Below are 57,671 nucleotides of genomic sequence, written 5' to 3'. Positions count from 1 at the left end.
ATTTTTTACAGCCGAAACAAATATCGGAGTCGCCTCTTTTACCGCATCTTCTGCAGCGCGATTCAATACTTTAATCCCTTCATCTGCAAGAGACGATAAGCCAATTTTACGTAAAGTCGCATCCACTTTTTGTAATTCCGCAGGCATTAAAATTTTTACGGCTTCATTTTTATAAAAACCATCAACAGCAGTCAATTTACTCACCTGTTCAGTAATTCCTTTGTTTAAAGCCTCCTTTAATCCAGAAGCAATATCAACACCGCCCACTCCCGAAAGCTGAGTAGATAATTTTGCCAGTTTTTGAGCTAAAGTTTCTTTTACCTGAGCTTGAGAGCTAAGAGACAATAGAAGAGATAGAATTAAAATCTTTTTCATTAGTAGTTTTATATATAAGGTTCAAAAATACTACTTATTCAAAAACAAAGCCATAATTTTCTTTAGGAGCAGAAACAATTTGTTTTATAATTAACATTCGTCCCGCTGTTCGCTGCAATCTTTTGCTTTTTAAATAAAAAAGCAAAAGGATTTCCACTTCCATCGGGGCTGGATTACAGGTTTTGGTTTTTTAAGACGTGACGGTTTTGCGCATAAAAAAAGAGATTCAGCCTTAGCCAAATCTCTTTTGAATTTCTATCAATAAATAGAATTATTTTTTCAATTCAAATTTACCATCTTTCTCACAGTAAATATCATTCGAACCAGATTCGTATTTTTTATAGCATGAATCAGCTGTTTTTTCAACCAGAATAAAACCGTTATCGTATTTAATAAATTTCAATTCCTGTCCTTTATCAGTTGTAATTGTCGTTTTATCATTTACAACAACAAAATCAACATCACCATTATCTTTATATGCCCAAACTTTTGCCTGAGTAGGATCATTTGCTTGTAAAATACTTCCTTCTGCACGATTTGCAAATCGATCAGTTTTTAGTTTTCCTGTAAGTGTTTTTCCGTCTTGAGATACAGTTCCGTTAAGATAAATGTAATAAACAGAATCAAAAGTTGGGTTGGCAACCTTAGTACCAATATTCTTTTGGTTTACGGCCATCAAACTTTTAATGTTTGCTGTAGCTTCGTCTGGCCACATACTCATCATTCCTGCACCTTGTTTTGCAGTTTCAAGATATTCAAGAGCTTTATCAAAATTAAAAAGAAACACTTGTGTCAAAGATAAATTCAGATAAATTACTTTGTTGTAATCTTTTGGCTTTAGTTTTTTGTATTCTTTACCCACATAACCCAAATAGAATTTTTCAAGATCTGTAAGGTAGGCCTGATCTAAAGAATTCCCTGCAATTTTGTTCAGGAATTCATCCGTTTTAGTGTTAAACTCAACAAGTTCAGGAAACTCTTCAGCTTTTTCGAATAAACCATAGTTCAATGAAAATTCTTTTTCAGTTGCAAGAATATTATTGTCTGTAAGATATTTGTATCCCAAATTGTTCAGGTCACTGGCAAGGCTTTGATTTGGTTTACCATTAATATAAGTTGGCGAATACATTTTAGCATTTGAACCTTTTTCGTATAATATTTCGTTGTTTTTGCCTAAAACCAAATATTTAAAATCTCCATCTAAAACATAAGTACCATTATCCGCTTTTTTATAAGTAGCGCCTTTGTATCCCATTAAAACACGAACATCAGGATTTGCTGCATCTTTTTTAGTGTAATCTTCAATAGTGTTTTTAGGTACATTATGCTCGTAAGTTTTAGTGGTTTTGTCTGCATAATCAGCATTCCACGTATCATCTCCCTGAACAATAATGTTGTAGGTTTTAATGTCTTTAAAAAGTTCTGATTTTGGGATCGTAATCTTAACTTTTTTCTTGTTTGTATCTGCTTTTTGAGCATAAGAAGTACTGCCAATTAAAGTTAGCAATAGGAATAATGTAGTTTTTTTCATGGGGTAAATTTTTGCCAAATATAACAATATCGCAATCAAAAAAACTAATAAGAACAAATTTTTTATTGAAATTAATAATTGCTTAATATGTTGTTTTTAAGAGTCTTATAGGTTTATTTTTTGCTTGCAATTAAGCCGTAACTGTAGTTCATCAATTTGGTTTGAAGATTCAAATATCTCAGAATCTAGGAACTTAGAACCTTAGCAACTTAGAACCTTAGCCTCTTTCTCTACGGCCAATACATTCGAACATTATAATTCCAATAGGTTTTGCTGGAAATATAAGTAGGTTGAAATTCCGGTATTGGCATGTTATTTTCGTCAAACAATTGGACTCTTATAATTTTCTCGTTGGTATCATCTTTTAGATCAATGTTACCTTCTGCATCGTCTATGAGTTTCTTTTTCTTCAAATACAAATCGGGCTTTTCGATAATAAACACTACTCCCGATTCATTTTTAGATGCTGCTTCTCCGGCCAGTTTTCCATTAACATCAAAGGTTTCAATTTTTTCTAAATAATCATTTTTATAATAGAAAAGCTGATACCCGATTCCGCCATGCTGTACTTGCAGTTTGTGATGGTCTAAACGAAAACGCAGCACTTGCTTTCTTGCATTTGCAAATTCTGCCGAACCATTTCCGTCTGCGTCAATGTGTTTGGATAAAATTCGGGCAGGTTTCGAAAACTGATTTACCTTATTAATAATGACTTGGTAATTACCCGATTGTGCTGTTACGGAAATGCCTTGCAGAAAACTAAAACAGATCAATAATAATTGTATGCGTTTTCGGTTTGCGCTGATGATTCTAATTGTATTCACCGTTGATGTTTTTGCGGTTTATTTGTTTGATTCCGGTTTTGGTAAAAGAATAAGTCGATTCTTCCTGCCAGCTCCATGTTTTTTGTTTGTCAAGATCTTCGCCCAGTGCACTGTAAAGAATCTTAATCGTTTCCTTAGTCGTAATCATTTTAATTTCAATAAAATGATCCTGAATTTTTGCCGAAGATTCTGTTTTATTACAATATTGCAATCTGTCCAGCACTTTTGTATCCTCCTTGAACCATTTTTTCAAAAAAGACAAATGGGTTTCAGAACATTGATATCCCAGATTAAGCGCCGAAAGAAATCTACATTTTAAATTACTACCGTCTGCTTTTTTTGCGCCATCCCAATTGCATTCACTGCTAACATCTGTTGCGATATAACCTAATGCGGCGCGCTGTTGATCTGTTAATGTTTTGATGTAATTGGTGTTGAGCTGAAGAGTTCCGGTGTTGTCCAGCCATAATATTTTGATATAAATATCCTGACTTTCATTTTCTATAGCAGATTTGTTTACTGTTGTAGAAGATATTGCGTTGTTTTGAGAAAATACTGAAGTAGAAAAAATGGAAAGAAATAATAAGGTAAGCAGGCGGATATTCATAATCGAAAAATTGTGAAAATTTGTTTTTGATAAAGATACTGTATCTAATATTGTTTTTTCAATAAAAAAAGGCAGAAATCTTTTTTAAGAATCTGCCTCAATTTATATGCAATTATTTTTTCAGTAAATCAATCTCTTCTTTTGTTGCTTTCACAAAAACAGTCATTTCGCTGTATTTCCAGGTGCCTTTTTTTTCTGCAACGACAAATAAGGTTGCTTTTCCTTTAGGGCCTTTTATCGGGATTTGTAAATTACAATTTCCACTATCATTGTTTGTGCTGATGTTTCCTGAAGTCATTCCGTCATCTTCAATTGGTGTTCCCAGTTTTTCGATTACCAGTTTGTTCTTTTGCGCTTCGGTCATGGCACCTTTATAGGCATCAGAATTGGTCATCATCGAGGTCACTCCAAAGAAAATACTGGCAATAAACACCACAAAAATCAGCAAAATACTTACACATCCTGTTGGTACAAACCATTTCCAGTTTCTTTCCCACCAGCTTTTTCGAACTTCAACGTAATCGTCTTCCATAATAGATTTTATTTTGATGTTTGAAAGATATGCTTTTTTGAAATAGATCTAAAAAAATAAATTAAAACCTCTAAATACTATCTCCTCTTTACCAGTCTCTATTTTATTCATCTTCAAAATCATAATATTCGTCATCTTCATCCCAAATTACGTTATAATTAATGGCCAGTTTTTCAAGACGTTCATAAAGTTCTGGTGGAAATCCTTCATTAAAATCGACAGGCATTTTTATTTTTTTACCCGTAAGTTTTTGAAACATAATTTCAGGAATTTCGTTTACTGTTTCTATGTCTGAATAATCATTTGTCCAGTCAAAATCGCCATCATTTGCAGGATCATATTCAAAATTTTGATTCTCATAAAATCCAGTTGCAAAATGATTTTCGATTTTCTCTATACGCTCAAAGTTTTTAAGACTATAAGTTTCTTCTTTTAATAAATGCTCCTTGTCTTTAAATTGTTTAAAATATCTTGGTGCCGATTTCCAATATATTATCAATACAGTTGCTTTGTCGGTTTGCGGATTATCTGCCAACCAATCTAAAAATGCATCAGAATTGTCAAAGTTCCAATCCATTACCATTTTGTGCCATGTTTTTGGTGATGCATCTTCTGCGTAAGCTAATATCAGTTCATCTCCCAGTTCATCCATTCTCTCTACGGATATAATCTCTTTCATGATTATCAAATTTATTATATAGTTTTTTTTATTATTGCTTACTTTTCGTTTGGTTATAGTTGCGTTAAATAATCATCGTTTTCTACATATGACTCCAAATCAATAGGATCTATGTTTTTGGTTTTCCTGCTATACCGATTCTTAAAATCGTAGTCCTCTTCATTTCTTACCAAAAAACCACTGATGTATCCCGGACAGGATTTTTCTTTTTTTCGCGCAATTATTTTTGTCATGATTTTGTTTTTAAAATGACTTTTTTATAAAATTACTGCAGAGGAGCATAACTATTGGTAAACAAACGACCTTGTCCAATTTCTATTAGGGTTTTATGCGTATCACCATAATCATCAGACATGATCGATGCCATTTGTAAATTTTTGATACCTTTTATTTTATTATTCTGAACATCTATTTCGCCGGATAAAATAATCAGGTTTTGAAATTTTGAAACTGAATTATTACTTTCTAATTCTCCATTGCTATGTAATAGAATAGAGAATTTATTGCCTTCGCCGGATATAAAAGAACCTTTTCCCTGCCATGTTTCATTTTTAAACATGATAGAGTAAATAAGAAAATTGTTGAAATCGACACTTAGTTTTGCAGTATTCTGATTCGAAAGTGTAAGCGTTGATACACCTACCTCTAAGTCCTCGAAATTATCTTTAGTTTGAGTAGATTTAGCACAATAAAATGGATTTATCGCATAAACGCCTTCTACATTAGGAGGAGTCAAACCTTTGTGAATGGTGATGCCAAGATCATCAATTGCTTTTTGCATAGCAGTATTCACATAGTAATCATAAGAATTTTTTTCAGGAATACTATTTTCATCTTCATTAGAATCGTTAGAAGAACATGCTGTTAAGCCTAAAATTAGGAAGAATAGAAATGGTTTAAGAATATTGATTTTCATAGCTTTAATTTTTATAAAGTAGTACTTTTTGTGAGTTGCAAAGATGTCTTTAAAAAACACTATTTTTTACTGCTAAAAGTTTAAAGACTATTAATTTAAGGTTATAATTTCCTTGGCCGATTTACCATTAAATACGATACATTTATTATAAAAAAAATCGGGAACTCAATTGAATGAATTCCCGATTATATAAGTAAGTTGTTCTAAAATTAATTTGAAGACACAGCTTGTGTAGATAAGATATTAGTTAGTTCAATATCTCTTTCGTAAACATCCTGATAGAAACCAATTTCGCCATTTTCGTTTACCAATGAAGTAAAATACGTAATATAAATAGGCACTTTTTTAGCTAATTTAAAACTGTTTTCTGTTTTTCCTTCCATCGCTTTATCAATTTTAGCGGGAGTCCATTCAGGATAATCTTTAAGCATAGCTGCTGCTAATTCTTTTGCCATTTTTACGTTGATACAACCGTGGCTGAAAGTTCTTTTTTCAAAATCGAATAAGGTTTTAGATGGCGTATCGTGCATATAAATATCATCGGGATTCGGGAACATAAATTTTACCAATCCTAAAGAGTTATCAGGCCCTGGTTTTTGTCTTACCTGACCATTTACTATTTCCATATTTTTTTCGGCAAGATAATTTTTGTTTTCAGCAATTTTACCTTTCAACTCGTTGTTTACAATGCTTTGTGGTACAGTCCAGTAAGGACTAAAAACGATTCTGTCAATTTCTCCGTTAAAAATGGTAGTTTTAGTCAATGGCGCACCAACAAATACACTCGAGGTCAATTGTACTTTTCCGTTTTTCACATAAATCAATTCATACGAAGGAACGTTTACCAAAACATATTCATCGCTAGCAGCAATCTGAGCCGAAATAGCACGACATCTTTCCATATTAAGCTTTAATGTTTCCATTTTATCAGCAAGCGGTACATTCATTTCCTTAATATGTTCTTCTGCCAGAATATAGTTAGGTTTAAAACCGTTACGAACTTTATATTTCATTACAGCATCCATCAATTCACGATCGTAAACATCGCTTTTAGAATCTGTTTTTAAATCTCCTAATAAATATAGGCGGCTTCTGACCTGGGCAATAGTGTTCGAAACAGCATCCGGACGTAATTCTTTATAAGGTGTTTCTGCAGGAGTAATAGGTTTCCATTTATTAGATCGTTCTATTTTTTTATATTTTTTTAGAACATCCTGTAATTTATAGTACTGATCATATTCTACTTTTACATCAGCGGTGGTTGTTGAGGCATTTGCTTCTTCGATAGTGCTGTAGTTTAAAAAATCTTTCAGCAAGGCATCATAAGATACTTTTTTCTTAATATCGGTATTGTTTTTTTTAGCATAAGCAATATATAAAGAGCTTATAAGCATATCAGCATCTGTTTTAGAAATTTTTGTTTCTGAGGATGAAAAAAGGTCATCAATTTCTTTTTGATAAGGAATAATTAAGTCGTTTGTTTTTTTTGCTTTTTCGTAAAGTACAGATCCAAATTCATTAATGTTATCTTCGTCAAACCAAATAGTTCCCAAAGTTCTGTTTTTGTATAATGACATGACATCAGATTTATATTTTTTTAAATCAGAATATCTTTTAAAGAAATCATTTGAAAGTTCTTCTACATTATCAGCATCTGAATTAGTGTAAACAGTTGTGCCGGATGCAGTTTTTTTATAGGATAGGATGTCGTTTTCTACTGTATTAAAAGAAGATACAAAGAAAGTCAAACTTAAAATTACGGTGAATTGGAATAATGTTTTCATTTTTTAAATTTTTACGTTTATTACTTGAGAATAAAAGTTTTTGGGTAAAAATTTGGGGCTTTTCTACCATGCTAAATTACTTTAGGTATCTGGAAAACAAGTTGTTGTATTTAAATTAAATTTTTCAAGATTACCATGTTGTTAACTTTTCTATAAGACTTATATAGGATATATACGATAACGATTGAAATTGTTACCCCTCTCTATAAAAAAAATATTCTTTTTTTTGTTAAGAAAAAGATATTACGATAACCAAATATTATAATATTTTGTAAATTGCTCCCTTAAAATTATCATATTCATAAAATGGAACAACAAATACCATATATTCCTAAAAATAAAGTAAGAATTGTTACTGCAGCATCTCTTTTTGACGGACACGATGCAGCGATCAATATTATGCGTCGTATTATTCAGTCAACTGGGGTTGAGGTAATTCACCTGGGGCACGATCGTAGTGTCGAAGAAGTGGTAAATACCGCTATTCAGGAAGATGCAAATGGGATTGCCATGACCTCTTATCAGGGCGGACATAATGAATACTTTAAATATATGTATGATTTGCTCCATGAAAAAGGGGCGGGGCATATTAAGATTTTTGGAGGCGGAGGCGGAGTAATCCTGCCAAGCGAAATTTCAGAATTACACGAATATGGTATTACCAGAATTTATTCTCCTGATGATGGCCGTTCTTTAGGTTTACAGGGAATGATCAACGATTTGGTAGAACGTTCAGATTATCCTATTGGAGACAAACTAAACGGAGAAATCGATCATATCGAAAATAAAATTCCAACCGCAATTGCACGATTAATTTCGGCAGCTGAGAATTTCCCTGAAATCGCAAAACCGATTTTCGATCAAATTCATACTAATAATACCAATTCTAAAATTCCGGTTTTGGGAATTACAGGAACGGGTGGAGCGGGAAAATCATCTTTGGTTGATGAATTGGTTCGTCGTTTTTTAATTGACTTTCCGGAAAAAACAATCGGATTAATTTCTGTTGATCCTTCGAAAAGAAAAACCGGTGGTGCACTTTTAGGAGACAGAATCCGAATGAATGCCATAAATAATCCACGTGTTTATATGCGTTCGCTGGCCACACGTCAGTCGAATTTAGCATTATCTAAATATGTAGCCGAAGCGATTCAGGTTTTAAAAGCTGCAAAATACGATTTGATTATCCTTGAGACTTCGGGAATCGGACAATCAGATACAGAGATTATGGATCATTCTGATGTATCCTTATACGTAATGACGCCGGAATTTGGAGCTGCAACACAATTAGAAAAAATCGACATGCTTGATTTTGCTGATTTAGTGGCTTTGAACAAATTTGACAAAAGAGGTGCGCTTGACGCGATTCGTGACGTTAAAAAACAATATCAAAGAAACCATAATCTGTGGGATAAAAATCCTGATGATATGCCAGTTTTCGGAACCATTGCTTCGCAGTTTAATGATCCGGGAATGAACACGCTGTATAAAGCGATTATGGATAAAATTGTTGAAAAAACAGATTCAGATCTAAAATCGACTTTTGAAATTACGCGCGAAATGAGCGAGAAAATATTCGTGATTCCGCCACACAGAACCCGTTATTTATCTGAAATTGCAGAGAACAACAGATCGTATGATGAAAGTGCGCTTTCGCAACAAAAAGTAGCTCAAAAATTATACGGAATCTTTAAAACCATAGAATCAGTTTCAGGAAAAATTCCGCAAATTACTAAAGCAGGAATTGATGAAGATAGTGTCACCCTTAGCGCAGCCCAAGGACTTGACGAAAATAGAATATTTCTTAATCTTTTACTGAACCAGTTTGATAAAGTAAAAATGGATTTAGATCCGTACAATTGGGAAATTATCCTGAATTGGGACGAGAAAGTCAACAAATATAAAAATCCGGTATATTCGTTTAAAGTTCGTGATAAAGAAATTAAAATCGCGACACACACCGAGAGTTTATCACACATACAAATCCCGAAAATTGCTTTGCCTAAATATGAAGCCTGGGGCGATATTTTACGTTGGAATTTACAGGAAAATGTTCCGGGAGAATTTCCGTTTGCTTCAGGATTATATCCGTTTAAGCGTGAAGGCGAAGATCCGTCGAGAATGTTTGCGGGAGAAGGTGGACCGGAAAGAACCAACAAACGTTTTCATTATGTAAGCGCGGGATTGCCGGCAAAACGACTTTCGACCGCTTTTGATAGTGTGACTTTATACGGGAACGACCCTGATTTGCGTCCGGACATTTACGGAAAAATCGGGAACGCAGGAGTTTCAATTTGTTGTCTTGACGATGCTAAAAAACTGTATTCAGGTTTCGATCTGGTTCATGCTTTAACCTCTGTAAGTATGACCATCAACGGACCAGCGCCAATGTTGTTAGGTTTCTTTATGAATGCCGCAATCGATCAGCAATGCGAGTATTATATTAAGGAGAACGAATTAGAAAAAGAAGTTGAAGCTAAAATCAACAAAATATATAAAGAAAGCGGATTAGAACGTCCAAGATACCAAGGCGATTTACCCGAAGGAAACAATGGCTTAGGATTAATGCTTTTGGGCGTTACCGGAGATCAGGTTTTACCTCAGGAAGTGTATAACGAAATTAAAGCCATAACATTATCACAAGTTCGTGGAACGGTTCAGGCGGATATTCTAAAAGAAGATCAGGCGCAAAATACCTGTATTTTTTCTACCGAATTTGCGTTGCGATTAATGGGAGACGTTCAGGAATATTTTATTACTAAAAACGTTCGTAATTTTTATTCCGTTTCGATTTCAGGATATCATATTGCAGAGGCAGGAGCAAACCCAATTACGCAATTGGCCTTTACGCTTTCTAATGGTTTTACTTACGTGGAATATTACTTAAGCCGCGGAATGAGCATCAACGATTTTGGACCTAATTTATCGTTCTTCTTCTCGAATGGAGTAGATCCTGAATATTCGGTTATTGGTCGTGTGGCACGTAAAATTTGGGCAAAAGCCATGAAAAACAAATACGGGGCCAACGAAAGAGCGCAAATGCTTAAATATCATATTCAAACTTCGGGACGTTCGTTGCACGCACAGGAAATTGATTTTAATGATATCAGAACGACTTTGCAGGCTTTGTATGCGATTTACGATAACTGTAATTCATTGCATACTAATGCTTATGATGAAGCGATTACAACACCAACAGAAGAATCGGTGCGTAGAGCAATGGCGATTCAGTTGATTATTAATAAAGAATTAGGCTTGGCGAAAAACGAAAACCCAATTCAGGGATCGTTTATCATCGAAGAATTAACCGATTTGGTTGAAGCAGCCGTTCTACAAGAATTCGACCGAATCACAGAACGTGGCGGAGTTTTGGGTGCAATGGAAACCATGTACCAACGTTCTAAAATTCAGGAAGAAAGTTTGTATTACGAAACCCTGAAACACAACGGAGATTTCCCAATTGTAGGTGTAAATACGTTCCTAAGTTCAAAAGGTTCTCCAACGGTAATTCCGGCAGAAGTAATTCGCGCCACCGAAGAAGAAAAACAATATCAAATTACGATGCTGGATAATTTACACCAGTTTCACGAAGCAAAAGTAAATGAGCACTTAAACAAACTACAGGAAGCGGCCATTAAAAACGAAAACTTATTCGACCATTTAATGGAAGCTACAAAGGTTTGTTCGCTGGGTCAGATTACTTCGGCGTTGTTTGAAGTTGGCGGGCAGTATAGAAGGAATATGTAGAATCTTTTTGGATTTTATTTTATGGAAAAACCTCTCAGAAATGGGAGGTTTTTATTTTAATAAAAAGTTCTCAGACCAAATAGTAAAAGTCGTTAGGCAACGAATCCTTTTTTTATAAATTTTTCTTTAAACGTAAATTTTTCCGCCATTTTAAAAGCTTCAATTATTAACCATATCCTATTGGCAATTACGCAAAAGTACTTTCCAGTTCTAAATTCGGTCATTATGCCTACTAATCTATAATCAACTTCAGTTTTGCCTGTCGCAGGGTTATCATAAATCAATAAAAGCCATAGTCCACAGCCACTTATGCCATGAAATTGAGGAATTATTTTATCTCTTTTATTAGTATTAACATTTGTACCTTTTCCTTTTACATTCAATATCATGTGGTCTCTTTTGTTGAACTTATAAAGTTGATATGGCTTATCATTAGTAGGAGGACTACCCAAAAAAAATGTTGCGCCTGTATTAAAAGGTTTTTCTTCTTTAGTAATATTGATAACGGGATAACCAAGTACACAATAATTGGTTCCATTTAATAAATTGTTGTGGTGTCGAAATTTTTCTATAGTAACAGGAATGTAAGCTTTTGACAAATTGAATGTCGTTTGTTTGTCAAGCTTAATGTATGCCAAATCAATAGGTTCACTTTTTTCAATAATTGAATATTTTACTTCACCTAATACAGGTATAAAAAGTTTGTTACTAACTCTAATTCTTAAATCTTCATTAGGATGATCTTCAAAGAAACTTGCAACGTGTGATGCCGTTATAATAAAATAATCATTATAAATCTTAGCAAAGACACCAGAACCAAATGGTTTGAGTTTACCATTTACCTCATTTAAGAATTGAATAGTATGCTTCATGATTTTACTGTTTATTTGCTCTAAAACAGCTTCATCAGTTTCATTAGTAAATACCTTTTCTTTCATTATTGTAGAATTTACTGTTTAATTTTTTACTCTGTTGCCCATGATACATTTGCGTTTATTCATAGTAATAGAATTAAATATTTGATTCATATATTTTAATTCTTATTCACGCAACGTAATTCAAATATATTAAAAGCTTAATGATTAACATTAAGTGTAAATACCTACTTTTTTCTTATTCGCTCAAGTTTTCTGTTCGTAAAACCAAATTATATCCTCACAGTTTTGTCATTTCGACGAAGGAGAAATCCCCACGAGTAGCTCTATAAAGATTGAATTTTCGTTGCGGAGTTACTTGCGAAGATTTCTCCTCCGTCGAAATGACAATATTGTGACTATTTTTGATGAAGTTTAAAAAAAGTTCCGAAGGAACAAAACATAATGTAGGGACGGATTTTAATCCGTCCATGACAAAGAAATTCGTAATCAAAATTCATTAGCGCCAGCAGTAAAACAATAAAGCACCATAAAGTTTGTCATTTCGACCGAAGGGAGAAATCTCCAAACGCTGAGCAAGCACTGTTGAGGAGTTACCAGCGAAGATTTCTCCTTCGTCGAAATGAGAATATTGTGACTATTTTTGATAAAGTTTAAAAAAAGTTCCGAAGGAACAAAACATATTGTAGGGACGGATTAAAATCCGTCCATGACAAAGAAATTTGTTCTCATAATTCATCAGCACTAGCAAAACCATAAAAAATCCTATTATCAAATATAGCCCGTGGTTTCAACCACGGGGACACAATATGAGAAAGACAATATGACGCTCCCGTGGTTGAAACCACGGGCTATGTTTATACCGTTTTGAAATAGCAAAAAAAGAAAATCATTCTCCAACCATTTCCCCAACATAGCCCAAAAACTCCATTTCATTCAAAGGGAACATTTGCAGGACGGTTTCTAAAATAAGCCCCACATTTATAGATTGGTTTTTCTTTTCGTTCACATTGTGCATATCGTGATCAAGTGCCAAAATACATAATTTTATCATATCGGTAATAGCGCAACCCAATTCAAAGTAATTTAAAAACTTAATTTGAGCGATGTAAGTTTCTTGTTGATCGTTGGCAGGTTGTAAGGTGCGAAAATATAATGCAGTTAATTTTTTAAGTCTTGCTAAAGTAGCTGTTTCATTAGTTTCCATAAGGCGTATATTTATTATTTGTATCTTGTTGCTCGTATTACAATTTGGCTTGTATAATTTTATAGAAAGAAAAATCGTACTTTTGTTTGTCTGGCGAAGAAAGAAATAGATTGTTCTATATCAAATCATTTTTGGCTGTATGGTACGGCGATAAATATGTTTTTTACATTTTGCGAGTTTTTACACTTAATTATTATCTTTGAATTATGAGCACACTAACAAAACCAAATCATATAGGGCGAAAAATAAGCCGTATTCGTGAACTTCGTGATATGAAACAGGAAACTTTGGCGCAAGCTTAGGAACAAACCAGCAAGCGGTTTCGGCTATAGAAAATAGCGAAACGATTGATGAAGCAAAACTTATTGAACTGGCGAAAGCACTTGGTGTAACGGTTGAAGCGATTAAGAATTTTTCGGAAGAAGCTGCGATTAATTATTTTAATACTTTTCATGATACGAAAGCCAGCCAAGTGAATTTCGGAAATAGTAACACTTGCACTTTTAATCCGTTAGATAAATTAATGGAAACTGTAGAAGAAGATAAAAAACTTTACGAACGTTTGCTTCAGGCAGAAAAGGATAAAATTAGAACATTTAGAAAAATTACTTAAAGTGAAGTAGTATTTTCAAGAGAGATTTATTCATATAAAAGCATCAGCCACAACTGGTGCTTTTTTGTTTTTAATAAATTTAAAAAGATAAAATCTTCCCTATATTTTACGCTTTACCATTGCATTAGATTTACTTTTTAGTTTTTCTATCAACGCATCGGCTTTATCATTTTGAGAAAGAGAGCGCAAAGATTCTGCGTAGCGGTAATAATATATAGGGTCTAAATCTGAAGTCATAGCAAATAGTTCGCCGTACCATACTGCTGCTTTCTCAAAATAGCAATGCGTATAAGAGGAGTTTCCTAACTTTTGAAACAGGTCTACAGATTTGTATCCTTTTGCGGCAACATTTTCATAAGTTTTTATTACGTCGACATAAGCATATTTGTTGCTTATTTTATCAGTAGTGTAAAATTCTTCAGTCTGGGCAGCAACCCGAAATGAAAAAGCAGTCAATGATATTAAAATAGCTAGTTTTTGTTGCATAGACATTTTTTTGAATGAATTGGAAAAATGCTTAATTCTTAAAACAATAAAAAAATTGAATTTGTAATATTTTTATTTGCAAAATTATGTAAATCAGTTATATAACTCATAATTGTTTTTTTTATTATGGTTTTGCATTAAATATTTCATTACTTATAAAATCACTTTTTATATAACAAAAAAAAAGCATCAGCCGCGGCCGATGCTTTTTCAATTTTTTGTAAAAAACAATTAACGACGGAAACCAGGACTTTCGTTTACTGATTCGTCAAGCTTAATAGTTTTTGATTTTTTAGCAGAAACAGCAATATCGTGTTTCGCAACTTTACCATTTTCGTTTACTTCTAAAGTATAAGTTCCGGCAGGAAATGCCTCTAAACTTAAAGTTTTCGAAATCTCTAATTTATCTGTAGCAGATGATCCTGTGTACACTAAATTATGGTTTTCGTCGTAGATAGAAAAAACTGATTTCTCAACGTTGTTCAAAGTAAAGCTAATTACTTTTCCGTTTCCGGTTTTTATATTCAAAATATAATCCCCTTTTCCATCAATTGCGTAAGTAAAGATTGTTGTTAAAAATACGGCAACAACTAAGCCCATTTTGGTAAAATTTGTCATGTTTTTTTTAAATTGTTAATTACTGTTTGTGGAACGCTCAAAACTACAAATTGAAATTTAATTTTATGCAAAAAAATCACTTTTTTCTATGTCTAAATTGCTGAATTAAAGATGTTTCTGTGCTTTGGCTGAACTATGTACGTAATTACTGGGCTCTTGGATGTTTTTTAGTTCCTGTTTTTTAATGGTGTAATAATCACAGTATTATATTTATTAAGAATAGTTTTCTAAAAATAAAATGGCTAAAGGTTATTGGTAAAAATTGGGCATAAAAAAACAGCTCAATAACCACAAAGAGCTGTTCTAAAAACGAATTTCTCGTTTTAAACTTTACTAACTATCTAACCTCATTTTTATACTTTTCAGTATAACTTTTTAGCGTACTGCTACGTTTGTATTTTTAGCAGAAAAACCTGCTTTGTAAACTGATGAAATTGCTTTTTTTGATAATACAGTTGCATCGTCAGTTATAGTAATTTCGTGTCTCACTTTTTTTACATTATCTTCAACTTCCAGGAAGTAAGTTCCGGCAGGAAATTCTTCTAAGCTAAAAGTTCTCAAAATTCCATCTTTACCTGAAGCGCTTTCAGAATAAATTAAAGTACCTTCTTTATCATAAATCGATAAATTGGCTTTTTTTACCTGATTAAGGGCAAACGTAATTACTTTTCCATTATTCTTTAATACGTGAAGATTAAAATCTTCATTCCCGTCAATTGCATAAGTACTCATTCCAGTAAAAAGTACCGCACATACTAAACTTAATTTTAAAATCTTTTTCATGGTATTTAGTTTTAAATTAATAGTTCTAATTCTCTGATGCTAAATTACTTATGATATAGATGTTTTTTAACAACTCTATTTGCCAATTTCGATGCTGTATTCTCATTTACGAAACCGTTATAGGTTAAATTTTGAATTATTTTTAGCGTTTTTGTTAATTAGGTTATTATTTTTTAATGTTTTGTTTAAATTGAGATAATATTGGTTGTTCTGGTTTTCTTACAAAAGTTTTGTGGATTTATGTTGAGATGGTACGCGGATGACACGGATTCGCTAAAGCGAAAACGCAGATAAAAACGGATTTTTTATGCTCATTTTTGTCATTTCGATCTATGATAAAAAGCAAATCTTTTTTCAGGAGCTAATCCCGCTATCCGTTTCAATCTTTTGTGTCCGCCGCGGCGGACACAAAAGGATTTCCTCCCGAAGCTTCGGGACTATCGGGGCTAGGGCCATCTTTTTCATAATAATATTTCGTTTATTTTGTGAGGGATTTTCAAGCGCGGTATCTTCGGAACTTAAGCTTTATATTGACAAAGCTTTGTGAACTCCGTGTTTTTGAGCGTACTCTTAGATAAAACTCTTAGTGTTCTCTGTGTTTAAATCTCATTTTGAAGTAGATTATTTTACCGCAAAGTTTTATTTAACCGCAAAGACCGCAAAGATTAAACTTTAAGGGTTTTATAAAAAATACAAAGTTCGCAAAGCTTTTTGTTAAATTAGCTTTGCGAACTTTGTGTAAATCTTTGCGAACATTGCGTATCCCGATAGCTATCGGGGTTGCGTGCTTTGCGGTTAAAAACTTTATAAATAAAAACTTGGTGTCTTAGTGCCTTTGTGGCAAATTCAAAAAAGTATGGCACAAAAAAAACAGCTCAATAACCACAAAGAGCTGTTTCAAAACAATCATGTTTTTAACTTTACTAACTATCTAACCTCATTTTTATACTTTATGAGAAGTATAAACTTTTTTAGCGTACTGCTACGCTTGAATTTTGAGCAATTGTATTTGCTTTATATGCTGACGAAACTGCTTTTGAAGATAATACAGATGTATCATCAGTAATTGTAATTTCGTGTCTTACTTTTTTTACGCTGTCTTCAACTTGTAAGAAGTAAGTTCCTTCTGGAAGTTCTTCTAAACTAAAAGTTCTTAAAATACCTTCTTTCCCAAAAGCATTTTCAGAATAGATTAAAGTATTGTTTTTATCATAAATACTAATACTTGCTTTTTTAACCTGGTTTAAAGCAAACGTAATTAGCTTTCCATTAGCCTTTAATACATGAAGGTTAAAATCAGCTGCTCCATTATCATTACCATCAATTGCATAAGTACTCATTCCAGTAAAAAGTACTGCGCACACTAAACTTAATTTTAATATCTTTTTCATAACTCTTCGTTTTAAATTTGTTTGTTCTAATTTTCTGATGCTAAATTACTGTAGGGATTACTTTTTTTTCACAACTGTATTTTCCAATTTATGTGCTGTATTCTCATTTACGAAACCGTTATAGGTTAATTTTTGAATAATATTAGGTGTTTTTGTTAATTCGGCTATTATTTTTCAATTATTCAATAAAATTAACATTTATGTAAAAGTTCTAATATTCTTACAAATAAGAGGTATCTTTATTTAAAGCCACTACTAAATACGATTTATGGAAAAAATCTAACAAAAAAATACGGATCATGAAAAAAAATGATGAATTGTAGCAATTTGATGATTTAACTTTTAATGATTATTATGCAAAATTCTCATTTACGAAACCGTTATAGGTTAATTTTTAAATTATATTAGGCGATTTTGTTAAATTTGCTATTATTTTTTAAAGAAATTATCATGAAGACAATTGCCCCAGCTCTTGAAGTGATATCAAACTCATACGGAAGTTCTTTTACCTACACAAAGCACGCCGAAAAGACCAACAGTAAAGCGCATTTATGGCATTATCATCCAGAAATCGAGTTGGTTTATATAAATGGTGGGGCGGGGAAAAGACAAATAGGAAGCCATGTTTCTTATTATACAAATGGTAGTTTGATACTTATAGGTGCTAATTTGCCACATTGTGGTTTTACAAATGAACAAACGGGAAATATTAATGAAACCGTTATTCATATTAAACCGGAGTTTTTAGGGAATGATTTTTTTGTAGCTCCCGAAATGAAAAAGGTTCAGAATCTTTTTAGTCAGGCAAAAGCAGGAATCGCGTTTGGCGGAGAAACTAAAAAAAAAATCGGTAAGAAAATCGAGATGATGGAACACCAGCTTCCGTTTGAACGTTTATTGACGCTCCTGAGTGTTTTAGACGAATTAGATTCTTCTGAAGAATATACTGTGCTGAATGCCGACGGATTTTCGTTAGAATTGCAAACGCAGGATAATGATCGTATTAATGTTGTTTTTAATTACGTAAAAGATCATTTTCAGGAATCTATCGCGATAGACGAAGTTTCGAGCTTGGTAAGTATGACAACGCCTTCGTTCTGCCGTTATTTTAAGAAGATTTCGAATAAAACCTTTACAGAGTTTGTAAACGAATATCGTTTGGTACACGCATCAAAACTATTGGCCGAAAAACCAATAAGTATAAATGAAGTGTGTTACGAAAGCGGCTTTAATAATTTTAGTCATTTTAGTAAATCCTTCAAACAATACACCGGTAAAAGCGCTTCGCAATACCGTCACGAACACAAAATAATTATTAGCTAATTCCATAGGAGGAAGCTTTATATTTTTTGCCACGAATTCCACAAATTAGCACTAATTTTTTCTAAGTAAAAGGAAAATATTAATTCGTGTTAATTTGTGAAATTCGTGGCAAACTTTTTTATTATGTCCAGCTGAGCCTAGTCGAAGCTTTTTTTGGGAATTTAAAATTTTGAATTTTCCCCAATCACGATTAAGTTCAGTATTGGAATTTGGAATTTAAAATTTGGATTTTTTTAATTTTTGTTGTTATAAAAATTATATTTACATGCTTGTTATTTTTAAATTATAACAATCCAAATAATAGATTGAATACATCAACCAAAATTTATAACTGAATGAATTTATTTAGAAAACCTGTTACATTCCTCCTTATCGGAATGACATTTTTTAGCTGCAATAAAAAAGAAGTCGCATTTTCAGATCCTTTAATTACCAATCGCGATACCACCATCAATCCGGCAGATGATTTCTTTAATTATGCTAATAATGGCTGGTTCAAAAAAAATCCTATTGCAAAAACAGACAGCAATAACGGAATTATGAGAACTGTAATTGATACAATCAACGGACAGATTAAAAATATCTGCGAAAGCTCGGCCAAAGATGAATCGGCAGCAAAAGGAAGTAACAAACAAAAAATAGGTGATTTTTATGCTTCAGGAATGGACACAATTGCCATCGAAAAAGCAGGTTTGTCTCCGCTAAATGCCGAAATTAAAAAAATCAACGAAATTAAAGATGTTTCAGGATTAATCAATACAATTGTGCATTTGCAAACTGTTGGAGCAGATCCGGCGTTTACATTTTATGTTTCGCAAGACGATAAAATCAGTACAAAATATGCGCTGTTTTTCGGACAAGGCGGTTTAGGAATGAGACAAAGAGATTATTATCTCGATTCGGACAAACGAAATGTAGAAATTCGTACTGCTTATGTAGCACATCTTAAAACGATGATGCGATTTACGGGAGATGAAGAATCAGTTGCGGTAAAAAATGCAGCAACGATTATGAAACTCGAAACCGAATTGGCAAAATCATCCCGAAAATTAGAAGCACTTCGCGATCCTATAAAAAATTACAACAAACTTTCGGTAGAAAAATTCAATTCGCTTACACCTGATATCGACTGGAAAAAAGTATTGCCAATTTTAGGTATTGCAAAAGCAGATACTGTAATAGTAGGACAACCGGAATTCTTTACAGCTCTAAATACTACGATTAAAAAATATTCGATCGAAGATTGGAAAACGTATTTGAAGTGGAATCTTGTAAGTTCATACGCTCCCTATCTGAATGCGGCTATCGAAAAAGAAAATTTCAAGTTTTATGCCACAACGTTAAATGGAGTAGCAACTCAAAAACCACGTTGGAAAAGAGTAGTAGAGCAAACAGATTCTTCTTTAGGAGAATTAATAGGTCAGGTTTATGTGAGTGATTATATGCCAAAAGGTGTCAAAGAGAAATTATTGGAGGTTGGAAACAACATTCGTGATGTATTTGCTTCGCATATCAAAAAACTGGATTGGATGAGTGAACCTACCAAGCAAAAAGCCTTATTCAAGCTGAGTAAAATGGTCATGAAATTGGGATATCCTGATAAATGGAAAGATATGAGCGCACTTTCTGTAGATCGAAAATCATATTGTGGGAATGTTATGAGTGCTAATATTTGGGATTATAAATACATGATCAACAAATACGGGAAACCGGTAAACAGAAACGAATGGGTGATGCAACCGCAAACTTACAATGCATACTATAACCCAAGTAACAACGAAATTGTTATTCCGGCCTGTAATATTATTGTTCCGGGTTATGAAGGACGTATGCCGGACGATGCTATTTTGTACGGAATTATTGGTGGTTCTTTCTTCGGGCATGAAATAACGCATGGTTTTGATGATCAGGGAAGTCAATATGACGAGAAAGGAAATCTAAACAATTGGTGGACAGCTGAAGATTTGAAAAAATTTAAAGCAAAAACCAAATTGATAGTAGAGCAATATAATAAATATACAATATTGGGCAAAAATGTAAATGGAGATGCCACTCAGGGTGAAAACATTGCCGATTTGGGCGGCGTAATTATGGGGTATGAAGCATTCCAGAAAACAGCACAATTTAAAAACAAGGAAAAAATTAGCGGATTAACTCCGGAGCAACGTTATTTCCTTGCCTACGCTTATTCCTGGATGATCAACAGAAGAGATGAGTCGAAAATCAATCAAATTATGACCGATGTACATTCGCCGGAACAATTTAGAGTCAACGGACCTTTGAGTAATATCCCTGAATTTCACAAAGCATTTAATGTCAAAAAAGGAGATAAAATGTATCAGCCGGATAGTTTGCGAGTAGTAATCTGGTAAGAAATAATCTAATTTATATTTAAAACCATTCGTTGCGGCGAATGGTTTTTTTTTATTTTACGATGTAATGGGCCACGGGTTAAGCGGATTAAACTGGTTATCGCGGATTTTTTTTTTTTTTTTTTGCCACAGATTAAATGATTAAAATGATTTTTTAATCTGTGTCTATTTTTTTGCCACGAATTCCACGAATTCCACGAATTCCACGAATTCCACGAATTAAATGGATGCTGATATTTTTTTGCCACAGACTAAAGTGATTTTTTAATTTGTGTCTTTTTTTTTACAACAAATTATCTGTAATCCAATTCGTGAAATTCATGTAATTCCTTCGCTTGTTTCCTTCGGTCGGGTTTTGGTAGCCTTTTCGCAGCTAAAAAAAATCATTTTAATCATATAATCTGTGGCTTTTTTTTTGCAACAAATTATTCGTAATCCAATTCGTGAAAATTCGAGCAATTCGTGGCAACCTTTCATTATCTAAAAACCAGTCGGATTTTTCATATAATTTACGCGGAAAAAACTATATTTACAATCCCAAAAAAGAAAAAATATAACTATGAAAAACTTTAGAATTTTAGTATTTGCTGTTCTTTTATGCGCTTCTTCAATGAGTTATGCCGCAAAAGTAGATACTTTACAAGTTGCCAGTACAGCCATGAGCAAAACCTACAAAGCGGCGGTAGTGTTGCCTAATTCGTATGCAAAAAGCAAATCGGCGTTTCCGGTGATGTATTTATTGCATGGCGCTTACGGTCATTTTAGCGATTGGCTTAAAAATACACCAAACAAAAAACTAGTTCAAAATTTATCTGATCAGTATAATATTATTATTGTAATGCCAGAAGGAGAGACATTCAGTTTTTATTTGGACAGTCCGGTAAATAAAGGAAGTCAGTTTGAGACTTTTATTACGCAGGAAGTGGTTCAAAAAGTAGATAAAACCTATAGAACGATAAGTAACCGAAACGGAAGAGTAATAACAGGACTTTCTATGGGAGGTCATGGCGCATTATACTTATCGGCCAAACATCCTGAATTGTTTTGCGCTGCCGGAAGTATGAGCGGTGCCGTAGATATGAGTACAATGCTCAATCGTGAATCTTCGGCTCAGGTAGTAAAATTGATGCAGCCTGTTTTTGGAGACAAAAGCGATAGCTCAGAAATGTATGCACAATATGCCGTAATGGGAATGCTGGATAAAATAAAAGCCAATAAACTTCCTTTGATTATCGATTGCGGAGTTGATGACTTTTTGATAGAACCCAACAGAGAATTACACCGAAGATTAGTATATAATAAAGTAGATCACGATTATACAGAACGTCCCGGAGCTCATACGTGGGATTATTGGGAAAATTCACTACCTTATCATGTGTTGTTTTTTAATAAAATATTGCTTAAAAATCAGGTGGTTGTAAAAAAATAATACAACTTTTAGTAAGGAATCACTCAAAAAGCTTTTTTTGGTTTGATTTTTGGAATACCTTTATATATAAACTTAAAAAATAAAAATTATGAAAAAGATACTTACCTTATTCGCAGTTGTTGGATTAATCGTGTTTTCAAGCTGTGAAGGAGATCAAGGGCCTCCGGGATTGGATGCTCCACTTCCTTATGTTTTTGATGCAAAAAATATAAATTTTAGTAGGACTAGTAACTCTGGGACTTACATAGATTTTCCCTCAAAAATTTATTCAGGTGATGTTGTGTTAGTTTATAGATATGATGGACTTGATCCTGATAATGGTCTGAAGATTTGGAAGCCTCTTCCTAGTTTTAATTATTATAATAATGGTAATGTGTATTTTAGTTTTAATTTCGATTTTACTCAAAGAGATGTGAGAGTGTATGTTGAGGGATTCGACTTGGATATAAATCCAATTCCAACTGATTTGAGTAATAATCAAACCTTTCGCATTGTCATAGTGCCTGGAGATGACGGGATAAATACAAATAAATCAGTAAATAAATCTAATTATTTAGATTATTATCAAGTTATCAAAAAATATAATATTGACGATAGTAATGTTAAGTAATTAAATTAATTTTTGTTAACCATAAAAAAAGGAAATCGTAAGATTTCCTTTTTTTTATGAATACATGTTTATGTATTTATCCTCAATCTTGTCATTCCGAGGAACGAGGAATCTCCGCAAGTAACTCCGCAACGAAAACCCCAATCTTTATCTGCTTTCTTGTGTAATTTACTCTGTCTATTTGCTATCGTTCCATTCTCTTTTCTATAGAAATGACAAAAACTTTGTCGATCAATTAGAGCGATTTGTGTTACCGATTAATTATCTATCAAGTAATAAATGTTTGATTAAAATAAAAGGCTATCTTTTGGGATAGCCTTTATTATAAATATATGTTTCAGGAATATTATTCCTGTTCTAAATCAGTATCAGTAAGTTCTTTCTCTTTCCCAAATTTAAGAGAAACTAAAATCCCAACCAAAAGCGAAAGTGCAATAAATCCTAATGAAGCCCATTCTGGAACATGAATCCATTCGTGAAGTAACATTTTTAATCCAACAAAAGCTAAAATAGCTACCAGACTATATTCCAAATAACTGAATTTTGCCAGCATATTTGCCAGGAAGAAATACATAGAACGTAATCCAAGGATAGCAAATATATTAGAACTGAATACTAAAAACGGATCTGATGTAATGGCTAAGATGGCAGGAACACTGTCTACAGCAAAAAGAACATCCATAACTTCGATAACAATCAGGGCTACAAATAATGGAGTTGCAGCTCTTTTGGCAGTTTTTGTCGAAATGAAAAACTTTTCTCCATCCATTTCAGCAGTGATCGGAATAATTTTTCCTAATGTTTTATATACAAAAGAATCTTTTGGCTGGAAATCATCATCTTCTCCGGAGAACAACATTTTTATTGCAGTAAAAAGCAGGAAAAGCCCAAATACATAAGTAGTCCAAGTAAATTTATTAATAAGCATTACGCCAAAGAAAATCATTAATCCGCGGAAGATTACAGCGCCCAGGATTCCCCAGAATAAAACGCGGTGTTGGTATTTTTGCGGAATTTTGAAAGAGGCGAAAATAATCGCAATAACAAAAATATTGTCTACACTTAAAGACAGCTCAATCAAATAACCGGTAATAAACTTCATAGAAGCTACGGCTGGTTTTAGATTGTCAGGATTCGCAATATAATCTGTAGTGTAAAGCCAGTAAATTACTCCCGAAAACAGGAACGATAAAGTCACCCAAATAAGTGTCCATTTACTTGCTTCTTTGGTACTAATAATATGGGGGTTTTTATTGAAAACACCCAAGTCTAAAGCAAGAATAAAAACAACGGCTAATAAAAACAAAATCCAGACTATCATGATACTTTTTTTAAATGATTTACAAAGATAGTTTTTGAAGTTTAACTTAAAAATTAATTATCGAAAACTTATGTTGAAATTCTGAATAAAACTTCGCTATCCTAACTCTTGTGGCGGTGAGGTTTGAGTAAGATAAGAACTTTGTCAAAGTTTTAAACTTTGACAAAGTTTTGTGACTGTCAAAATGATGATAAATAAAAAAAAGTGCCAACAATTACGATGGCACTTTTAAGATATAATCTAAGCTTTGAATTATAGCGCTGATTTTACAGTTTTGATAATTCTTGCAGCAATTTTGTATGGATCTCCGTTTGAAGCTGGTCTTCTGTCTTCAAGATATCCTTTCCATCCTTTTTGAACAGTGTATAAAGGAATTCTGATTGAAGCTCCTCTATCAGATACTCCGTAAGAGAAATCGTGAATAGAAGCAGTTTCGTGTTTACCAGTTAAACGTTGGTCGTTGTAAGCTCCGTAAACTGCAATGTGTTCTGCAACTACAGGACGGAAAGCTTCACATATTTTTTCGTAAGTTTCTTTAGATCCACATGTTCTTAATACTTCGTTAGAGAAGTTAGCATGCATACCTGAACCATTCCAGTCTGTGTCTCCAAGTGGTTTTGGGTGGTATTCGATATAGTAACCATATTTTTCAGTCAAACGATCTAGTAAATAACGGGCAACCCAAATTTCGTCTCCGGCTTTTTTAGCACCTTTAGCGAATAATTGAAATTCCCATTGTCCGCAGGCAACCTCTTGGTTAATACCTTCAAAGTTAAGTCCGGCAGCAATACATAAGTCAGCATGTTCTTCTACTAATTTTCTTCCGTGAGTGTTTTTTCCACCTACAGAGCAGTAGTACATACCTTGTGGAGCAGGATATCCTCCAACAGGGAAACCTAATGGCAATAAAGTTTTAGTATCCATGATGAAATACTCTTGTTCGAAACCAAACCAAAAATCATCATTATCATCATCAATTGTAGCTCTACCGTTAGAAGGGTGTGGTGCTCCGTCAGCATACATAACTTCTGACATTACAAGGTATCCGTTTATACGAGTTGGATCAGGGTAGATTGCAACAGGAACTAATAAACAGTCAGAAGATCCGCCTTCAGCTTGTTTTGTTGATGAACCATCAAATGACCAGTTTCCAAGTTCTTCTAATGTTCCTTTGAAATTTTCATGCTCTTCAACTTTAGTTTTACTTCTAAGATTTTGAGTTGGTTCATATCCATCTAACCAAATGTACTCTAACTTAATTTTAGCCATAATAATATAAATTAATTTTTTTGTTTTTTTCGTTGGGTCAAATATAGATTTATTTTTTTAGCCGTAAAAATTAGGGGGCTGTTTTGTTTATGTCTCTATTATTTTTTGGATAAGCGCAATTTTCTGAGGGGTATATTTTTAAAAAAGCAATTTTTAACACTATTAAAAAATAAATTCGTAAAAATTACAGCTGTTTTTTATAAATCAGGGTTAAGGAATTATGAAAAAATGTTTATTTAATGAAGAATACTGATGTATTTTGTTACATTTCTTTAAATCAAATTCATTATTCTTTGAAAAAAGCATCTTACATTGAAAAATCGTCGAATAAAAATCTCAAATTTATCCTATAAACAGGCTTTTTATTTGTTTATATTTGTCGATCATTTTTTAGTAAAAATTATTACAAATTTTAAACTTATTATACATGTCAACATTACGTTTCCAGGCCTTGAGAGATGCTTCTACAAGAAAGCCAGTACATTTTGAAGAAATCGATAGAAAATCTAACATTTTTGGCGCAAATGTGTTTAATGAAAAAGCTATGAAGCAGTTTTTGACTTCAGATGCTTTAAAGGGAGTTAGAGATGCCATCCAGCACGGAACTAAAATAGACAGAAAACTGGCAGATTATATCGCCATGGGAATGAAAGAATGGGCTTTATCTAAAGGTGTTACTCATTATACACACTGGTTTCAGCCGCTTACAGGAACAACAGCAGAAAAACACGATGCTTTTTTTGAAGTTTCATATGACGGAAGTGATCCTGTAGAGAAATTTGGTGGGGCACAACTGGTGCAACAAGAGCCGGATGCATCGAGTTTTCCGAATGGCGGAATCAGAAATACATTCGAAGCAAGAGGATATACGGCCTGGGATCCAACTTCTCCGGCATTTATATACGGAACTACTTTATGTATTCCGACTGTATTTATCGCTTATACAGGAGAAGCATTAGACAATAAAATTCCGTTGTTAAGAGCTTTATCTGCTATAGATGAAGCAGCGACAGAAGTATGTAGATATTTTGATAAAAATGTAAAAAAGGTAACCGCTACTTTAGGATGGGAGCAGGAATATTTCCTTATTGATAAAGCATTGGCCAATTCTCGTCCTGACTTGATGATGACAGGGAGAACCTTATTAGGACATACGTCTGCAAAAGGGCAACAATTAGATGATCATTATTTTGGTTCTATTCCAACTCGTGCTCTTACTTATATGAGAGATTTAGAGCAGGAATGTATGTTGTTGGGAATTCCGGTAAAAACACGTCATAACGAAGTAGCACCAAATCAGTTTGAGCTGGCACCCATTTTCGAAGAAACCAATCTTGCGGTAGATCACAACTCCTTATTAATGGATGTGATGCAAAAAGTGGCAGAACGTCATGACTTTAAAGTCTTATTTCACGAAAAACCTTTTAAAGGAGTAAACGGATCTGGAAAACACAATAACTGGTCACTGGCAACAGATACAGGAGTTAATTTATTGAGTCCGAGTAAAACACCAATGAGTAATTTACAATTTTTGACTTTCTTTATAAATACCATAAAAGCAGTTAATGATTACGAAACTTTATTAAGAGCGGCGATCGCAACAGCAAGTAACGATCACAGGTTGGGAGCAAATGAAGCACCGCCGGCCATTATCTCTGTTTTTATTGGGGCACAATTGACTAAAGTATTATCTGAGTTAGAAAGTGTGACAACAGGAAAATTATCTCCTGAAGAAAAAACAGATTTAAAACTGAATGTAGTAGGGAAAATCCCGGACGTTTTGCTTGATAATACAGACAGAAACAGAACTTCGCCTTTTGCCTTTACCGGAAATAAATGGGAATTCAGAGCAGTGGGATCAAATTCAAACTGTTCGAACGCGATGACTACTTTGAATGCGATTGTAGCCAAACAACTAAAAGACTTTAAAATAGAAGTAGATACTTTGATCGAGTCGAAAGACATGAAAAAAGACGATGCTATTTTTAATGTGTTGAGAGAATACATCAAACAATCTAAAAAAATACTTTTTGAAGGTGACGGATATAGCGAAAGTTGGGAGAAAGAAGCGGCAAAAAGAGGTTTAAGTAATTTTAAAACCACTCCGGAAGCGATTAAGGCTAAAGTTTCTAAACAAGCTTTGGATTTATTTTCTGAATTAGGAATTCTAAACCATGTAGAAGCCGAAGCGCGTTACGAAATAGAATTAGAAGAATATACTAAAAAAATTCAGATCGAAGGAAGAGTTTTGGGTGACATTGCAAGAAACCATGTAATCCCAACAGCAATTCGTTACCAAAATACATTAATTGAAAATGTAAAAGGATTGAAAGAAATCTTTGGAAAAGAATTTGAAACGATTGCAAAAGAGCAGATCGTTCTGATAAAAGAAATTTCAGGTCATATTGAAGGAATAAATTCTAAAGTATTGGCCATGACTGACGAAAGAAGAACAGCCAATCATTTGACAGATGCGCAAAAAATGGCCGAAGCCTATTGCAATAAAGTAAAGCCTTATTTTGAAGATATTCGTAACCATTGTGATAAATTAGAGTTACTTGTAGACGACGAAAGCTGGACATTAACCAAGTACAGAGAGTTATTGTTTACCAAATAAATAACAGTTGAACAATTCTACCAAGCCCATCGAATTACGGTGGGCTTTTTTTTGTTTTAATGTTAAAATAAAGTAAGATTAACATTGTTTTTAGCAGATGAGAGGGTGTAAATGTAAGGAAATTGTAATAATTAAGTAATTTCCTACTTACGTTTTTAGCGATTTCAGTAGTTCATCGAGATAGTTTTACAGTTCATCGAAAAGTCGTTATGTTATTGTAAAATAGGTATTTATACTTGATTTGATTTTCGATAAGTTTTCTAATTTTGGTCATGAAGAAAGAAAATAAGTCTTCAGATTTTATTTTCGAATGACGTTTTTGATGGCCTGATTTCCCCCAAATCACACTGACCTACATAATAAGTTGTATTAATAACCAATTAAATATATCTATTATGAAAAAAGTAATTTTAAGCATCTCAGCGATGCTGTTTGTAGGGGCTGCAGCAATTGCGCAGGGAAACACTTCATCAGTGAATCAGGTAGGAAACTCTGACCAGGGTCTTGTTACTCAAAATGGTTCAAATAACGGATCTCTTGTTGATCAGTTAGGAGACAACAACAAATCTGAAGTTTTTCAGGGAATTCAACCAGGATTGTACGCAGCAAAAGACAACAAAGCTGATGTGAAACAAAATGGTAACGGTAACGGGGCTTTTATTTCTCAAAGCAACCATGATAACGAAGCTTATCAAACACAAAAAGGGAATAGCAACAGAGCTACAATCTGGCAAGATCAAATTGTAAACGCACCAAGTTCAACAGGTGGATTTGATAAAGCCTGGCAAACACAAACAGGAGACAGTAATACTGCTACTGTAGATCAGGGTACAACAGGTAACGAGAAACCAACAGGTGCTCCTTTTACTGCTGCTCAAATCGGACATGCTAATGGTGTAACTGTTCCGGTTGGTCCTCATAATAACAATAAAGCTTGGCAAACACAAAAAGGTGATAACAACGTAGCATATGCAAGTCAAGGAGGTCAAAGAAACGAGTCTACACAAACTCAAACTTCTCCAAGCGGTACTTCTGCAGCGAACAAAAACACTTCAAACCACTATCAATATGGTGATGATAACAAAGCTACATCTGTACAAAACGGAACTAAGTTAACTGAAGATACTTTGCAAATTGGTAACTTAAACAAAGCCACTGTGACTCAAACCGGAGCATCTCATGCTAGTATTGCATTCTCAAAAGGAAATTCAAATACAATTGTAGTTACTCAAACTAACTAATAGCATAAAATACAAATGAGATAGTCATAGAACGTGACTATCTCATTTTTTTAATCTAAATCAATAAAGATGAAAACTTTCATTTTAAATATTGTTTTGCTTTTACTTTTTTCTCCCGTATTATATGCGCAGGAAAAAGAAGATAATTCAGATTTTAAGCCTTATAGTTCTTCTGTTTTTAATTCTAAAGAAAAAGCTTTTAGTGTAGTTTCGAGCATGGATAAAAAAGCACAGGATAATTTAAATTCTAAAATTCAGTCTGGAATACAAATCCAGCAAATTGGGGATTTAAATAAGGTGAAAGCATTTTTAAAATCAAATGAAACAAAAGTTGCTGTAGACCAAAACGGAAATCGCAATGAATTGTTTTTGGATAAAAGTGCTAAAACACTGACCCAGAATATTGTTCAACAAGGAGATAATAACAAAATTTCTGATTTTACATTGCATACCAATTATAATGTAAATATGGAAATGATCCAAAAAGGAGACAATCAAAACATTCAAAGTATTGGAACCAATTCACTGTCAAAAAACATGAAAATTACCCAGACAGGAAATGGCGCTTCAGTAATTCTTATTAATAAATAAATTTAAACATGCGTTTTTTATATCGACATATCACATTCGTATTTCTGGTTTTTACTGCCATAATATATGGTCAGGTCCCCCAAGACAAAATAAAAGCAAAACTGGAAATTGAAAAAGTAGAGGGTAATGTAAAAATTACCGGTACAGCTGAAAATCTTACTGATGTCATCAGAGGTGCTGCCTATAGAATGTCTGTTATAAAAAATAATAATAAAAGTAATAATCAGTCTAATAATGACCAGGTTGGTGTTTTTACCTTACAGCCAAACGAAAAACAAAAATTATCTACTTCTCAGATTAATCTGTCTGAGGATGATGAGGTAGTCGTATTATTATTGTTTTATGATGAAGACAAGCAAATAATAGCGAAGGATCGTGTTGTTTTGGGTGAAGAAAAAAAAAAGATGTAGAAGTTCTTGTATTGCCTGTTGACGGATTTGTGTTAAGAGGAATTATTACAGACGATACTAAAACCAAAATGGGAAAAGATTTTTACGACAGGTATTATTACAAATACAATGATATTGGAATCAACGCTGAAAAAATAGTCACAATAGGTGAAGAATATAGTTTTGCAAGAAATACATCCATAACCATAAGTATCGACAACGAAGTTATTTATGAGTTTCTGGCAAGGCCGGATGATGAATTTTTGGATGCAGTTGCAGAAGAATCTGTAAATGCCACCTTCACTTACCTGAAAGAAAAAGAAAAAGAGCGCAAATATTTCACTCAGTATTAATTTTATTATTAGCGACATGAAATTTATAATCACCCTGGCAGTATTCCTGCTTATTTCTCCGTTTATAAATGCTCAGGCATTAGTTTATAAACCAGTCAATCCGGCTTTTGGAGGAGACACCTTTAACTATCAATGGCTTTTGAGCAGTGCCGAAGCTCAGAATAAGCAAAAGGATAAGACAGCTGAAACCAAAACACAAACTGACTTAGAACGATTTAAAGCCAATTTAAATTCGCAATTATTGAGTCAGATTTCAAGTACACTCTACAAACAACAATTTGGTACTGATGGCATAAAAGAAGGTTCCTATACCTTCGGGAGCTATTCGGTCGATGTTTACCCATCTGCAGACGGGCTTACCCTAAATATTTTAGATACCAATACCGGCGAACAAACTCAAGTAATTATCCCAAATCAATAACATGAGATTACATCACTACTTATTTATAGTATCCGGATTACTTTTTTCGGGTTGCGGTGCTTATTATAATCAGCCAACCGGCGTGCAAAAAGCAGTTTTAGGAGAAGGAACTCCTGCCACTTCATTATTAAAAGATCTGCCAAAACCCAAAGAACAAGTTGTCGTGGGTGTCTATAAATTCAGAGACCAGACCGGACAATACAAACCACAGGAAAACGGAAGCAGTTTTAGTACTGCCGTGACTCAGGGCGCCACTTCGATATTGATAAAAGCGCTGGAAGATTCTAAATGGTTTATACCCATCGAGCGCGAAAATATTGGTAATTTATTACAGGAACGAAATCTTATTCGGGCAACGCGTCAGGAATATGTAAAAAATGCCAATCCAAACGAGCCTCAGTTAACTCCTTTATTATATGCCGGGGTTTTATTAGAGGGCGGAATAGTTTCGTATGATTCTAATATTATTACCGGAGGTTTCGGGGCGCGATACTTTGGAGCCGGAGCATCGGTAAAATACCGTCAGGATCGCGTTACCATTTATTTGAGAATGATTTCAACATCAAACGGAAAAATTTTAAAATCAGTTTATATCTCTAAAACTATTTTGTCTCAGGCTATTGATGAAAGTTTGTTTCGATATGTAAATTTTAAAAGACTATTAGAAGTTGAAACCGGATACACCACAAATGAACCCGTACATATGGCGGTTACCGAAGCCATCGAAAAAGCGGTAGAATCTTTGGTTCTGGAAGGTATAAAAGATAATATCTGGGAAGCAGATGCACCAAAATTTGAAGTTGATAATCTACTAAAAGCATATGCCGAAGAAACCAAAACGGCTGATGTAACCTCACTTTACGGAAGAGAATTAGAAAACAGAAGAAGCAAATTTGCTATCGAAATTTCCGGCGGGGCAACCCTTATGGATGGCGATTATCAAGATCCGCTTTTACGGCCTTTTGGTCGCGGCGCTTTAAAGTATTTTATAACGCCCGGTTTTAATATAAGCGCTTCTACAAACGTGGTCAATCTCGCCAACAAAAATTTACTCGACGTAGGTTATATCACTTATGATCTTAATCTCGAATGGATTTTACTTCCCAAAGATCGTTTTACACCTTATCTCTACGCAGGCGGAGGATATGCAACAAACAGGAAGTTCGAGAATGCTTATGGTAAAATTCAATACGGTTTAGGACTTGAATATCTGATTTCAGACAAAATTGGAATCAAATTGTTTGGAGAGCAAAACATTAATTTTAGTGATAATGTCGACTATATAAAAGCAGGAACCCGTGACGATTACTATTATAAATTCGGGTTAGGACTTACTTATTATTTTGCAAAAAAGAAAAAATAAGGAATTGTGAAAATCAGAATTTAAAAATATAATGATGAAGTTTAAATTTAAAAACAAATTAATAATGAAGTATTTATACAAAATAGCAAGCGTACTTTTTTTATTGTTTTTGGTTTCATGCAGTGAAGAGAAAATAGGAGAATCAGCATATGGTACCGTTAGCGGAAGAGTAGTTAATGCAGATACTTTTGAACCAATGGAAAATGTAAAAATCCTTTCAAGTCCCACAACAAGTACCGTTTTTACAGATGCCGAAGGTAAATTTACAGTTTCGAATGTAAAAGTGGGCGAATACTCTTTTCAGGCTCAAAAAGAGGGTTTTATAGCAAAATTCGAAGCCACAACCGTTACAGCAAACAATACATCACAAGTGGTTTTTGAACTCAAAAAAGCATCAGCCAATAACAAACCGCCAACAGTTCCCGTATTAGTAAGTCCGGTTGATAATAGTACCGCCCAATCTGTAACATTAGACCTGACCTGGACAGCTACAGATCCGGATAAAGACGAATTAATTTTTAAAATAACCCTTAGAAACGATAGTAACAGCGAGGTAAAAGTTTATGATGCTATAAAAGCCAATAAACTTACATTGACAGATTTGATCTTTGGAGCAAAATACTATTGGCAAATTGAAGTTACAGATGGTGTAAATACACCTGTTTTAAGCACAGTAAGTACCTTTACCACAATTGCTTTTCCGGCAACACGATATTTGTTTGTAAAAAATATAAATGATAATAATGTCATTTTTACTGCCGATGATGCGGGTAAACAATATCAGTTAACGAGTTCAAACAGAAATTACTGGCGCCCAAGAAGAAATAATCTGGTAAAGAAAATTGCTTTTATAGGAACAAATGGTTCCCAAAATGATCTTTATACCATGAATTTTGACGGAACGGGAATTAAAAAGTTAACCAGTTCAGTACCTATTGCCGGATTCAATTCAGATTATATAGGGTATTCCTGGAATGCTTCAGGAAGTGAATTGATTTATCCTAATTTCGATAAATTATACAAAATCAACAATGACGGAAGTGGTTTGACCAAAATATTCCAGACACCAAATGGTAAATTTATATCAGAGTGTGACTGGAGCGCCGACGGATCAAAAATTGCATTAAAAGTAAATGATGCCAACGGATATAATGTTGAGCTGTATGTAATTAATCCTTCGGGAGTAGTAATCGCAACCATTCTTTCCGGTCAAAACGGAGCAGTCGGCGGCCTAAACTTTTCCATCACAGGCCAAAAATTAGTGTATACCCGAGATGTTACAGGATTCGAAAGTTCAAATTACCGACAATTAGATGCCAAAATTTTCGAATACAGTTTTGCATCCGGAAATTCTACACAAATTATAACAGAGAAAATATCCGGAACAAACGATCTCGATGTACGATATTCGCCAAACGAGTCCGAATTAATTTTTACCAATACCTCAAATGATGGTATTTCGATAAAAAATATTGTAAAAACCACAGTAGGAGTTGTCAATTCCAGAGTAGTATTATTTTCAGGAACAGCAATGCCCGACTGGGAGTAACTTTTAGGAGCCAAAATTTTATAACCAATTTTACTCAGGAAATTCGGCAGCGCTATAAAACCTGCCGAATTTTTTTGTGCGTCAAATATTCAATTTTAAATACTATAGCCCTGAGAATTAAAAAAAGGGATTATCTTTGCACCACATCAACACAAACTAAGTTTCATGAGTTCAGATTCTAGCAAAAGGTACGCACAAAGAGGTGTTTCGGCATCAAAAGAAGACGTACACAACGCCATAAAAAATATCGATAAAGGTTTATTTCCTCAAGCATTTTGCAAAATTGTACCTGATTATTTAACACAGGACGAAGAATATTGCTTAATAATGCACGCTGACGGCGCTGGTACAAAATCGTCTTTGGCGTATATGTACTGGAAAGAAACAGGCGATATTTCGGTTTGGAAAGGAATTGCTCAGGATGCCTTAATCATGAATATTGATGATTTATTATGTGTTGGCGCAACAGATAATATTTTGCTTTCATCAACCATTGGAAGAAACAAAAACTTAATTCCTGCAGAAGTTATTTCGGCAATCATCAACGGAACAGAGGAATTAATCAACGAATTAAAATCTTTTGGCGTAACCATTCATTCAACTGGCGGAGAAACTGCAGATGTTGGAGATGTAGTTCGCACCATAATTGTAGATTCTACCGTAACCGCTCGCATGAAACGCAGCGACGTTGTAGACAATGCAAACATAAAAGCAGGCGACGTAATTGTTGGATTGACTTCTTTTGGTCAGGCAACTTACGAAAAAAGCTATAATGGCGGAATGGGAAGTAACGGATTAACATCTGCACGTCACGACGTTTTTGGTAAATACTTAGCCAAAAAATATCCGGAAAGTTATGATGCGCTTGTTCCCGAAGAATTAATTTATTCAGGTCAGGTAAATCTAACCGATGAAGTAGAAAATAGCCCAATAAACGCAGGTCAGTTGGTACTTTCTCCAACTCGTACTTATGCGCCAATTATCAAGAAAATTTTAGACACCTACACACCAAACGAAATTCACGGAATGGTGCATTGCAGTGGAGGAGCACAGACTAAAATTTTACATTTCGTTCAAAATTTACACATTATAAAAGACAATTTATTCCCGGTTCCGCCATTGTTCAAGTTAATTCAGGAACAATCAAAAACCGATTGGAAAGAAATGTATCAGGTTTTCAATTGCGGTCACCGTATGGAAATTTACGTTCCCGAAAACATTGCACAAGATATTATTGCGATTTCAAAATCATTCAATGTCGACGCACAAATCGTAGGTAGAGTAGAAGCGGCAGATGCAAAGAAATTGACCATTACCAGCGAATACGGAACATTCGAATATTAATTTTTTTAAGGTGCTAAGGTTCTGAGTTGCTAAGATTCTAAGTTACAAAAATTCTGAACTTATTCTTAAAAGAAAAAATTAGAATTTATTCATCAGGTAATGTGTAGAGACGCACAGCAGTGCGTCTTACGCAACGCTCATTTGGATTGCATTCGTTATAAAAATAATAACCATTAGCTTTTTTAGGAGCTAATCCCGCTATCCGTTACAATCTTTTATCCGCCGCGGCGGACAAAAGGATTTTCACTACTATCGGGGCTAAAAACACCAGGCTATGTACGAATTACTTTTTTGGAAATATTTAGAAGAAGTTTACCTAAACCACCACGAAGTTTACGAAGCTCTTGTAGAAAAAGAAACAGTAGAAGGTCTTGAAACACTTCCGGTTGAGGTAATCATGAACCGAATCAATTCTGTTTTTTCTAAATGGGAAAAAGTAGACGAAAACAGCTGGCAAAATACTTCAGGAAAAGGCGCTTTTCAGGTAATCACAACCCCACAAAGCATCAAAATTGACTGTTACGGCACCGAAGGTAAAACCATGAATAAATTGGTAGAAGTGATGGAAGAATTCAAATTACCGTTGTACGATCCGCAAGTGCCGGAACGTTACGACGAAATGAGTGAATAGTTTTTTTCTTTTATATCTCTTGTGAGTCTTTGTAAATACTTCGTGCATCTCTGTGAAAAAGTTTTTACACAAAGTCACGCAAAGATTCAGACAGAGCATCACAAAAAAATAGCTTATGACAACACCAATTTTCAGTTTCTCAGACAATATCATTTTAGAAGACGATTTAGTTTTATTACGTCCGTTACAAGAATCGGACGTGGATAATTTATTAGAAATATCGATCAACGAGCCAGAAACCTGGAAATATTCCTTAGTAGGAGCAGACGGAAAAGAGAATCTGATCAAATATATTCAGCTGGCCATAAAAGCACGAGAAAATCAAAAAGAATTTCCGTTTATTGTTTTCGATAAAAAGACTCAAAAATACGCAGGTTCAACCCGTTTTTACGATATGAATCTTGAATTCAAAACACTTCAGTTAGGCTACACCTGGTATGGTTCAGCTTTTAGAGGCACCGGACTCAACAAACATTGTAAATTCTTACTATTACAATTTGCTTTTGAAACCCTCGGAATGGAGCGCGTCGAATTCCGTGCAGATAATGACAACAAACGAAGTATCGCTGCCATGAAAAGCATCGGTTGCAAAGTCGAAGGCGTTTTACGAAGCCATATGCCTACAATAGATAAAGAAATACGCCGTGATTCCATCGTTCTGAGTATCCTTAAAAATGAATGGTTCGACGAAGTAAAAGAAAATCTAAAACAAAAACTTTAAAAAGAGCCGTAGGCTTCTACCTATATTGTAGAGCTGGACTTCAGTCCAGTCTAGACAATCAAGAAAAAAAAAGAGCCGTAGGCTCGCCAAATATTGTAGGGCTGGACTTCAGTCCAGTCTAGACGATCAAGGAAAATAAGAGCCGTAGGCTCGCCAAATATTGTAGAGCTGGACTTCAGTCCAGTCTAGACAATCAAGGAAAAAAAGAGCCGTAGGCTCGCCAAATATTGTAGGGCTAGACTTCAGTCCAGTCTTGACGATCAAGAAAAAAAAAGAGCCGTAGGCTCGCCAAATATTGTAGTGCTGGACTTCAGTCCAGTCTAGACGATCAAGGAAAAAAAGAGCCGTAGGCTCGCCAAATATTGTAGGGCTGGATTTTAATCCAGTCCAGCAAGGATTTACCCAATATTTAAATTGAAATTTAGAATTTAAAAAGTCTGGAATTTGGAATTTAAGATTTGGAATTTAAATCGAGATTTAAATTGAAATTTGGAATTTAAAAAGTTTGGAATTTGGAATTTAAGATTTGGAATTTAAATCAAGATTTAGATTGAAATTTAGAATTTAAAACTTCTACCCATCATGTAAAATAAGATCCTGTTCCTTTCTTAGTTTCGCAGTTAAATTATCGACATAGGTTTTTATTTTTGGCGGTAAAGAATTCCAATTAGCATCTTTTTTGAATGTTCTGCAATAATCAAGAACACATTCTACGGCGCGAATTGCATACTTTTTGTTCTTATAAACCGTAATAATTTTAACCCTTCTTATTTCATTATTTTCATTTCTGGTTCCGTAAACAATTACAGGATCGATATAGCCATCTCCGTCAAGATCTTTGGTGCTGCAGTATTTGGTCCAGAACCAAATATTGGTTTCTTTAGGATCGCTAATTTCCAGTAAATCATTTATGCGCCATTTTTCAAGAAAACCACCATGATCGCTCATTGTATAAATCGCCTGAATTTTGGTGTTTAAAGTATCCTTTTTAGTAATAGATTTTTGATTTTCGCACAAAAGCAAATTATATACGCCGCCTTTATCAGAACATTCAAAAGCCTTATAAATAGGGAAATCCGAAACCTGATCGAGTTCTCTTTCTTTTATCTCACTTTTTGTTAGTTTATAACTTTCTGTTTTTTGCGAAAAGCTCGATATAGAAAAAGAAAACAACAGAAATAAAAAATATTTTTTCATGTGTAGCATGGTATTTTTTGATCAATCAAAGATATTTAAAAGCTTTTTAGTTCTTTAAATTTTATATTTTTTAAAAAACAGATTTTGTTGTATTTTTCTAACCTGTAATTATTAGAAAAACGTTTTAATAAGTGCCTGATACTGTTTTGTAGAAAATTTAATGTTTAAATAAAAATACCTGATGAATACAATAAATTGCAAAAGTTTTCTCTTAGGATTCTCCTTTTTAGTAATTGGCTTTGGAGTAAAGGCTCAGAAAAAAGCAATAGAAAAACGTAATTTAATTCAGTACGTTGATCCTATGATTGGTACAGCTAAGATGGGACATACTTATCCAGGAGCAACCGTTCCGTTTGGAAGCGTACAATTAAGTCCGGAAACTGATACTACTGCATACAGTTTAAACGGAAAATATAACGGAGACGTTTATAAATATTGTGCAGGATACCAATACGAAGACAAAACCATTGTAGGTTTTAGCCATACCCATTTTAGCGGAACAGGCCATTCAGATTTAGGAGATTTTCTAATAATGCCTACAACCGGAAAATTGCAATTGAATCCCGGAGTAGCTTCAAAACCATTATCAGGTTATAGATCGGCATTTTCTCATTCGACCGAAAAAGCAGAACCGGCTTATTACAGCGTAATGCTGGAAGATCATAAAATTAAAGCAGAGCTTACTGCAACTACGCGCGTGGGAATGCATCAGTATACATTTCCAAAGTCGGATGAAGCGCATATCATTCTGGATCTGACTTCAGGAATTTACAATTACGATAAAAAGAACGTCTGGACATTTGTTCGTGTTGAGAACGATACATTAATTACAGGATATCGTCAGACAAACGGATGGGCAAGAACCAGAACTGTTTATTTTGCAATGTCCTTTAGTAAACCCATTAAAAATTACGGACAAGCGCCTGTTGAAAAAAGTGTCTACAGAGGTTTTTGGGGAAGATTCGATCAAACGAAGAATTTCCCGGAAATGGCAGGTCAAAACTTAAAATTGTTTTTTGATTTTAATACTAATGAAGGAGAAAAAATCAAAATAAAAATGGCTTTATCTCCCGTAAGTTCAGCCGGTGCGCTCGAAAATATGAAAAAAGAAGTTCCGGGTTGGGATTTCGAAAAAGTAAAAAAACAAAGTCAGGAAGTATGGAACAACGAATTGAATAAAATTCAGGTAGAAACCATTCAGAAAGAAGATTTGGTCAATTTTTATACCTCGATGTATCATGCCTTTTTAGGACCAACAGAATACATGGATTTAGATGGTAACTATAAAGGTTTGGATATGAATGTTCATAAAGCCGAAAATTTTAAAAACTATACCAGTTATTCATTATGGGATACGTACAGGGCTTTGCATCCTTTGTTCAATTTAGTGCAGCCAGCCAGAAACTCAGACATGATTAGTTCGATGTTGGCGCATTCAGATCAAAGTGTACATAAAATGCTGCCAATCTGGTCGCACTATGCCAATGAAAATTGGTGTATGATAGGCTATCATTCAGTTTCTGTAATTGCCGATGCGATTGTAAAAGGCAATGGGAATTTTGATCCTGAAAAAGCACTTCAGGCGTGTGTAAACACAGCAAAAGTACCTTATTATGACGGATTGGAATATTATATGACAAAGGGTTATGTTCCTGAAGATAAAAACGGGGCTTCGGTTTCTAAAACTTTAGAATATGCTTATGATGACTGGGCGATTGCACAGGCAGCGAAAAAATTGGGTAAAACAGAAATTTATAATGAATTTATCGAAAGATCTAAAAATTATAAAAACGTTTACGATGCAAAAACAGGTTTTATGCGTCCGAAATTAAACGACGGAACTTTCAAAAAAGAATTCGATCCACTTGATACACACGGACAAGGATTTATTGAAGGAAATTCATGGAATTACAGTTTATATGTTCCGCAGGATCCTGCTGATATGATTAAAATGATGGGAGGAAACGACAAGTTTAATGTTCGTCTTGATTCGTTGTTCAGTATGCACTTACCGGATAAATATTTCGAAAATACAGAAGATATTACCAGAGAAGGAATTATCGGGAATTACGTTCACGGAAACGAACCTTCACATCATGTGGTGTATTTGTACAATTGGACTAATTCACCCTGGAAAGCACAGGACAAAATTCGAATGATCCTGAAAAAAATGTATAGAAATGGTGCAGATGGTTTAGGCGGAAATGATGATTTTGGACAAATGAGCGCCTGGTATATTTTTAGCAGTTTAGGATTTTATCCTGTTGCTCCTGGTTCTGACGAATATGCGTTGGGAAGTCCGTTGGTTAAAAAAGCGGTTTTTAATTTAGAAAATGGTAAAACTTTTGAAGTTGAAACGGTAAATCAATCAGATAAAAATGTGTTTGTAAGTAAAGTTATTTTGAATGGAAAACAATTAGAGAAACCTTTCCTGAAGCATTCTGACGTTATTAATGGTGGAAAAATTACTTTTTATATGAGTGCGAAACCCAATAAGAAGAATTACCAGAATTAAATTTGCCCACGGGTTTTACGGATGAAACGGGTTTAAGCGGATTTTTTATTGTAATGTTTCTCTGAGCGAAGTCGAAGAGCTTTAAGTCGATGAGGACTTCGACATCACTAAACCGGTCAGCTTTCTCGATGTCACCCTGAGCGGAGTCGAAGGGCACTCCTATAGGACGTGGGCTTCGACTCCGCTCAGCCTGACAACACTTAAGTACAGATTATAATTCGTGATAATTAGTGCAATTCGTGGCAGAAAAATTAATAAGAACAAAACATAACGGACTTTGCAAAAACTTCCCGAAATTTGCACTTTAAATAAAAAGTAAATATGAAAATAAATCTAAAATCAGGAATTGATAAATTGCTTTTCGGAATGAAGCAAAACGATGTAACCGCTGCTTTAGGAAAACCGGACAAAAATTATGTAGATGAAGATGATAATGTGATTTTTGTATACAACGCACACAAAATCAGATTGACGTTTTATCAGGAAGAAGACTTGAAATTAGGTTATTTGGTAGCGTCAAGCAATGATTTGGAAGTTTTTGGATTCAAATTAATCGGAAGAAAAATTGCTGATGTAAAGAAGGATTTAGCGACTAAAGGAATTACAAAATATACTCAGGAGACTTTTGATACTTTCGAAAACTACTTTAACGAAGACAATTGGTTTATTCTTCAAACTGAATTTGATGAAGTAGTAAAGTTTGAAGTTGGTGCGATCATCAACGAAAAAGACGAATTTGATTGGAAATTTCCGGTAAAGAAATAAGCACAATCTTGTCATCCTGACGCAGGAAGGATCACACTAGTTTATCGCCAAAGGATATCGACAATCTTTGCGGAGTTTCTTGTGTGATCCTTCCTGAGTCAGGATGACAAAAAAAAAAAACGACAATCACTTGTCGGTTTTTTTATGTCATAATCTAAGAGCTGGTAATACACTAAAGTTCTTAAAATGCCTAAATCCCTAGCCCTGATGGGAACGGCATCCTTTTGTGGTGGGGTTCACCACAAAAGATACAGTGGACAGCAGGAAATAGCTCCTTATTTTTATTATTTAATACTTAGTCTGACAAACTAAAACAAAAAAACCGACAATCACTTGTCGGTTTTTTTTATGTTTTGATGAAAAGAAATTATCCTTTTAACCATGCATTTTTAAGTTTGTCTTTTGAAGCATCTGTCGCTTTAAAAGTTTCTTTTTCTTCGAAAGGTACTTTTACAGTTCCTTTGATGGTTTGTTCTTTTCCGTCACGTTTGATTTTGATTGTGATAGGATCATTTTCTTTCCAGTTTTCACTTTCGGTAATCAAATCATAAATATTGTCTAAGTTGTAAGCTTTTGCGTTTACAGTAAGGATTTGATCGCCTGCTTTAAGATTTAAACTGGTAAAAAATACATTAAGGTCAATTCCCGGGCGAACGCTTATTATTTTGGTTACCTGATCAACACCAATATACGGAGCTTGTCCTTTGATGAAAATAGATCCCGGAACTTTTTCTGATGCTTTTCCTACGCCCACTTTTGCCAAATAAAAATCGTAAGGAATTGGAGTTGTTCCCTGAACATATTTAGTCAAAAATTCGCCCACTTCTGGGTAAGTAAGCTGTGTGATTTTAGCAAAAAGTTCATCATCATTAAATGGTTTTTCTACACCATATTCGTCAGATAATTTATGCATTAAATCAAGAATTCCTCTTTCTCCGTTGCTTTTTTCTCTAATGATAATGTCGATGCACATACCAATTAAAGCTCCTTTTTGGTATACATTTAAGTATTGGTCTTTATAAGGCTGCTCTAATACATTTTTGCTCATAACGGTAAACGACATTGTATCATTTAGATCTTTTGCCTGTTCGATTTTATCAGCAATACGAGTATAAAACTCAGCTTCGCTAATTAACCCCTGATTGATTTGGAAAAGGTTGGCAAAATATTCTGTTACTCCTTCGTACATCCATAAATGTTCAGACATTTTTGGTGCATTATAGTCAAAATACTGAATTTCTTTTGAGTGAATCGTTAATGGTGTTACAATATGAAAAAACTCATGCGAAACAACATCTTTCATTGATTCTACTAATTTTTCTTTTGGCATAGATTCCGGTAAAACAACGGTAGTTGCAGTAGGATGTTCCAGAGCTCCAAAACCGTGAGCATCATCTTTTGCCATGCTTGACAAATACAATAAAACAGTGTACTTTTTAGTAGCATTTACTTTTCCTAAAAAGTTTTTCTGAGCTGTCATCATTGTTTTCATCTCAGGAGTAATACTTTCGGCAGTAAATTTTCCTGTTGGAGAGTAAACAGCGATTAAAATATCCATTCCGTTTACGTTAAACGTAGTATAATCCGGTTTAGAATACATGATTGGGTTTTCGACCAAAACAGCATAACGCGGAGTTGTAAAAACGTCGCTTGTGTTGCTTGCATCTTCATCATTCATTGATGTTGCTCCCCAAAGTGTTTCAGGATGTGTGATTGTAACTTTATAAGGTACATCTAGTTTATCCTGAAAATAACCTACGAAACCATGCGTGTTCACCATAAAGTTGATTCCTGCATTGATATTGGTTCCGGCCGGCGAAAAAACGTCGTCGTTACCAAATCCGGTTCCTTTTTCGGTATCAAAAGTATCACCTACTAAATAGGTTACTTTTTTTAATTTTTTGGCATCAGCAATTGACCATGAATTATCGTCGATTCTTTTTACTGTTAAAGGATTTCCTTTTGCATCAAAAGCTTTAAAATCATCTGAAAATTTACCGTAGTTATCTGTAGAGTAAGTTCCAGGAACTGTTTTTGGGATACTATAAATTACTTCGTCGGTTTTTATTGTGGGAGGTGTAACGGTCACCAGTACTTTGTCATCTTTTACATCAACAAGATTAATGTTAACACCTACGACATTTGCGGCACCAGATGAGCTTCCTGTTTTACAGCTCCAAAGAGTTGCTGCAAGAGCTAAGGTGTAAAGTATTTTTTTCATTTATTTAAGTTTAGTTATTCGTATATGACTTACAAAATATTAAAAAGTTACATTAGCAGTAAAAATAATAAAAAAACTCCTGAATGTCAGGAGTTCTGTGTTAGTCTAGCTTGTTTTTTATATAATATTTACCATCCAGATCTTCGTCAAAATCATCTATTTTAACAGGCTTTGGTTTTGGTTTATTTGCAATTGCCTTTTTTTTCCACATTTCAAATTTTTCAAGTGGCATCTTCTTTTTCATGATTTCCAGAACTTCTTTTTCTGCCAATCCAAATTCCTTTTTAATGATCTCAAATGGATTTTTTTCTTCTAAGGCTAGCGAAACAAGTTTTTCGGTTTGCTCCCAATTCAATTCTTTGCGGTTACTCTTTTTCATCACGTGAAAATTAATTCAAAATAGGGGTTAATGATTAATAGATTGATTTTCAATTTAAGTATCAATATTAATAAAAAAAATAATTAGTTGGTTCGATCTGGGATATTTTTTTTAATGATTTTAACTGTTTTTTGCAGATCTTGATTTTTGAAACGGAATTTGCAATAAATTTTGCAATTTGTTGTTTTCTTCAGGTTCCATATGTGTATCAACTCCGTAAATTAATTCTTCTTTTGGAAGTGTCGTAAAAGTGCCAAAAAGCCGATCCCAAACTGAAAAAATATTTCCGTAATTGCTATCAGTATAAGGTAAAACATAATGATGATGTACTTTATGCATATTGGGTGAAATGATAAAATAACTCAAAAAGGAATCAAATTTAGGAGGCAAAGAAATATTAGCATGATTAAACTGCGAGAAAATAACGGATAAACTTTGATATAAGAAAACCATCCACATGGGGCTTCCTACAATCAGAACGCCCAGAGTAGTAAAAATAAACCGAATGACACTTTCTCCCGGATGATGTCTATTGGCGGTTGTGGTGTCGATCCAGGTATCGGTATGATGAATGATATGAAAACGCCAGAGAAATTTTATTTTGTGCTGAACGAGATGCGCTAAATAAGCTCCAATTAAATCCAATAAAAGAAGTCCTATAATGGTATACAACCAAATTGGTATTGCGGGCAGCCATTGCAATATTCCAAAATGATTTTCTGTTGTCCAGTTCGCTGTTTTAATGAGGATAAAAGCCAATACAAAATTTACAATAATGGTAGTGAAGGTCAAAAAGAAATTGATGCCTGCGTGCTGCCATTTTCTGTATTTCATTTGAAACAGCGGGAAGGTATTTTCGATGAGCCAAAAGATAGTAATTCCTCCCACCAGAATTAAACTTCGATGGGTAGACGGAATGGTGCTGAAATATGCTATAATATCATTCATAAGTAAAATTTAGATTGATAAAAAAGTGTAATCTGTTTTCTATGAAGAAATTAATTTAAAATACAGGCATATAAAAAAAGAGAAAACCGAATATAAATATATCAGATTTTCTCTTTAAAAGTAAGTTATAAGGTGTTTTTTTATGCTTTTTTAATCAGGCTGATTAAAAACAGTAATACCCAGGCTCCTCCAACAGCAATTAAAATTTGCCAAAGAAGTCCGCCGCCGCCAATGCCAAGATTGCCGGCAATCCAGCCACCAATAATTCCGCCAATGATCCCGACGATGATATTACCCAATAATCCAAAACCTGCGCCTTTCCAGATTTGGCCAGCAAGCCATCCTGAAATTGCTCCTATAAGTAAAAAATATAAAAATGCCATATGATGTTTTTTTAGTTGAATTGAATTTGATTAAGCTGCGTCGTGATTTTGTAACAACGTTTTGTATAAAAATCCGGCTACAATGGCTCCTAAAATTGGTGCAACCCAAAATAACCAAACTTGTGCTAATGGCTCTCCTCCGGTAAAAATTGCCTGAGATAAAGATCTTGCAGGGTTTACAGAAGTGTTCGTAATAGGAATACTGATTAAGTGAATTAGAGTTAATGCCAAACCAATTGCTATACCGGCAAATCTTCCGTTTGCAAATTTATCTGTAGCCCCAAGGATTACCAATAAGAAGAATAATGTTAGAACAAATTCTGCAATAAATGCTGATGCCATAGAATAGTTGTCAGGAGAGAACGCTCCGTAACCGTTTGAGGCAAAAGCTCCGGCTTGTGTGTTATTGATTGCATTTCCTGCTTTTCCTGACCAGATGATGAATAATGTTCCGGCCGCAGCAAGTGCACCAACGCATTGTGAGATAATGTAAGGTAAAAGATCTTTTGCCGGGAATCTTCCGCCGGCCCAAAGACCAAATGATACTGCCGGATTAAAATGTCCGCCAGAAATATGCCCTACAGCATATGCCATCGTTAATACTGTTAAACCGAAAGCCAATGCAACTCCTGCAAATCCAATTCCTAAATTAGGAATTCCAGCAGCAAAAAGTGCGCTTCCACAACCTCCAAAAACTAGCCAATAAGTTCCAAAGAACTCTGCAAATAATTTTTTCATAATAAAATAATTTAATTAATAGTTGATTGTTAAAGGGTATATTGGTATGCCCAAAAAATCAAAACAAATTGTAAGGGCAAACGTACAAATAAAATCCAATTTGGTAAACCAAAACTTGCTTTTTTATTTTGATACATAAACAGATTTGCAGGAAATACAGCAATTAATAGTGCAATAATTCCCCACGCAGCAAAATTTGTTGTGTAACTAACCATTAGGAGTATGCCAAAAACAACTTCGGCAACTCCGCTTAAAATATTTATTAATTTGGGGTTGGAGAAAAAGGGCGGAATGATTCTGATATACATTCCGGGATTTCTAAAATGATTTAATCCGGCAATAATATAGAGCGCTGCCATTAAATATAAATGCCAAGGTAAATTCATGATAATTAAATGTTTATCACGAATTTATAAAAAAATTAACAATTATTACATTACAAGTCACTTTTTTTTAGATCCTCATAAAATAAGTTAATTTTTACGTTTAAAATTGACATTCATAATAATTATGGCAAGAATGATCAGGACGATTCCAATCCATTGAGAAAGAATTACTTGTTCGTCTAATAATACATAAGCCATCATGACAGAAACAGGAAGTTCAAGTGCTGAAACGATACTTCCTAAACCAATTCCGGTTAATGGAAAACCTGCAGTCATAAGCATAGGAGGAATAATAGTTCCGAAAAGAGCCAGGATGATTCCCCATTTCATGAAGATCTCAAAGTTAAAAGGAGTAACCTGAGTAGCAATTGCGAATGAAAATACAATTACAGCTCCACCTAAAAGCATATATAAACTACGTTGTGCTGATGAAATCTCTGTAGCAACGCTATTTGCCGTAAACATAGTTGTAGTAAATGAGGCTGCTGCCAAAACTCCCCAGGCAAGACCACGCCAGTCAAGATCTACATCATTATGAATGATATTGGTAGCCAGAACAGTACCAATAAGTACAATAATTACAGCAATTACTTTTTGTTTTGAGGGTAATTTTTTTTCTAAAAACATTTCCAGTAAAACTCCCATCCAAACGGTTTGCATTAATAAAACAATACCAATAGAAACGGGAATGTATTTTACAGCCAGATAATAGAATAAACTTGTCATACCTAATGATGTACCGGCAAGCATTAAGCTGAATATGTTTTTTTTGGTCGCTTTTACAACCTTGTCTTTATGTTTTGCTTTTTGAAAAGCGTTTATCAATAAAATACCAATGATTCCTAATATAAATTGAGATGTGGTTACTTCGGCAGTTGTATATCCTTCTGAATAAGCCATTTTTACGAAAGTAGCTAACATTCCGTAAGTTGTAGCGCCTATTGCGACTAAAAATACTCCCTTTAATACATTGTTTTGTGACATCTTAACTTGTTTAGATTAAAAAAATAAAGCCGGCAAAGGTAAGCTATTTTGTTTAGGATTTAATAGAAAACAGCGAGAAACATTATTATGAGTTTGGTTTAGATCTTATTTTATACTCTAATATTGTGAATTTGATATAATTGGATAAAATAAAAAACCCTTCAAAATTCTATATTTTGAAGGGTTTGAATATATTCTGATAAAATAAAAATCTTATTTTGCTGCAGGCTGATTTTGGTAGGTTTCAATTTCGAAAACCAAAGTAGAGTTTGGCGGAATAACTCCTCCGGCACCCTTTTCTCCGTAAGCTAAATTTGAAGGAAGAAAGAAAATTGCTTTTTCTCCGTCAGTCATCATGTCTAATGATTCAATGAAACCAGGGATCATTCCGTCTTTTTTACCTACTGTAAACGGGAAAGCCTGGTATCCTTTTTGAGCATCGCGGTTTGCATCATATTTGCCATACGCTTTTGCTACGCTTGCAATACTGCTGTCAAAAAGATTTCCATTTTCAAAATACCCTGCGTAGTGGAAATAAATATTAGAACCTTCGGCACCTTTTACACCAGTTCCTTTTTTAGTAACTACATATTGTAAGCCTGATGCAGTTTTAGTTGCTTTCGCTTTAGTAGCGGCAAAATAAGCTGCTTTTTCAGTTACTACTTTTTGAGATTCAGCTTTTTTAGCTTCTTGTTTTTTTGCATCATCAGCTAAAACTTTTACAGCATTAAACTTTTTAGCAGCGTCACCTTTGCGGGTAATGGTAATTTTCGTCATGATATCATCCTGAACAATTTTATTTACATTATCCATTCCTGAAACTACATGACCAAAAATCGTATGTTTTCCGTTTAACCACGGAGTTTCTTTATGCGTGATAAAAAACTGGCTTCCGTTTGTAGCAGGACCAGAATTTGCCATGGCAAGAACACCGCCTTTTTCAAATTTTAATTCTTCAACAAATTCATCTTTAAAAGAATATCCAGGACCTCCAGAACCATTTCCGTCCGGATCTCCACCCTGAATCATAAAGTCATTGATTACTCTGTGAAATTTTAATCCGTCGTAAAAAGGTTTTCCTTTAAGTCTTTCCACTTTTACATTAGGATTATTTCCTTCTGCAAGTGAAATAAAGTTAGCTACCGTTACCGGAGTTTTTATGTATTCTAATGATACAACAATATCTCCTTTTGTAGTTGATATTGTAGCAAAAATTCCGTCGTTTGGATTGGTTGCCGGAGCCACTTTTGTCGCTGCTTTTGTTGCAGGCGCTTTTGGTTTTGCTACGGGTTTCTTTGTCTGAGCCTGAATGTTTACTACTGCCAGGCAAAATAAAAATAGAAATTTAAACTTCATGATTTAGAATTTAAGTCTATATTGATTTTATAAATAATTTATTGTGGCTTTTCTAATAATTGAATTTCGAAAATAATGTTAGCGTTTGGCGGAATAACTCCTCCTGCACCAGTTGCTCCGTAAGCTAAATGAGACGGAATAAAAAGTATTGCTTTATCTCCAAATGAAAGTTGCTCAATTCCTTCTATAAATCCAGGAATCATACCATCTTTACGACCTGCCTGAAACGGAATTGGCTGGTAACCGTGTTGATCTGCTCTTGCTGCATCAAATTTTCCGAAAGCTTTATTTACCTCTTCTACGCTTGAGTCAAACAAAGTTCCGTCTTCTAAGAAACCTGAATAATTAATGTACAATTGAGTTCCTGCAGTTGGTTTTTTACCTGTTCCTTTTTCAGTAATTAAATATTCTAAACCTGAAGTTGTTTTAGTTGTCTTTGGTTTGACAGAGGCAAAATAAGCTACTTTTTCTTTTTGAACTCCTGCGTATTTACCTTTTTCTTTAGCAATTTCAGAGAAATAATCGTGAAATACTTTTACAGCATCAAACTTTTTAGCGGCTTCACCATTTCTGATAATTGTTACGGCAACGATCGTATCGCCTTGTTTTACCTGATTTACAACTTCCTGACCTTTGTCTACAACATGACCAAAAATAGTATGTTTTCCGTCTAACCAGGGAGTTTCAACGTGCGTGATAAAAAATTGACTGCTGTTTGTTCCAGGTCCGTTATTAGCCATTGCCAAAACTCCTGCTTTGTCAAATTTTAAATCTGTGATTTCGTCTTTAAATTTATATCCTGTATCTCCTGAACCAGTTCCTTCCGGATCTCCAGTCTGAATCATGAAATTTTCAATAACTCTGTGAAATTTTAATCCATTAAAAAAAGGTTTATTCTTTAGATAGTCTTTTGTTACAAACTCGTTTTTACCTTCGGCTAAAGTGACGAAGTTTGCAACAGTAACTGGTGCTTTTGTATAATCTAATTCAACAATAATGTGCCCTTTATTGGTTTCAATATCTGCATATAAACCATCAGGTAGGTTGCTGTGCTCGTCTTTACAAGAATATAATGAGCTAACGGTAACAGCAAGTAATAATAGAATACTCTTTTTCATTTTTAAAATGTTGTTTTTATGGGTTTATTGTATCTTTTTTAGTTGGAGCTGCAGGTTTTGGTGTTGCAGGTTTTGGAGCAGCTGTAGTGGTTGTAGTGGTTGTAGTGGCAGTCTGACCCGCTACAGGCGTTGGTTTAGCCGCCGGATCCGGTACAAAATTACGAAGCGTAACGGTGCAAATTAAGGATTGATTGGTTCCTATTTTTTTGTTGTCTCCATGATATCCATAGGCAATATGCGAAGGAAATAAGAAAGTTACGGTTTCATTTTTATGCATCATTTTGATACCATCGCGCAATCCCATCATGATTTCCTGTTTGTCTACATAATAAGTTTGAGGGCCAAGATCAGCTTCAGAATAAATAATTTTACCGTCTATGTCTTTTACTTCCAGATTAAAATAAGCAATATCTCCTTTTTTAGGTGTCGAAAGATCTGTTGTGTTTTTTTCGTCATAATACAACCAGTATCCTTTTCTGGTAGCGTAATATTTTATTTTCGGATTGCTTTTGATTATCTTTTTAATAACCTCCTCTTCGTTGGCTACTAATTTTTTGTTTCTGTCCACCGATTTTTTCATGAAAGTACCCGAAGCCTGAGAAATAGGTCTTCTGGCTTCTTCGTGTTGCTTACAGCTCACCAATAAAACAGCAAAAAGTAGGGGGTAAATGCTTAGTTTTAAGTAGTTCATATGGGGTTATATTTTTAGTTTATTTACTAAATCTTCAAATTTCTTCACGGTTTCTTCCATCGAAACGTCAGATCTTCCGCCGGCCGCATTGCTATGTCCGCCACCATTAAAGTGATCTCTTGCAAATTGGTTGACGTCGAATCCGCCTTGTGAACGGAAAGAAATCTTGATAATTTTCTCGTCTTTATTTTCGATAAAAATAGCAGTAAAAACAATACCTTTTATACTTAGTCCGTAATTAACGATTCCTTCAGTATCACCTTTTACATAATCAAAGGAATCCAGTTCTGCCTGAGTAAGTGTAGTATAGGATGTTTTGTGTTGCTCAAGCACTTTCATATTCTGTAAAGCGCGACCTAATAATTGCAAACGGCTGTATGAACTATTATCAAATAATAAAACAGGAATCTGAGTGTTTTCGACTCCTAAATCTATTAGCTCTGCAATGATTCTGTGGGTGTTTCCTGTTGTTCCCGGAAAACGGAAAGAACCTGAATCAGTCAATATTCCGGTATAGATACAAGTGGCAATGGTTTTGTCTAAATCTTCTTTTCTACCTAAAAAAGAAATGAAGTTATACACCATTTCGCAAGTTGATCCAAACGAAGTATCAGAATAGGTATAAGCTGCATAATCATCCGGTTTTTGGTGGTGGTCGATCATGATAAACGGAGCCGTTAGCTTTGCTAAAGTATGTTCCATTTCGCCAGTACGATGAAAAGCATTAAAGTCTAATGTAAAAATCAACTCAGCTTCTTCTAATATTTTGGTGCAGTTTTCAGTGTCTTTTTCGAAGATTTTTACGGTTTCAGAACCTGGTAACCAGGCTAAAAAATCAGGAAAATCATTGGGAGCAATCACAGTTGGCTGATGATTGTTTTTTAATAAAAAATGGTATAAACCTAAGGTTGAACCCATAGCATCCCCGTCAGGACCTCTATGTGGAATTATGGCGATTTTCTTTGGGGTAGCGAGTAACAATTGTATCGCTTGAATATCTTGTATTTTCATAGTGTGCGAATTTACATTTTTTTAATGTAATGTTGAAATCATTTTACAGATTAACACACTTTTATTAGTTGACAGTTTTCGGTCGCTCCCGATAGCTATCGGGATCAGTCTCAGTTTTCAGTTTTCTGAAATAGAGTTGATTGAAAAAAAGTAATAATGGTACGCAGATGAAACGGATTAGCTAAAGCGAAAACGCGGATTTTAAACGGATTTTTTCTTTTTGGAATTTGGGATTTGCTTTTTGGAATTTAAGTTTTTTTATTTCACAGAGATTCTCAAAGAAAGCTCAGAGATTCACAAAAGGAGTTAAAATAAGACTGATTTGTTTTCGTTGGAATTTGGAATTTATTTTTTGGAATTTGAATTTATACGCAGACAAAACGGATTCGCTAAAGCGAAAACGCAGATTTAAACGGATTTTTTTATTTTGAAAATTGAATTTCTTGCTAGTATTGGAATTTGGAATTTAATTTTTGGAATTTTTCTTTTCTATTGGATTTTGGAATTTAAAAAATTGGAATTTATTTTTCGACACAATTTGCGATTTATAAATTCCCACAGAGCCCGAAGAAAAATAAGCAATTGTACAGGCAATGGCAATAAATAATCCGGGTTGAATGCCAAAAAGTTCCATTCCCATAATAGTGCAGGCGATAGGCGTGTGGGTTGCTCCCGAAAATACTGCAACAAATCCCAAACCTGCTAATAGTGCAATTGGCAACGGGATTATTAAGGATAAAGCGCTTCCTAAAGTGGCGCCGACAAAAAACAATGGAGTTACTTCGCCGCCTTTAAATCCTGCTCCTAAAGTAAAGCCAGTGAATAAAATTTTAAGTAAAAAATCGTACCACATATTGGCATTCGAAAATGAATCTACAATAACCGGAACACCTAATCCTGCAAATTTTGTTAAACCAAAACCCGCTATGGCAATCGCCAGAATTATTCCTCCTATAAAAGGACGTAGTGGCGGATATTTAATTTTAGAAAAAAGTGAACCCCAAAAATGTGTACTTCTGGAAAATAGTAAAGCTGCAAAGCCTGATAAAACTCCAATGATGATAACGTAGCATAAAGTTGAAATGCTAATTTCAGGAACAGTAGGAATACTGTAATGCGTATGTTTTACCTGCCAGAATTCTACGGTAAAATATGCAACGTAAGCTACTAAAAAAGATAAAATAATGCTTTTGAAATTGATTTTACTAAAGTATAAAACCTCCAAAGCAAAAATAGCGCCCGCTAACGGAGTTCCAAAAACCGATGCAAAACCGGCACTGATCCCGAGGATAATTAGAATCTTTCTTTCGGAATTATCTAAATTAAAAATCCTGGTAAATTGATCGGCAATTGCTCCTCCCATTTGAACAGCAGTTCCTTCTCGACCGGCAGAACCTCCAAATAAGTGAGTAATTAAAGTTCCTAAAAGCACCAAAGGAGCCATCTTGAACGGAATAACTTTTTTGGGATTTTCGTATTCTTCGAGCAATAAATTATTTCCTTTTGCAACAGATTCTCCCCAATAATAATAACTGAATCCAACTAATAATCCGCCGAAAGGCAAAAGCCAGATAATCCAGTTGTGGTGAATTCTAAATTGTGTTACAAATTCTAAAGCAACCAGGAAAAAAGCTGATGCAGATCCGGATAGAAGACCTATCAAAACGCATATCAAAATCCATTTGAAAGTGGTCAGGAATATTTCTTTTAGTTTTTGAGAAGTCATTAATTATTTAAAGAAAAAGTTTGCCACGAATTTCACTAATTTTCACTAATTAATAGCTTTTTGATTGTGAAAAATAAAAAAAGAAATCTTTTAAATCTTTAACGCGGCTAGTTCTATTTAGGAGTGGCAAAAAAAAATGAAAAATTTTAACCACAAATTCCGCAAATTTTCACAAATTAATAGTTTTAGCAAAAAAACAATTAGCGAAAATTTGTGCAATTTGTGGTTAAAAAATATTTACTGTACAACAGCTGTAAATTCAATTTCGACTAAATATTCAGGTGCAACGAGTTTGCTAATTTCATAAAAACCTGTTGTAGGTTTTACATCTTTAAAAAATGAAGCGTGAGCTCTTGCAACTTCTTCGAAAGAAGTAATATCGGTAGTGAAAATTCGGGTTCTGATTACGTCTTTCATTCCAACATTCAAATCTTCCAAAACTTTTTCAACACGTTCCAGGATGTTGTAGGTTTGAGCATAAGCATCATCGGCTTTTACTTTTTCGCCATCAACAATAGCCACAGTTCCTGAAACTTCAATGATATTACCAATTCTTACCGCGCGGCAATATCCCATTTTGTCCTCCCAAGGTGATCCTGTCAAGATGTTTTCTCTTTTCATTTCTTTATATTTTATTGAATTTGTTTCTTCGATTTCAAATCAAATTCAGGTTAGTTAATTTCGCTGCAATTTATAAAATATACAACTGATAAAGAACCAAATTAGATTGAAATCAATTCGTAAAACGTTCTTTTTTGTGATATTTTGAGGAGTAAGTTTTATTTTCTTGCCACAGATTAAAATGATTCTAAGGATTATTTATTGCGTAAAAAATTTTGCCACGAATTACACAAATTTACACCAATTTTAATTCGTTTAATTTGTGTAATTCGTGGCGAAAAAACACTTACAGCATAAATCATTTTAATCTGTGAATCCCGATAGCTATCGGGAGTGGCGAAAAAAAATCATTATTCAATTTGATGGTGCTGATAAAGGCGAAGTTTATTTTGAGTTGCAGTAAGGTTTTGTTGCAATACTTCGATTTTGTCTAAAAGATTTGCAATGACATCAATACCTTCTAAATTGATTTTAAGGTCATAATGCAGGCGGATCATTTTTTCTACAGCGGGTAATTGTTCCGGTTGTAGATATTCATCTTCTTCAAGAAAAATAATTTTCACTAAACCATAATTATGAAGCTCTGTTATAAAAGTGTTTTCAATTTCGTGATACAGACAAAACTGTTTTATTTGAATTAAGTTTTTACTATTCATGATTTCTTAATTTAGCTAGTTCTTCGAATAATTCTTTTTCTTTTGCCGATAATTTTGTTGGAATTTTTAACGTATAAGTAATGTACAAATCCCCAAACTGATTGTCTTTTTTATATATTGGAAAACCTTTTCCTTTCAGTTTTACTTTCGTTCCGGGTTGAGTTTCCGGAGCTACCTTTATTTTTACTTTTCCGTCAAAAGTGTTTACATAGATTTCGCCTCCTAAAATGGCCGTGTATAAATCCAGGTCAACATCAGCATATAAATTATTGCCTTCACGTTTAAATTCTGAATTATTATCAATTAAAAAAGTAATGTATAAATCCCCGTTTGGTCCGCCATTTGCGCCCGGTGCTCCATGATTAGGAATTTTTATAATTTGTCCGTTTTCGACTCCGGCCGGAATTGTAATTCGGATATTTTTGCCGTTTACCGTTAGATTTTGTTTGTGCGTAGTATAAGCTGAAGCTAAGTCAAGTTGCAATTCGGCATTAAAATCCTGTCCGCGGTATTTTGCCTGACCTCTTGAACTTCTTCCTGAAGAACCGTACATAGAATTGAAGAAATCAGAAAAATCACTTCCTGAAAAATCTCCTCCGCCAAAATCAGAATAACTTTGATTGCCGCCTTGCTGTTGTCTGGAATATTGTTGCTGTTGGTTAGGATCGTAACCTGCTTTTTCGAATTCAGCAGCATGTTTCCAGTCTTTTCCGTATTTGTCGTATTTTTTACGATTTTCGGGATTGCTTAAAACTTCGTTTGCTTCATTGATTTCCTTGAATTTTCTCTCTGCTTCCTTATCATTCGGATTCAGGTCTGGATGATATTTTCTGGCCAGTTTTCTATAGGCCTTTTTAATCTCGGCTTCAGTGGCCGATTTTGTGATATCTAATACTTTATAATAGTCAATGTAGTCCATTTGCTTGTATTTTTATAAAGATAAATTAAAATCTTGAAGTTACTCATAACTTATTAAATGTCAAAGTAAAAAGAGCATTTTTGTATTAAAACTCTTGTTTTAAGAAATTTGAATCAGTATTTCTTTTATTTAAGTTAAATCTTACTTTTTTGTAGGTATATGTAATTATTTCTTATATAATTGCAGAAATAAACCTACAAATATTTGTAGAATCTAACCTTTTAATCTTTAAATTATGAGAAAATTATCTTTTTTGAAATCAACCTTTAGCTTTGCACTTTTGATTTTTATGTCAGTTTTAGTTTCAAGTTGTAGTTCAAGCAGTGATGACGATAATACATCAGCAGGTACAGCATTCAATCCATCAAATTTTTCACTAACCATTACAAAGAAAGAAGTTACTGCAACTGTTGGTTTAATGATTACATACGACTTGAAAAATATTTCAAAAGAAGCATATAATGATTATACGCAAGGTTCTTTTTCTGTAAAGTTTACTGTTAAGAGTACAGACGGAGAGATATTCCAGGATATTGTGAGTGTAGATTATATTGATGCCGGAATTACTTTTAGTGGGTTAACTTTTCTTGATTATAGCGAAGTAAAAACTTTAGATCTTACAACACTAACTGCTGTAATTATTAAAAATAAATAGCATAAAAATAAACAGTAATTAATTACTAGTGTGATGACCGATTTGTTTTTTTAACAAATCGGTTTTTTTTCTACAAGAAGTTTGGCAGGTTTTTTGCTTTCCAAAAATTAGCCTAATATATTGTTATAATAGTCTTAAAGTTGTAGTGCCTAATTAAATTATGCTATTTTTGTGATGCTATGCTTTGATCTTATAAAATTTTTAAAAGCCGATTCGATAATACTTTTTCAATGAAGCACATCTTATTTTTCATATTATTTTTTACCGCTGTCACTGTTTCAGCTCAAACTGAATTTGGTACTAAATACAGACCTATCGCAGCACCTAAATTTGGTGCAAAGCCAAAGAAGACTCCAATACCAGAGGTTAAAGATCCTCAGGCTGATAAGATGGATATACCAAGTATAAAAACACCAAACGTTTTTGATAATACCAGTATTACTCCAAAATCGCAATTGCAGGTAGGAGCAGAGAAAAGTAAATTTACAATGTCTACCGAAACTGATTTTGCCAATCCAGGTGACCGTTATGTACCTAAAATGGAAAAAGATCTGGATAAAGCTTTAAGAGATGCAGGACTAAAAGAAGGTCGCGGACAATTAGTAAGAAAGAATATTTCTCTGGGAGATTTTAGAACAAAATCGAAATACTTTATTATAAAGCTAAGAGATTTTGGTGCTATTGATGGCGATTTGGTAAAAGTATCTTCTAATGATCAGGTGATTAGAGATCAGATATTTTTAGAAGGTAATTTTAAAGATGTAAAAATTGATCTTGTAAACGGTTTTAATAAATTGGATTTCGAAGCACTAAACATTGGTAGTTTAGGAGGAAATACAGCCGAAATTCGAGTTTATGATGATAAAGGTCAATTGGTAACCAATGATTATTGGGATAATCTTGCGGCAGGTTTTAAAGCTTCTATTGTAGTAACAAAAGAAGAATAAGATACAATCAAATCGTGTTGCATCTTATTCTGCTTCTTATCTTCTAGCTTTAATAATTATCAATCTTTCGCCAGTTCAGGAGTATTATTCGATTTTCCTTCGCCAGTTTCCTTTAATAGAAAACTCACCAGAATTGCTATCGAAATTCCAATAATCCAGAATAAACCTGCTTGTTGAAAATGCATAATTTTATCCGTTGTATCATTTAATGTTTGTCCGAACAAACGACTGAATAACGGACTTAAAAGCGTTGTTACTCCAAAAGTTATAAAATTAATGGCTCCTGTAGCACTTCCTTTTACATTGTCAGGATTCGCTTCTTTAATTATAGAATACGGAATCATTGCGGCACCAGAACCAACGCCCAACAAAAACATACTGATTTTCGTAGGAAGTAAATCGGGGAAATACAATAACTGAATCAGACTCAAAATCATAAATAGCGCTCCAAATATTAAAACGGGTTTGCGTTTGTTTATTTTATCTGTAATATATCCTAATAACGGACAGCCAAATACCCAACCAAAAGCGACCATTGCACTCGAAATTGTTGCACTATGAAAGTCGAAAGCACGATCTTTCTGAAAAAAATCTACTGCCCAAGTCATAGCAAATATAGTGGTTGGAGCAAATAATAATCCTGAAACGATTCCGCACAACCAGGATTGAGGATTACTAAAAACAACTTTATAAGGTTCAAGCAAGCTTTGCTTTTTTACGATAGTTTCTTCCTTTTTCTCGACTACGTTTGCCGGAGTTATAAACCAAAGTCCAAAAGCAACGATTATAGTAAAAATTCCGATAGAAAGCCAGAAAGTTGTTATATCCATTCCTTTTTCGATTAAAGGACCTACAACAAATTGTCCTGCTGAACCGCCGAGCATTCCTAAGCATTGAGTAACACCAATTGCAGTTGCCAATGATTTTGCTGAGAATCCTTTGC

The 57,671-nt window shown here is 34.1% G+C and carries 54 protein-coding genes and 1 pseudogene (2 of these 55 running past the window's edge); 21 read left to right on the top strand and 34 right to left on the bottom strand.

Features of this window, described 5'->3' with window-relative positions; genetic code table 11:
• The 9 genes from ACIDC4_RS03880 to ACIDC4_RS03840 all read right to left on the bottom strand — a co-directional run.
• A protein-coding gene (locus ACIDC4_RS03880) for a DUF4197 domain-containing protein (RefSeq protein WP_412041828.1) crosses the window boundary here: on the bottom strand, positions 1–375 show its 5' portion. The gene continues 348 nt to the left of window position 1, outside the view; 375 of the gene's 723 nt are visible here — the first part of the coding sequence; the start codon lies at positions 373–375; its stop codon lies off the left edge, out of view.
• A 271-nt stretch (positions 376–646) separates the two neighbouring features.
• Complete coding sequence (locus ACIDC4_RS03875; RefSeq protein ID WP_412041827.1) at positions 647–1,906, bottom strand: hypothetical protein; 1,260 nt, start codon at positions 1,904–1,906, stop codon at positions 647–649.
• 230 nt (positions 1,907–2,136) lie between these two features.
• The gene (locus tag ACIDC4_RS03870) at positions 2,137–2,730 is read right to left on the bottom strand and encodes a hypothetical protein (RefSeq protein ID WP_412041826.1); all 594 of its coding nucleotides are present in this window, start codon (positions 2,728–2,730) and stop codon (positions 2,137–2,139) included.
• Positions 2,717–3,337: a hypothetical protein gene (locus tag ACIDC4_RS03865; RefSeq protein ID WP_412041825.1), complete on the bottom strand. Its 621-nt coding sequence runs from the start codon at positions 3,335–3,337 to the stop codon at positions 2,717–2,719. The genes ACIDC4_RS03870 and ACIDC4_RS03865 overlap by 14 nt, the downstream gene beginning before the upstream one ends.
• Before the next feature lie 112 nt (positions 3,338–3,449).
• Complete coding sequence (locus ACIDC4_RS03860) at positions 3,450–3,869, bottom strand: cytochrome c oxidase assembly factor Coa1 family protein (RefSeq protein ID WP_412041824.1); 420 nt, start codon at positions 3,867–3,869, stop codon at positions 3,450–3,452.
• 103 nt (positions 3,870–3,972) lie between these two features.
• The gene (locus ACIDC4_RS03855; protein WP_412041823.1) at positions 3,973–4,548 is read right to left on the bottom strand and encodes a DUF4274 domain-containing protein; all 576 of its coding nucleotides are present in this window, start codon (positions 4,546–4,548) and stop codon (positions 3,973–3,975) included.
• A 53-nt stretch (positions 4,549–4,601) separates the two neighbouring features.
• Positions 4,602–4,781, bottom strand: coding sequence for a hypothetical protein (locus ACIDC4_RS03850; protein WP_412041822.1), 180 nt, complete (start codon positions 4,779–4,781; stop codon positions 4,602–4,604).
• Between the two features lie 32 nt (positions 4,782–4,813).
• A complete protein-coding gene (locus tag ACIDC4_RS03845) occupies positions 4,814–5,464 on the bottom strand; it encodes a hypothetical protein (protein WP_412041821.1) in 651 nt (216 codons plus the stop codon).
• A gap of 209 nt (positions 5,465–5,673) precedes the next feature.
• Positions 5,674–7,248 carry a L,D-transpeptidase family protein gene (locus ACIDC4_RS03840; RefSeq protein WP_412041820.1) on the bottom strand — a complete coding sequence of 525 codons (1,575 nt, stop codon included), beginning with the start codon at positions 7,246–7,248 and terminating at the stop codon, positions 5,674–5,676.
• A gap of 306 nt (positions 7,249–7,554) precedes the next feature.
• On the opposite strand from ACIDC4_RS03840, the gene ACIDC4_RS03835 reads away from it, so the two are divergent.
• Entirely contained in the window at positions 7,555–10,995 is a 3,441-nt protein-coding gene (locus ACIDC4_RS03835; protein ID WP_412041819.1) for a methylmalonyl-CoA mutase family protein, read from the top strand.
• Between the two features lie 92 nt (positions 10,996–11,087).
• Here the strand turns inward: ACIDC4_RS03835 and ACIDC4_RS03830 are convergent, their stop codons facing one another.
• The gene (locus tag ACIDC4_RS03830) at positions 11,088–11,933 is read right to left on the bottom strand and encodes a hypothetical protein (protein WP_412041818.1); all 846 of its coding nucleotides are present in this window, start codon (positions 11,931–11,933) and stop codon (positions 11,088–11,090) included.
• Positions 11,934–12,759: 826 nt separating this feature from the next.
• The gene (locus ACIDC4_RS03825; RefSeq protein ID WP_412041817.1) at positions 12,760–13,077 is read right to left on the bottom strand and encodes a hypothetical protein; all 318 of its coding nucleotides are present in this window, start codon (positions 13,075–13,077) and stop codon (positions 12,760–12,762) included.
• A 206-nt stretch (positions 13,078–13,283) separates the two neighbouring features.
• Between ACIDC4_RS03825 and ACIDC4_RS03820 the strand changes: the two are divergent.
• Positions 13,284–13,700, top strand: a pseudogene (locus ACIDC4_RS03820) (helix-turn-helix domain-containing protein).
• Between the two features lie 89 nt (positions 13,701–13,789).
• Here the strand turns inward: ACIDC4_RS03820 and ACIDC4_RS03815 are convergent.
• The 4 genes from ACIDC4_RS03815 to ACIDC4_RS03800 form a co-directional block, all read right to left on the bottom strand.
• Complete coding sequence (locus ACIDC4_RS03815) at positions 13,790–14,176, bottom strand: flagellar motor protein MotB (RefSeq protein WP_412041816.1); 387 nt, start codon at positions 14,174–14,176, stop codon at positions 13,790–13,792.
• A 231-nt stretch (positions 14,177–14,407) separates the two neighbouring features.
• Positions 14,408–14,794: a secretion protein gene (locus ACIDC4_RS03810; protein WP_412041815.1), complete on the bottom strand. Its 387-nt coding sequence runs from the start codon at positions 14,792–14,794 to the stop codon at positions 14,408–14,410.
• A gap of 375 nt (positions 14,795–15,169) precedes the next feature.
• Positions 15,170–15,577: a T9SS type A sorting domain-containing protein gene (locus tag ACIDC4_RS03805; RefSeq protein WP_412041814.1), complete on the bottom strand. Its 408-nt coding sequence runs from the start codon at positions 15,575–15,577 to the stop codon at positions 15,170–15,172.
• 971 nt (positions 15,578–16,548) lie between these two features.
• The gene (locus ACIDC4_RS03800; protein WP_412041813.1) at positions 16,549–16,968 is read right to left on the bottom strand and encodes a T9SS type A sorting domain-containing protein; all 420 of its coding nucleotides are present in this window, start codon (positions 16,966–16,968) and stop codon (positions 16,549–16,551) included.
• A gap of 450 nt (positions 16,969–17,418) precedes the next feature.
• On the opposite strand from ACIDC4_RS03800, the gene ACIDC4_RS03795 reads away from it, so the two are divergent.
• From ACIDC4_RS03795 to ACIDC4_RS03780, 4 genes are all read left to right on the top strand, one after another.
• Positions 17,419–18,291 carry an AraC family transcriptional regulator gene (locus ACIDC4_RS03795; RefSeq protein WP_412041812.1) on the top strand — a complete coding sequence of 291 codons (873 nt, stop codon included), beginning with the start codon at positions 17,419–17,421 and terminating at the stop codon, positions 18,289–18,291.
• 335 nt (positions 18,292–18,626) lie between these two features.
• Entirely contained in the window at positions 18,627–20,663 is a 2,037-nt protein-coding gene (locus ACIDC4_RS03790; protein ID WP_412041811.1) for a M13 family metallopeptidase, read from the top strand.
• Between the two features lie 559 nt (positions 20,664–21,222).
• Complete coding sequence (locus tag ACIDC4_RS03785) at positions 21,223–22,092, top strand: alpha/beta hydrolase (RefSeq protein WP_412041810.1); 870 nt, start codon at positions 21,223–21,225, stop codon at positions 22,090–22,092.
• 88 nt (positions 22,093–22,180) lie between these two features.
• Complete coding sequence (locus ACIDC4_RS03780; RefSeq protein ID WP_412041809.1) at positions 22,181–22,702, top strand: hypothetical protein; 522 nt, start codon at positions 22,181–22,183, stop codon at positions 22,700–22,702.
• Between the two features lie 346 nt (positions 22,703–23,048).
• Here the strand turns inward: ACIDC4_RS03780 and ACIDC4_RS03775 are convergent, their stop codons facing one another.
• On the bottom strand, positions 23,049–24,023 hold the full coding sequence (locus ACIDC4_RS03775) for a TerC family protein (protein ID WP_412041808.1): 975 nt from the start codon (positions 24,021–24,023) through the stop codon (positions 23,049–23,051).
• 252 nt (positions 24,024–24,275) lie between these two features.
• Positions 24,276–25,292: a glutamine synthetase beta-grasp domain-containing protein gene (locus ACIDC4_RS03770; protein WP_230036592.1), complete on the bottom strand. Its 1,017-nt coding sequence runs from the start codon at positions 25,290–25,292 to the stop codon at positions 24,276–24,278.
• Positions 25,293–25,719: 427 nt separating this feature from the next.
• On the opposite strand from ACIDC4_RS03770, the gene ACIDC4_RS03765 reads away from it, so the two are divergent.
• The 11 genes from ACIDC4_RS03765 to ACIDC4_RS03715 all read left to right on the top strand — a co-directional run bounded on the left by ACIDC4_RS03765 (position 25,720) and on the right by ACIDC4_RS03715 (position 36,512).
• Positions 25,720–27,909, top strand: coding sequence for a glutamine synthetase III family protein (locus ACIDC4_RS03765; RefSeq protein WP_412041807.1), 2,190 nt, complete (start codon positions 25,720–25,722; stop codon positions 27,907–27,909).
• Between the two features lie 395 nt (positions 27,910–28,304).
• Positions 28,305–29,150, top strand: coding sequence for a hypothetical protein (locus ACIDC4_RS03760; protein WP_230036596.1), 846 nt, complete (start codon positions 28,305–28,307; stop codon positions 29,148–29,150).
• A 69-nt stretch (positions 29,151–29,219) separates the two neighbouring features.
• The gene (locus tag ACIDC4_RS03755; protein ID WP_412041806.1) at positions 29,220–29,741 is read left to right on the top strand and encodes a hypothetical protein; all 522 of its coding nucleotides are present in this window, start codon (positions 29,220–29,222) and stop codon (positions 29,739–29,741) included.
• Between the two features lie 8 nt (positions 29,742–29,749).
• Positions 29,750–30,151 (top strand): hypothetical protein, encoded by a 402-nt coding sequence (locus tag ACIDC4_RS03750; RefSeq protein WP_412041805.1) that lies wholly within the window; start codon positions 29,750–29,752, stop codon positions 30,149–30,151.
• Positions 30,152–30,180: 29 nt separating this feature from the next.
• Positions 30,181–30,483, top strand: a complete 303-nt coding sequence (locus ACIDC4_RS03745; RefSeq protein WP_346432755.1) for a CsgE family curli-type amyloid fiber assembly protein — start codon at positions 30,181–30,183, stop codon at positions 30,481–30,483.
• A gap of 16 nt (positions 30,484–30,499) precedes the next feature.
• Positions 30,500–30,904, top strand: a complete 405-nt coding sequence (locus ACIDC4_RS03740; protein ID WP_194615325.1) for a curli production assembly/transport component CsgF — start codon at positions 30,500–30,502, stop codon at positions 30,902–30,904.
• Between the two features lies 1 nt (position 30,905).
• Positions 30,906–32,267 carry a CsgG/HfaB family protein gene (locus tag ACIDC4_RS03735; protein WP_412041804.1) on the top strand — a complete coding sequence of 454 codons (1,362 nt, stop codon included), beginning with the start codon at positions 30,906–30,908 and terminating at the stop codon, positions 32,265–32,267.
• A gap of 64 nt (positions 32,268–32,331) precedes the next feature.
• Entirely contained in the window at positions 32,332–33,816 is a 1,485-nt protein-coding gene (locus tag ACIDC4_RS03730) for a carboxypeptidase regulatory-like domain-containing protein (protein WP_412041803.1), read from the top strand.
• Between the two features lie 165 nt (positions 33,817–33,981).
• Positions 33,982–35,160: an AIR synthase related protein gene (locus tag ACIDC4_RS03725; protein ID WP_089352610.1), complete on the top strand. Its 1,179-nt coding sequence runs from the start codon at positions 33,982–33,984 to the stop codon at positions 35,158–35,160.
• 274 nt (positions 35,161–35,434) lie between these two features.
• The gene (locus ACIDC4_RS03720; RefSeq protein ID WP_412041802.1) at positions 35,435–35,791 is read left to right on the top strand and encodes a hypothetical protein; all 357 of its coding nucleotides are present in this window, start codon (positions 35,435–35,437) and stop codon (positions 35,789–35,791) included.
• A gap of 115 nt (positions 35,792–35,906) precedes the next feature.
• On the top strand, positions 35,907–36,512 hold the full coding sequence (locus tag ACIDC4_RS03715; protein ID WP_412041801.1) for a GNAT family N-acetyltransferase: 606 nt from the start codon (positions 35,907–35,909) through the stop codon (positions 36,510–36,512).
• A 573-nt stretch (positions 36,513–37,085) separates the two neighbouring features.
• Here the strand turns inward: ACIDC4_RS03715 and ACIDC4_RS03710 are convergent.
• On the bottom strand, positions 37,086–37,709 hold the full coding sequence (locus ACIDC4_RS03710) for a M949_RS01915 family surface polysaccharide biosynthesis protein (protein ID WP_412041800.1): 624 nt from the start codon (positions 37,707–37,709) through the stop codon (positions 37,086–37,088).
• 181 nt (positions 37,710–37,890) lie between these two features.
• Here ACIDC4_RS03710 and ACIDC4_RS03705 point away from each other — a divergent pair, with 181 nt between their 5' ends.
• Both ACIDC4_RS03705 and ACIDC4_RS03700 read left to right on the top strand, forming a co-directional pair.
• Complete coding sequence (locus ACIDC4_RS03705; RefSeq protein WP_412041799.1) at positions 37,891–40,224, top strand: GH92 family glycosyl hydrolase; 2,334 nt, start codon at positions 37,891–37,893, stop codon at positions 40,222–40,224.
• A gap of 321 nt (positions 40,225–40,545) precedes the next feature.
• Positions 40,546–40,989 (top strand): hypothetical protein, encoded by a 444-nt coding sequence (locus tag ACIDC4_RS03700; protein WP_412041798.1) that lies wholly within the window; start codon positions 40,546–40,548, stop codon positions 40,987–40,989.
• 367 nt (positions 40,990–41,356) lie between these two features.
• On the opposite strand, the gene ACIDC4_RS03695 is transcribed toward ACIDC4_RS03700, so the two are convergent.
• From ACIDC4_RS03695 to ACIDC4_RS03625, 15 genes are all read right to left on the bottom strand, one after another.
• Positions 41,357–43,210: a M61 family metallopeptidase gene (locus ACIDC4_RS03695; protein WP_412041797.1), complete on the bottom strand. Its 1,854-nt coding sequence runs from the start codon at positions 43,208–43,210 to the stop codon at positions 41,357–41,359.
• A gap of 100 nt (positions 43,211–43,310) precedes the next feature.
• Positions 43,311–43,589 carry a DUF2805 domain-containing protein gene (locus ACIDC4_RS03690; protein ID WP_055098339.1) on the bottom strand — a complete coding sequence of 93 codons (279 nt, stop codon included), beginning with the start codon at positions 43,587–43,589 and terminating at the stop codon, positions 43,311–43,313.
• Positions 43,590–43,709: 120 nt separating this feature from the next.
• Positions 43,710–44,537, bottom strand: coding sequence for a sterol desaturase family protein (locus ACIDC4_RS03685; protein WP_412041796.1), 828 nt, complete (start codon positions 44,535–44,537; stop codon positions 43,710–43,712).
• Positions 44,538–44,677: 140 nt separating this feature from the next.
• Complete coding sequence (locus ACIDC4_RS03680; RefSeq protein ID WP_230036627.1) at positions 44,678–44,920, bottom strand: GlsB/YeaQ/YmgE family stress response membrane protein; 243 nt, start codon at positions 44,918–44,920, stop codon at positions 44,678–44,680.
• Positions 44,921–44,950: 30 nt separating this feature from the next.
• A complete protein-coding gene (gene aqpZ / locus ACIDC4_RS03675) occupies positions 44,951–45,658 on the bottom strand; it encodes an aquaporin Z (RefSeq protein ID WP_230036629.1) in 708 nt (235 codons plus the stop codon).
• Between the two features lie 29 nt (positions 45,659–45,687).
• Positions 45,688–46,044 (bottom strand): DoxX family protein, encoded by a 357-nt coding sequence (locus ACIDC4_RS03670; RefSeq protein ID WP_412041795.1) that lies wholly within the window; start codon positions 46,042–46,044, stop codon positions 45,688–45,690.
• Positions 46,045–46,131: 87 nt separating this feature from the next.
• Complete coding sequence (locus tag ACIDC4_RS03665) at positions 46,132–47,028, bottom strand: EamA family transporter (RefSeq protein WP_194615340.1); 897 nt, start codon at positions 47,026–47,028, stop codon at positions 46,132–46,134.
• 213 nt (positions 47,029–47,241) lie between these two features.
• Complete coding sequence (locus ACIDC4_RS03660; protein ID WP_412041794.1) at positions 47,242–48,384, bottom strand: peptidylprolyl isomerase; 1,143 nt, start codon at positions 48,382–48,384, stop codon at positions 47,242–47,244.
• Between the two features lie 38 nt (positions 48,385–48,422).
• Entirely contained in the window at positions 48,423–49,502 is a 1,080-nt protein-coding gene (locus tag ACIDC4_RS03655; protein WP_412041793.1) for a peptidylprolyl isomerase, read from the bottom strand.
• A gap of 16 nt (positions 49,503–49,518) precedes the next feature.
• Positions 49,519–50,193, bottom strand: a complete 675-nt coding sequence (gene gldI / locus ACIDC4_RS03650) for a gliding motility-associated peptidyl-prolyl isomerase GldI (protein ID WP_412041792.1) — start codon at positions 50,191–50,193, stop codon at positions 49,519–49,521.
• 6 nt (positions 50,194–50,199) lie between these two features.
• On the bottom strand, positions 50,200–51,204 hold the full coding sequence (locus ACIDC4_RS03645; RefSeq protein ID WP_412041791.1) for a DHH family phosphoesterase: 1,005 nt from the start codon (positions 51,202–51,204) through the stop codon (positions 50,200–50,202).
• A 466-nt stretch (positions 51,205–51,670) separates the two neighbouring features.
• Positions 51,671–52,930 (bottom strand): voltage-gated chloride channel family protein, encoded by a 1,260-nt coding sequence (locus tag ACIDC4_RS03640; RefSeq protein WP_412041790.1) that lies wholly within the window; start codon positions 52,928–52,930, stop codon positions 51,671–51,673.
• A gap of 237 nt (positions 52,931–53,167) precedes the next feature.
• Complete coding sequence (locus tag ACIDC4_RS03635; protein WP_173970431.1) at positions 53,168–53,551, bottom strand: RidA family protein; 384 nt, start codon at positions 53,549–53,551, stop codon at positions 53,168–53,170.
• A 350-nt stretch (positions 53,552–53,901) separates the two neighbouring features.
• Positions 53,902–54,207: a chaperone modulator CbpM gene (locus ACIDC4_RS03630; protein ID WP_412041789.1), complete on the bottom strand. Its 306-nt coding sequence runs from the start codon at positions 54,205–54,207 to the stop codon at positions 53,902–53,904.
• Positions 54,200–55,126 (bottom strand): DnaJ C-terminal domain-containing protein, encoded by a 927-nt coding sequence (locus tag ACIDC4_RS03625; protein WP_412041788.1) that lies wholly within the window; start codon positions 55,124–55,126, stop codon positions 54,200–54,202. Before ACIDC4_RS03625 ends, ACIDC4_RS03630 begins: the two co-directional genes overlap by 8 nt.
• Positions 55,127–55,361: 235 nt before the next feature.
• On the opposite strand from ACIDC4_RS03625, the gene ACIDC4_RS03620 reads away from it, so the two are divergent.
• Together ACIDC4_RS03620 and ACIDC4_RS03615 are read left to right on the top strand one after the other, a co-directional pair.
• On the top strand, positions 55,362–55,781 hold the full coding sequence (locus tag ACIDC4_RS03620; RefSeq protein ID WP_412041787.1) for a hypothetical protein: 420 nt from the start codon (positions 55,362–55,364) through the stop codon (positions 55,779–55,781).
• A gap of 230 nt (positions 55,782–56,011) precedes the next feature.
• Complete coding sequence (locus ACIDC4_RS03615; protein WP_412041786.1) at positions 56,012–56,728, top strand: hypothetical protein; 717 nt, start codon at positions 56,012–56,014, stop codon at positions 56,726–56,728.
• A 59-nt stretch (positions 56,729–56,787) separates the two neighbouring features.
• Here the strand turns inward: ACIDC4_RS03615 and ACIDC4_RS03610 are convergent, their stop codons facing one another.
• Positions 56,788–57,671 carry the 3' portion of an MFS transporter gene (locus ACIDC4_RS03610; RefSeq protein ID WP_412041785.1) on the bottom strand. 382 nt of this gene lie beyond the right edge of the window, so 884 of the gene's 1,266 nt are visible here — the last part of the coding sequence; its start codon lies off the right edge, out of view — the gene reads right to left on this strand; it ends in the stop codon at positions 56,788–56,790.

It is taken from the genome of Flavobacterium sp. C3NV (assembly GCF_046825355.2).
GTDB lineage: Bacteria > Bacteroidota > Bacteroidia > Flavobacteriales > Flavobacteriaceae > Flavobacterium.
This window is presented reverse-complemented; position numbering and strand designations above follow the sequence as displayed.

Bases quoted from the DNA above. Each gene is read 5' to 3' on its own strand.
- ACIDC4_RS03710 (WP_412041800.1), bottom strand. From the start codon at position 37,709: ATGAAAAAATATTTTTTATTTCTGTTGTTTTCTTTTTCTATATCGAGC.
- ACIDC4_RS03830 (WP_412041818.1), bottom strand. From the start codon at position 11,933: ATGAAAGAAAAGGTATTTACTAATGAAACTGATGAAGCTGTTTTAGAG.
- ACIDC4_RS03765 (WP_412041807.1), top strand. From the start codon at position 25,720: ATGTCAACATTACGTTTCCAGGCCTTGAGAGATGCTTCTACAAGAAAG.
- ACIDC4_RS03620 (WP_412041787.1), top strand. From the start codon at position 55,362: ATGAGAAAATTATCTTTTTTGAAATCAACCTTTAGCTTTGCACTTTTG.
- ACIDC4_RS03690 (WP_055098339.1), bottom strand. From the start codon at position 43,589: ATGAAAAAGAGTAACCGCAAAGAATTGAATTGGGAGCAAACCGAAAAA.
- ACIDC4_RS03875 (WP_412041827.1), bottom strand. From the start codon at position 1,906: ATGAAAAAAACTACATTATTCCTATTGCTAACTTTAATTGGCAGTACT.
- ACIDC4_RS03725 (WP_089352610.1), top strand. From the start codon at position 33,982: ATGAGTTCAGATTCTAGCAAAAGGTACGCACAAAGAGGTGTTTCGGCA.
- ACIDC4_RS03775 (WP_412041808.1), bottom strand. From the start codon at position 24,023: ATGATAGTCTGGATTTTGTTTTTATTAGCCGTTGTTTTTATTCTTGCT.
- ACIDC4_RS03685 (WP_412041796.1), bottom strand. From the start codon at position 44,537: ATGAATGATATTATAGCATATTTCAGCACCATTCCGTCTACCCATCGA.
- aqpZ (WP_230036629.1), bottom strand. From the start codon at position 45,658: ATGAAAAAATTATTTGCAGAGTTCTTTGGAACTTATTGGCTAGTTTTT.
- ACIDC4_RS03655 (WP_412041793.1), bottom strand. From the start codon at position 49,502: ATGAAAAAGAGTATTCTATTATTACTTGCTGTTACCGTTAGCTCATTA.
- ACIDC4_RS03855 (WP_412041823.1), bottom strand. From the start codon at position 4,548: ATGAAAGAGATTATATCCGTAGAGAGAATGGATGAACTGGGAGATGAA.
- ACIDC4_RS03730 (WP_412041803.1), top strand. From the start codon at position 32,332: ATGAAGTATTTATACAAAATAGCAAGCGTACTTTTTTTATTGTTTTTG.
- ACIDC4_RS03780 (WP_412041809.1), top strand. From the start codon at position 22,181: ATGAAAAAGATACTTACCTTATTCGCAGTTGTTGGATTAATCGTGTTT.
- ACIDC4_RS03660 (WP_412041794.1), bottom strand. From the start codon at position 48,384: ATGAAGTTTAAATTTCTATTTTTATTTTGCCTGGCAGTAGTAAACATT.
- ACIDC4_RS03785 (WP_412041810.1), top strand. From the start codon at position 21,223: ATGAAAAACTTTAGAATTTTAGTATTTGCTGTTCTTTTATGCGCTTCT.
- ACIDC4_RS03670 (WP_412041795.1), bottom strand. From the start codon at position 46,044: ATGAATTTACCTTGGCATTTATATTTAATGGCAGCGCTCTATATTATT.
- ACIDC4_RS03695 (WP_412041797.1), bottom strand. From the start codon at position 43,210: ATGAAAAAAATACTTTACACCTTAGCTCTTGCAGCAACTCTTTGGAGC.
- ACIDC4_RS03715 (WP_412041801.1), top strand. From the start codon at position 35,907: ATGACAACACCAATTTTCAGTTTCTCAGACAATATCATTTTAGAAGAC.
- ACIDC4_RS03790 (WP_412041811.1), top strand. From the start codon at position 18,627: ATGAATTTATTTAGAAAACCTGTTACATTCCTCCTTATCGGAATGACA.
- ACIDC4_RS03835 (WP_412041819.1), top strand. From the start codon at position 7,555: ATGGAACAACAAATACCATATATTCCTAAAAATAAAGTAAGAATTGTT.
- ACIDC4_RS03700 (WP_412041798.1), top strand. From the start codon at position 40,546: ATGAAAATAAATCTAAAATCAGGAATTGATAAATTGCTTTTCGGAATG.
- ACIDC4_RS03845 (WP_412041821.1), bottom strand. From the start codon at position 5,464: ATGAAAATCAATATTCTTAAACCATTTCTATTCTTCCTAATTTTAGGC.
- ACIDC4_RS03680 (WP_230036627.1), bottom strand. From the start codon at position 44,920: ATGGCATTTTTATATTTTTTACTTATAGGAGCAATTTCAGGATGGCTT.
- ACIDC4_RS03735 (WP_412041804.1), top strand. From the start codon at position 30,906: ATGAGATTACATCACTACTTATTTATAGTATCCGGATTACTTTTTTCG.
- ACIDC4_RS03865 (WP_412041825.1), bottom strand. From the start codon at position 3,337: ATGAATATCCGCCTGCTTACCTTATTATTTCTTTCCATTTTTTCTACT.
- ACIDC4_RS03640 (WP_412041790.1), bottom strand. From the start codon at position 52,930: ATGACTTCTCAAAAACTAAAAGAAATATTCCTGACCACTTTCAAATGG.
- ACIDC4_RS03850 (WP_412041822.1), bottom strand. From the start codon at position 4,781: ATGACAAAAATAATTGCGCGAAAAAAAGAAAAATCCTGTCCGGGATAC.
- ACIDC4_RS03805 (WP_412041814.1), bottom strand. From the start codon at position 15,577: ATGAAAAAGATTTTAAAATTAAGTTTAGTATGTGCGGTACTTTTTACT.
- ACIDC4_RS03630 (WP_412041789.1), bottom strand. From the start codon at position 54,207: ATGAATAGTAAAAACTTAATTCAAATAAAACAGTTTTGTCTGTATCAC.
- ACIDC4_RS03635 (WP_173970431.1), bottom strand. From the start codon at position 53,551: ATGAAAAGAGAAAACATCTTGACAGGATCACCTTGGGAGGACAAAATG.
- ACIDC4_RS03625 (WP_412041788.1), bottom strand. From the start codon at position 55,126: ATGGACTACATTGACTATTATAAAGTATTAGATATCACAAAATCGGCC.
- ACIDC4_RS03795 (WP_412041812.1), top strand. From the start codon at position 17,419: ATGAAGACAATTGCCCCAGCTCTTGAAGTGATATCAAACTCATACGGA.
- ACIDC4_RS03750 (WP_412041805.1), top strand. From the start codon at position 29,750: ATGCGTTTTTTATATCGACATATCACATTCGTATTTCTGGTTTTTACT.
- ACIDC4_RS03665 (WP_194615340.1), bottom strand. From the start codon at position 47,028: ATGTCACAAAACAATGTATTAAAGGGAGTATTTTTAGTCGCAATAGGC.
- ACIDC4_RS03770 (WP_230036592.1), bottom strand. From the start codon at position 25,292: ATGGCTAAAATTAAGTTAGAGTACATTTGGTTAGATGGATATGAACCA.
- ACIDC4_RS03800 (WP_412041813.1), bottom strand. From the start codon at position 16,968: ATGAAAAAGATATTAAAATTAAGTTTAGTGTGCGCAGTACTTTTTACT.
- ACIDC4_RS03615 (WP_412041786.1), top strand. From the start codon at position 56,012: ATGAAGCACATCTTATTTTTCATATTATTTTTTACCGCTGTCACTGTT.
- ACIDC4_RS03720 (WP_412041802.1), top strand. From the start codon at position 35,435: ATGTACGAATTACTTTTTTGGAAATATTTAGAAGAAGTTTACCTAAAC.
- ACIDC4_RS03815 (WP_412041816.1), bottom strand. From the start codon at position 14,176: ATGCAACAAAAACTAGCTATTTTAATATCATTGACTGCTTTTTCATTT.
- ACIDC4_RS03740 (WP_194615325.1), top strand. From the start codon at position 30,500: ATGAAATTTATAATCACCCTGGCAGTATTCCTGCTTATTTCTCCGTTT.
- gldI (WP_412041792.1), bottom strand. From the start codon at position 50,193: ATGAACTACTTAAAACTAAGCATTTACCCCCTACTTTTTGCTGTTTTA.
- ACIDC4_RS03840 (WP_412041820.1), bottom strand. From the start codon at position 7,248: ATGAAAACATTATTCCAATTCACCGTAATTTTAAGTTTGACTTTCTTT.
- ACIDC4_RS03705 (WP_412041799.1), top strand. From the start codon at position 37,891: ATGAATACAATAAATTGCAAAAGTTTTCTCTTAGGATTCTCCTTTTTA.
- ACIDC4_RS03860 (WP_412041824.1), bottom strand. From the start codon at position 3,869: ATGGAAGACGATTACGTTGAAGTTCGAAAAAGCTGGTGGGAAAGAAAC.
- ACIDC4_RS03755 (WP_412041806.1), top strand. From the start codon at position 29,220: ATGAAAACTTTCATTTTAAATATTGTTTTGCTTTTACTTTTTTCTCCC.
- ACIDC4_RS03760 (WP_230036596.1), top strand. From the start codon at position 28,305: ATGAAAAAAGTAATTTTAAGCATCTCAGCGATGCTGTTTGTAGGGGCT.
- ACIDC4_RS03810 (WP_412041815.1), bottom strand. From the start codon at position 14,794: ATGACAAATTTTACCAAAATGGGCTTAGTTGTTGCCGTATTTTTAACA.
- ACIDC4_RS03645 (WP_412041791.1), bottom strand. From the start codon at position 51,204: ATGAAAATACAAGATATTCAAGCGATACAATTGTTACTCGCTACCCCA.
- ACIDC4_RS03825 (WP_412041817.1), bottom strand. From the start codon at position 13,077: ATGGAAACTAATGAAACAGCTACTTTAGCAAGACTTAAAAAATTAACT.